The organism is Pseudomonas sp. HTZ2 (genome assembly GCF_033173945.1).
Lineage (GTDB): Bacteria > Pseudomonadota > Gammaproteobacteria > Pseudomonadales > Pseudomonadaceae > Aquipseudomonas > Aquipseudomonas guariconensis.
The window spans coordinates 3468990-3525449 of the sequence record NZ_CP137332.1; the positions used below are offsets into that span (position 1 = coordinate 3468990).

General features: G+C 62.8%; 51 protein-coding genes and 1 pseudogene (2 of these 52 running past the window's edge). 28 read left to right on the forward strand and 24 right to left on the reverse strand.

The annotated features are described in order from the left end of the window. Positions 1–402: the 5' portion of a LysR substrate-binding domain-containing protein gene (locus R6G97_RS16070; protein ID WP_317847224.1), read on the reverse strand. 483 nt of this gene lie to the left of the window's left edge; only the first 402 of its 885 coding nucleotides appear in the window; its start codon is at positions 400–402; its stop codon lies off the left edge, out of view. A 77-nt stretch (positions 403–479) separates the two neighbouring features. On the opposite strand from R6G97_RS16070, the gene R6G97_RS16075 reads away from it, so the two are divergent. After that, complete coding sequence (locus R6G97_RS16075) at positions 480–1244, forward strand: sulfite exporter TauE/SafE family protein (RefSeq protein ID WP_043208394.1); 765 nt, start codon at positions 480–482, stop codon at positions 1242–1244. Here R6G97_RS16075 and R6G97_RS16080 read toward each other — a convergent pair. Continuing rightward, the gene (locus R6G97_RS16080) at positions 1234–1548 is read right to left on the reverse strand and encodes a putative quinol monooxygenase (protein WP_182941792.1); all 315 of its coding nucleotides are present in this window, start codon (positions 1546–1548) and stop codon (positions 1234–1236) included. The two genes, R6G97_RS16075 and R6G97_RS16080, sit on opposite strands and share 11 nt — an antisense overlap. Positions 1549–1738: 190 nt before the next feature. On the opposite strand from R6G97_RS16080, the gene R6G97_RS16085 reads away from it, so the two are divergent. From R6G97_RS16085 to ggt, 3 genes are all read left to right on the forward strand, one after another. Beyond that, positions 1739–2329: an NAD(P)H-dependent oxidoreductase gene (locus R6G97_RS16085; RefSeq protein WP_043208399.1), complete on the forward strand. Its 591-nt coding sequence runs from the start codon at positions 1739–1741 to the stop codon at positions 2327–2329. A gap of 146 nt (positions 2330–2475) precedes the next feature. After that, positions 2476–3372, forward strand: a complete 897-nt coding sequence (locus tag R6G97_RS16090; protein ID WP_043208400.1) for a LysR family transcriptional regulator — start codon at positions 2476–2478, stop codon at positions 3370–3372. A 118-nt stretch (positions 3373–3490) separates the two neighbouring features. Further along, positions 3491–5158 carry a gamma-glutamyltransferase gene (ggt, locus tag R6G97_RS16095; protein WP_317847225.1) on the forward strand — a complete coding sequence of 556 codons (1668 nt, stop codon included), beginning with the start codon at positions 3491–3493 and terminating at the stop codon, positions 5156–5158. A gap of 143 nt (positions 5159–5301) precedes the next feature. Here ggt and R6G97_RS24995 read toward each other — a convergent pair whose 3' ends face one another. From R6G97_RS24995 to ypfJ, 3 genes and pseudogenes are all read right to left on the reverse strand, one after another. After that, complete coding sequence (locus R6G97_RS24995; RefSeq protein WP_371906718.1) at positions 5302–6165, reverse strand: methyl-accepting chemotaxis protein; 864 nt, start codon at positions 6163–6165, stop codon at positions 5302–5304. Next, positions 6157–7311: pseudogene (locus R6G97_RS25000) on the reverse strand (methyl-accepting chemotaxis protein); the annotation flags it as partial. The gene R6G97_RS24995 and the pseudogene R6G97_RS25000, both read right to left, overlap by 9 nt. A gap of 206 nt (positions 7312–7517) precedes the next feature. Continuing rightward, positions 7518–8402 (reverse strand): KPN_02809 family neutral zinc metallopeptidase, encoded by an 885-nt coding sequence (ypfJ, locus tag R6G97_RS16105; RefSeq protein WP_090345142.1) that lies wholly within the window; start codon positions 8400–8402, stop codon positions 7518–7520. A 199-nt stretch (positions 8403–8601) separates the two neighbouring features. Between ypfJ and pcaH the strand changes: the two genes are divergently transcribed. Together pcaH and pcaG are read left to right on the forward strand one after the other, a co-directional pair. Then, positions 8602–9321: a protocatechuate 3,4-dioxygenase subunit beta gene (pcaH, locus tag R6G97_RS16110; RefSeq protein ID WP_070576805.1), complete on the forward strand. Its 720-nt coding sequence runs from the start codon at positions 8602–8604 to the stop codon at positions 9319–9321. A 10-nt stretch (positions 9322–9331) separates the two neighbouring features. Further along, a complete protein-coding gene (gene pcaG / locus R6G97_RS16115) occupies positions 9332–9937 on the forward strand; it encodes a protocatechuate 3,4-dioxygenase subunit alpha (RefSeq protein WP_090345144.1) in 606 nt (201 codons plus the stop codon). Between the two features lie 40 nt (positions 9938–9977). Here pcaG and trmA read toward each other — a convergent pair whose 3' ends face one another. The 3 genes from trmA to R6G97_RS16130 all read right to left on the reverse strand — a co-directional run bounded on the left by trmA (position 9978) and on the right by R6G97_RS16130 (position 13845). Beyond that, positions 9978–11063: a tRNA (uridine(54)-C5)-methyltransferase TrmA gene (trmA, locus tag R6G97_RS16120; protein WP_317847226.1), complete on the reverse strand. Its 1086-nt coding sequence runs from the start codon at positions 11061–11063 to the stop codon at positions 9978–9980. Further along, entirely contained in the window at positions 11060–12355 is a 1296-nt protein-coding gene (locus R6G97_RS16125; protein WP_043208412.1) for an NCS2 family permease, read from the reverse strand. The genes trmA and R6G97_RS16125 overlap by 4 nt, the downstream gene beginning before the upstream one ends. A 269-nt stretch (positions 12356–12624) precedes the next feature. Continuing rightward, positions 12625–13845 carry an MFS transporter gene (locus tag R6G97_RS16130; protein ID WP_090345148.1) on the reverse strand — a complete coding sequence of 407 codons (1221 nt, stop codon included), beginning with the start codon at positions 13843–13845 and terminating at the stop codon, positions 12625–12627. Positions 13846–14186: 341 nt separating this feature from the next. Here R6G97_RS16130 and R6G97_RS16135 point away from each other — a divergent pair, with 341 nt between their 5' ends. From R6G97_RS16135 to R6G97_RS16145, 3 genes are read left to right on the forward strand one after another with little or no spacing between them, the layout of a single operon-like run. Beyond that, complete coding sequence (locus tag R6G97_RS16135) at positions 14187–15623, forward strand: cytochrome ubiquinol oxidase subunit I (RefSeq protein ID WP_090345150.1); 1437 nt, start codon at positions 14187–14189, stop codon at positions 15621–15623. 3 nt (positions 15624–15626) lie between these two features. Next, the gene (gene cydB, locus R6G97_RS16140) at positions 15627–16634 is read left to right on the forward strand and encodes a cytochrome d ubiquinol oxidase subunit II (protein ID WP_043208417.1); all 1008 of its coding nucleotides are present in this window, start codon (positions 15627–15629) and stop codon (positions 16632–16634) included. Between the two features lie 11 nt (positions 16635–16645). Next, on the forward strand, positions 16646–16786 hold the full coding sequence (locus R6G97_RS16145; protein ID WP_043208419.1) for a DUF2474 domain-containing protein: 141 nt from the start codon (positions 16646–16648) through the stop codon (positions 16784–16786). Between the two features lie 31 nt (positions 16787–16817). On the opposite strand, the gene R6G97_RS16150 is transcribed toward R6G97_RS16145, so the two are convergent. Further along, positions 16818–17942 carry a methyltransferase gene (locus tag R6G97_RS16150; protein WP_317847227.1) on the reverse strand — a complete coding sequence of 375 codons (1125 nt, stop codon included), beginning with the start codon at positions 17940–17942 and terminating at the stop codon, positions 16818–16820. Between the two features lie 169 nt (positions 17943–18111). Here R6G97_RS16150 and R6G97_RS16155 point away from each other — a divergent pair, with 169 nt between their 5' ends. Then, a complete protein-coding gene (locus R6G97_RS16155; RefSeq protein ID WP_317847228.1) occupies positions 18112–18888 on the forward strand; it encodes a ferredoxin--NADP reductase in 777 nt (258 codons plus the stop codon). 109 nt (positions 18889–18997) lie between these two features. Here the strand turns inward: R6G97_RS16155 and mscL are convergent, their stop codons facing one another. Further along, on the reverse strand, positions 18998–19408 hold the full coding sequence (gene mscL / locus R6G97_RS16160; RefSeq protein ID WP_070576828.1) for a large-conductance mechanosensitive channel protein MscL: 411 nt from the start codon (positions 19406–19408) through the stop codon (positions 18998–19000). Between the two features lie 175 nt (positions 19409–19583). Between mscL and radA the strand changes: the two genes are divergently transcribed. Beyond that, positions 19584–20951, forward strand: coding sequence for a DNA repair protein RadA (gene radA / locus R6G97_RS16165; protein WP_043208425.1), 1368 nt, complete (start codon positions 19584–19586; stop codon positions 20949–20951). A 122-nt stretch (positions 20952–21073) separates the two neighbouring features. Here the strand turns inward: radA and R6G97_RS16170 are convergent, their stop codons facing one another. Continuing rightward, a complete protein-coding gene (locus R6G97_RS16170) occupies positions 21074–22591 on the reverse strand; it encodes a nucleobase:cation symporter-2 family protein (RefSeq protein ID WP_043208427.1) in 1518 nt (505 codons plus the stop codon). 261 nt (positions 22592–22852) lie between these two features. Continuing rightward, positions 22853–23218, reverse strand: coding sequence for a PilZ domain-containing protein (locus R6G97_RS16175; protein ID WP_317847230.1), 366 nt, complete (start codon positions 23216–23218; stop codon positions 22853–22855). Between the two features lie 169 nt (positions 23219–23387). Here R6G97_RS16175 and R6G97_RS16180 point away from each other — a divergent pair, with 169 nt between their 5' ends. From R6G97_RS16180 to yjiA, 3 genes are all read left to right on the forward strand, one after another. After that, the gene (locus R6G97_RS16180; protein ID WP_043208433.1) at positions 23388–25454 is read left to right on the forward strand and encodes a carbon starvation CstA family protein; all 2067 of its coding nucleotides are present in this window, start codon (positions 23388–23390) and stop codon (positions 25452–25454) included. 18 nt (positions 25455–25472) lie between these two features. Further along, the gene (locus tag R6G97_RS16185; protein WP_008094130.1) at positions 25473–25670 is read left to right on the forward strand and encodes a YbdD/YjiX family protein; all 198 of its coding nucleotides are present in this window, start codon (positions 25473–25475) and stop codon (positions 25668–25670) included. Positions 25671–25862: 192 nt separating this feature from the next. Then, positions 25863–26840, forward strand: a complete 978-nt coding sequence (yjiA, locus tag R6G97_RS16190) for a GTPase (RefSeq protein ID WP_090345159.1) — start codon at positions 25863–25865, stop codon at positions 26838–26840. Between the two features lie 109 nt (positions 26841–26949). On the opposite strand, the gene glyA is transcribed toward yjiA, so the two are convergent. Then, positions 26950–28203: a serine hydroxymethyltransferase gene (gene glyA, locus R6G97_RS16195; RefSeq protein WP_043208438.1), complete on the reverse strand. Its 1254-nt coding sequence runs from the start codon at positions 28201–28203 to the stop codon at positions 26950–26952. A 226-nt stretch (positions 28204–28429) separates the two neighbouring features. Continuing rightward, entirely contained in the window at positions 28430–32254 is a 3825-nt protein-coding gene (locus R6G97_RS16200) for a sensor domain-containing protein (RefSeq protein ID WP_090345317.1), read from the reverse strand. 241 nt (positions 32255–32495) lie between these two features. Between R6G97_RS16200 and R6G97_RS16205 the strand changes: the two genes are divergently transcribed. The 3 genes from R6G97_RS16205 to gdhA all read left to right on the forward strand — a co-directional run bounded on the left by R6G97_RS16205 (position 32496) and on the right by gdhA (position 36452). Beyond that, complete coding sequence (locus R6G97_RS16205; protein ID WP_043208440.1) at positions 32496–32900, forward strand: hypothetical protein; 405 nt, start codon at positions 32496–32498, stop codon at positions 32898–32900. Between the two features lie 251 nt (positions 32901–33151). Then, entirely contained in the window at positions 33152–34819 is a 1668-nt protein-coding gene (ettA, locus tag R6G97_RS16210; protein ID WP_043208442.1) for an energy-dependent translational throttle protein EttA, read from the forward strand. Positions 34820–35111: 292 nt separating this feature from the next. Next, positions 35112–36452 (forward strand): NADP-specific glutamate dehydrogenase, encoded by a 1341-nt coding sequence (gdhA, locus tag R6G97_RS16215; protein ID WP_317847231.1) that lies wholly within the window; start codon positions 35112–35114, stop codon positions 36450–36452. A gap of 91 nt (positions 36453–36543) precedes the next feature. Here gdhA and R6G97_RS16220 read toward each other — a convergent pair whose 3' ends face one another. The 4 genes from R6G97_RS16220 to R6G97_RS16235 form a co-directional block, all read right to left on the reverse strand. Next, a complete protein-coding gene (locus R6G97_RS16220) occupies positions 36544–37041 on the reverse strand; it encodes a GreA/GreB family elongation factor (RefSeq protein ID WP_043208445.1) in 498 nt (165 codons plus the stop codon). A 66-nt stretch (positions 37042–37107) separates the two neighbouring features. After that, positions 37108–37464, reverse strand: a complete 357-nt coding sequence (locus R6G97_RS16225) for a hypothetical protein (RefSeq protein ID WP_043208447.1) — start codon at positions 37462–37464, stop codon at positions 37108–37110. Between the two features lie 141 nt (positions 37465–37605). After that, positions 37606–39459 (reverse strand): Lnb N-terminal periplasmic domain-containing protein, encoded by a 1854-nt coding sequence (locus R6G97_RS16230; RefSeq protein ID WP_317847232.1) that lies wholly within the window; start codon positions 39457–39459, stop codon positions 37606–37608. 80 nt (positions 39460–39539) lie between these two features. After that, on the reverse strand, positions 39540–40028 hold the full coding sequence (locus R6G97_RS16235; RefSeq protein ID WP_043208451.1) for a DUF3015 domain-containing protein: 489 nt from the start codon (positions 40026–40028) through the stop codon (positions 39540–39542). A 263-nt stretch (positions 40029–40291) separates the two neighbouring features. Here R6G97_RS16235 and R6G97_RS16240 point away from each other — a divergent pair, with 263 nt between their 5' ends. The 5 genes from R6G97_RS16240 (at position 40292) to R6G97_RS16260 (ending at position 45038) form a co-directional block, all read left to right on the forward strand. Then, complete coding sequence (locus tag R6G97_RS16240; protein WP_043208454.1) at positions 40292–42730, forward strand: Lon protease family protein; 2439 nt, start codon at positions 40292–40294, stop codon at positions 42728–42730. A gap of 162 nt (positions 42731–42892) precedes the next feature. Continuing rightward, positions 42893–43231 (forward strand): PA4575 family protein, encoded by a 339-nt coding sequence (locus R6G97_RS16245; protein WP_043208458.1) that lies wholly within the window; start codon positions 42893–42895, stop codon positions 43229–43231. 163 nt (positions 43232–43394) lie between these two features. Next, the gene (locus tag R6G97_RS16250) at positions 43395–43883 is read left to right on the forward strand and encodes a TIGR00645 family protein (protein ID WP_043208460.1); all 489 of its coding nucleotides are present in this window, start codon (positions 43395–43397) and stop codon (positions 43881–43883) included. Between the two features lie 138 nt (positions 43884–44021). Continuing rightward, positions 44022–44327, forward strand: coding sequence for a DUF6482 family protein (locus R6G97_RS16255; protein WP_043208462.1), 306 nt, complete (start codon positions 44022–44024; stop codon positions 44325–44327). Between the two features lie 93 nt (positions 44328–44420). Further along, positions 44421–45038, forward strand: a complete 618-nt coding sequence (locus tag R6G97_RS16260) for an FKBP-type peptidyl-prolyl cis-trans isomerase (RefSeq protein ID WP_043208464.1) — start codon at positions 44421–44423, stop codon at positions 45036–45038. 96 nt (positions 45039–45134) lie between these two features. On the opposite strand, the gene R6G97_RS16265 is transcribed toward R6G97_RS16260, so the two are convergent. From R6G97_RS16265 to R6G97_RS16275, 3 genes are all read right to left on the reverse strand, one after another. After that, on the reverse strand, positions 45135–45380 hold the full coding sequence (locus tag R6G97_RS16265) for a PA4570 family protein (RefSeq protein ID WP_043208467.1): 246 nt from the start codon (positions 45378–45380) through the stop codon (positions 45135–45137). 142 nt (positions 45381–45522) lie between these two features. Next, complete coding sequence (locus tag R6G97_RS16270) at positions 45523–45864, reverse strand: zinc ribbon domain-containing protein YjdM (RefSeq protein ID WP_043208469.1); 342 nt, start codon at positions 45862–45864, stop codon at positions 45523–45525. Positions 45865–46024: 160 nt separating this feature from the next. Beyond that, on the reverse strand, positions 46025–46993 hold the full coding sequence (locus tag R6G97_RS16275) for a polyprenyl synthetase family protein (RefSeq protein WP_043208470.1): 969 nt from the start codon (positions 46991–46993) through the stop codon (positions 46025–46027). A gap of 246 nt (positions 46994–47239) precedes the next feature. On the opposite strand from R6G97_RS16275, the gene rplU reads away from it, so the two are divergent. The 5 genes from rplU (at position 47240) to R6G97_RS16300 (ending at position 50934) form a co-directional block, all read left to right on the forward strand. Next, entirely contained in the window at positions 47240–47554 is a 315-nt protein-coding gene (rplU, locus tag R6G97_RS16280; protein WP_003247466.1) for a 50S ribosomal protein L21, read from the forward strand. Between the two features lie 37 nt (positions 47555–47591). Then, complete coding sequence (rpmA, locus tag R6G97_RS16285; RefSeq protein WP_043208473.1) at positions 47592–47849, forward strand: 50S ribosomal protein L27; 258 nt, start codon at positions 47592–47594, stop codon at positions 47847–47849. Between the two features lie 188 nt (positions 47850–48037). Beyond that, positions 48038–49261, forward strand: a complete 1224-nt coding sequence (gene cgtA / locus R6G97_RS16290; protein WP_043208475.1) for an Obg family GTPase CgtA — start codon at positions 48038–48040, stop codon at positions 49259–49261. Positions 49262–49348: 87 nt separating this feature from the next. Continuing rightward, positions 49349–50467, forward strand: coding sequence for a glutamate 5-kinase (gene proB / locus R6G97_RS16295; protein ID WP_043208477.1), 1119 nt, complete (start codon positions 49349–49351; stop codon positions 50465–50467). An 11-nt stretch (positions 50468–50478) separates the two neighbouring features. Then, positions 50479–50934, forward strand: a complete 456-nt coding sequence (locus R6G97_RS16300) for a CreA family protein (RefSeq protein ID WP_043208479.1) — start codon at positions 50479–50481, stop codon at positions 50932–50934. A 129-nt stretch (positions 50935–51063) separates the two neighbouring features. Here the strand turns inward: R6G97_RS16300 and mksF are convergent, their stop codons facing one another. From mksF to mksB, 3 genes are read right to left on the reverse strand one after another with little or no spacing between them, the layout of a single operon-like run. Further along, complete coding sequence (gene mksF / locus R6G97_RS16305; protein ID WP_043208481.1) at positions 51064–53895, reverse strand: Mks condensin complex protein MksF; 2832 nt, start codon at positions 53893–53895, stop codon at positions 51064–51066. After that, the gene (gene mksE, locus R6G97_RS16310; protein ID WP_043208483.1) at positions 53892–54599 is read right to left on the reverse strand and encodes an Mks condensin complex protein MksE; all 708 of its coding nucleotides are present in this window, start codon (positions 54597–54599) and stop codon (positions 53892–53894) included. Before mksE ends, mksF begins: the two co-directional genes overlap by 4 nt. Beyond that, positions 54589–55866 carry an Mks condensin complex protein MksB gene (gene mksB / locus R6G97_RS16315; RefSeq protein WP_043208486.1) on the reverse strand — a complete coding sequence of 426 codons (1278 nt, stop codon included), beginning with the start codon at positions 55864–55866 and terminating at the stop codon, positions 54589–54591. Before mksB ends, mksE begins: the two co-directional genes overlap by 11 nt. Positions 55867–56167: 301 nt before the next feature. Between mksB and R6G97_RS16320 the strand changes: the two genes are divergently transcribed. Next, positions 56168–56460, forward strand: the 5' portion of a protein-coding gene (locus R6G97_RS16320) for an energy transducer TonB (protein ID WP_317848159.1). Its footprint extends 496 nt past the window's final position; the window shows 293 of its 789 coding nt (coding positions 1–293); it begins with the start codon at positions 56168–56170; the stop codon falls past the right edge of the window.

Below are 56460 nucleotides of genomic sequence, written 5' to 3' on the forward strand. Positions count from 1 at the left end.
GATGCGCAGACTTGGCATTTCCTGAACATCGACGCTGACACCGGGATGGCTACACAGATAGGCGGCCAGCAGCTCGGGTAGGTATTCGGTCAGCGCGGCGGTGTTGCACAACAGGCGCACCTGGCCATATTGGCCTTGGGCGTACTGGGCCAGATCGTATTGCAGGCGTTCGACCTGCTGGCTGATCAGCCGGGCATGCTGCAACAGGGCCTGGCCGGCGGGTGTGGGCAGTACGCCACGGCGATTGCGCTCCAGCAGTGCGATGCCGAGCGAGGCTTCCATGGCGCGGATGCGGGCGCTGGCGGCAGGCAGCGACAGGTGGCTGCGACGCGCGCCTGCGGTGATGTTGCCGCACTCGGCGGTGTGGCGAAACAGCTGGAGGTCGGTCAGGTCGAAATGCATCAGCCTCTGTCCTGGCAATAGTCTGGCTGAGTATATGGCAGATTTTCAGCCAGGCGCCGAGACGTCATTCTGGCGCCATGAAGACTTTCTTGGCGTTTTATCAGGATATGGGCCCGGCACTGTGGTTGCTGGTGGCGATGACCTTTTTGCTGGCCGGTGCGGTCAAGGGAGTGATTGGCCTGGGCCTTCCGACCATCGCCATGGGCCTGCTCGGTCTGGCTATGGCACCGTCGCAGGCTGCCGCACTGCTGATCCTTCCTTCCACCGTCACCAACCTCTGGCAGTTGGCCTCTGGGGGGCATTTGCGTGGATTGCTGCGTCGCCTGGGCCCGTTGTTGCTGATGATTCTGGCCGGCACCCTGATCGGCAGTGCCTGGCTGGGTATCGACAGTGGACCTTGGGCCGCTCATGCGCTGGGTGGGGCGTTGCTGCTGTATGCCGTATATGGGCTGTCGGGGCCAACGATGAAGGTGCGGCCCGCATGGGAAGTGTGGCTGGGACCGTTGTGCGGCCTGGTGACCGGCCTGGTGACGGCGGCGACGGGCGTGTTCGTGATGCCGGCGGTGCCTTACCTGCAAAGCCTGGGCTTGTCGCGTGACGAGATGGTCCAGGCCCTGGGCCTGTCGTTCACGGTGTCCACGCTGGCGCTGGCCTTGGGCCTGGCCGGTCAGGATGCCCTCGGCGGACAGACGCTTGGCGCATCACTGTTGATGTTGGTGCCCGCCCTGTTGGGGATGCTTGGCGGCCAGTGGTTGCGTCAGCGCATCAGCGCGCAGGTGTTCAAGCGCTGTTTCTTCATCGGCCTGGCGCTGCTGGGCGGGCACCTGCTGCTCAACGGCTAGTCGAGGAAGGGCTGAGCATCTCGATCAGCTGGATGTCGAAATCGCGCTCCAGGTACTCCATGCGCTGTTCGAAAAATTCGCGCATGTGCGGCAGGGCCGAATGCACATCCAGGTCGGCCTTGCTGGCCCAGACCTCATAGAACACGAACAGGCTGGGATCCTGCTTGTCGCGCAGCATGTGGTACTCGATGCAGCCCGGCTCCTGGCGGCTCGGTTCGACATAGGCGCGGAACAACCGCTCGAAAGCCTCGGCTTTTTCCGGGCGGGTCTTAGCTTTGAGAATGAACGCGTATTGCTCGGTCATGGACTGGCCTCGTGGGTTAAAAGATGGGAAGAATTTTAAAGCAATAATGTGTGTTCAATTCGTGATTCGAGCGCAAATGTATTTTGCCGATCGAGCGCTTTTTCTCAGCTTCCCGGATGCCTAATCTGCCGCCATCGAACTTGACGTGACCGGTGGCCGACAGCCTCGGGTCCCCTTATCGGAGGCTCCCATGAAAAAGATTCTTCTGCTCAACGGCGGCAAACGCTTCGCCCATTCCGACGGTCGTCTCAACACGACCCTGCACGAGGTTGCCCTGGCCCATCTGGACCGCGCAGGTTTCGACGTGAAGCAGACCTTCATCGATGGTGGCTACGACGTTCAGGAAGAAGTCGACAAGTTTCTCTGGGCTGATGTCGTGATCTGGCAGATGCCCGGCTGGTGGATGGGCGCGCCGTGGACCGTCAAGCAGTACATCGATGAAGTCTTCACCGCAGGCCACGGCAGCCTGTACGCCAACGATGGCCGCACCCGCTCCGACGCCTCGCAGAAGTACGGCAGCGGCGGTCTGATCCAGGGCAAGCAGTACATGCTTTCGCTCACCTGGAATGCCCCGCAGCAAGCCTTCGACGACCCGAGCGACTTCTTCGAGGGCAAAGGTGTGGATGCGGTGTATTTCCCGTTCCACAAGGCCAACCAGTTCCTGGGCATGACCGGCCTGCCGACTTTCCTGGCAGTGGACGTGATGAAGCGTCCGGATGTGCCGGCGGCGGTGGCAGCCTATGAAGCCCATCTGGACAAGGTGTTCGGCAAGGCCCAGTGAAGGGCTAAGGCTGTGGTGCAGCCCCTCGCAGGCTCGGTCAGCGCTCTCCACGTGCGTCGGAAGCAGCCCTGGACTGCGATGGGCGCCTTGCATGAATCTCTGTCACCCGCTATCAATCACGGCATTCTCCGATACAGGCCTGATACGTGAAAACCCGATCCGAAGAGCTCCAGGTATTCGTCGCTGTGATCGACTGCGGCTCGATTTCCGCCGCTGCCGAGCAGATCGGCCAGACGCCGTCGGCAGTCAGCCGCACGTTGTCACGGCTCGAGGGTAAGCTCGGCACCACGTTGGTCAACCGCACCACCCGGCGCATGGACCTGACCGAGGAAGGGCGCTTTTTTCTGGAGCGTTCGCGGCAGATCCTCGAGCAAATGGACGACATGGAAGAGCACCTGTCGATGCATAACCAGACGCCTTCCGGGCGTCTGCGCATCAATGCCGCGGCGCCGTTCATGCTGCATGCCATCCTGCCGTGGATTGGTGAGTTTCGTCGCCAGTACCCTGGCATCGAGCTGGAACTCAACACGGACGATCTGATCATCGACCTGCTCGAGCAAAGCACCGACGTTGCCATCCGCATCGGCGACCTTGCTGACTCCAGCCTGCATGCTCGCGCCCTGGGGTGCAGCCCGATCCAAGTGCTGGCGAGCCCCGAGTACCTGGCGCGCCATGGCACGCCAGAAAAGGTCGAGGACCTGAACGCGCATTCCCTGCTCGGTTTCAGCCAGCCGGAGTCGCTCAATCGCTGGCCGCTGCGCCATGCCCAAGGTGATTACTGGCAGATCCGTCCTAGTCTGATTGCCTCCAGCGGCGAAACCTTGCGTCAGCTGGCCTTGGCGGGAGAGGGCATTGTCAGCCTCTCGCACTTCATGACCCATGAGGACATCCGCACCGGCCGCTTGCAGGTGGTGCTGGGCGAGTTCAATAACGGTTATCGCCAGCCAATCCATGCGGTGTACTACCGCAATACCCAGTTGGCCCTGCGTATCCAATGCTTCCTGGATTTCATTCAGAAGAAGCTGGCGATGTACGCCTGCTGAGTTGCCTGAACACGACAGGACCTGTGCAGGGGCGGCGCAATCTTCCCCGGGTGTTTGCTTAGTCGAACGGCTTCGGCCTTAATGACTGATCAACAAAAACAACACCAAGGAAGTGCGCATGCGTATCGTCATGTTCCAGTCCATGGCCCTCGGGGCCGCGATCCTGAGCTGTTCGTCCGCCTTTGCGGTCACCCTGGAGGGTGGCGCGGTGGCCGCGCCCGATCAATATGGCGCACAGGTGGCCGCCGACATTCTGAAGAAGGGCGGTAATGCAGTGGATGCCGCCGTGGCCACGGCCTTCACCCTGGCGGTGACCTACCCTGAAGCCGGCAACATCGGTGGCGGCGGCTTCATGACCCTGTTCGTCGATGGCAAGCCGTATTTCCTCGATTACCGCGAAGTGGCGCCCAAGGCGGCCAGTCGCAACATGTACCTCGACGAAAAAGGCGAGGTCATCGAGAACCTCAGCCTGGTCGGAGCCCGAGCCGCTGGTGTGCCAGGTACGGTGATGGGGCTTTGGGAGGCCCACAAGAAGTTCGGCAAGCTGCCCTGGAGCGAACTGCTGACCCCCGCCATCGGCTATGCCAAGAACGGTTTCAAGGTCGCCCAGAAGCAGTACCAGTACCGCAACGATGCCCAAGGCATGTTCAAGACCGCCACCAACTTCAACGACTACTTCGGCAACATGAAGGTAGGTGAGCTGTTCAAGCAGCCTGAGCTCGCCCAGACCTTGGAGCGAATCGCCGACAAGGGCGTCAGCGAGTTCTACCAGGGCAAGACCGCCGACTTGCTGGTGGCGCAGATGCAGGCCGATAAAGGCCTGATCACCAAGGCCGACCTCAAGGACTACAAAGCCGTGTGGCGTCAGCCAATGGCGATCAGCTGGCGTGGCAATGTTGTCTACACCGCACCGCCACCAAGCTCTGGAGGCGTGGCCCTGGCCCAGTTGCTGGGCATCAAAGAAGACCGCGCGGCGGACTTCAAGGGTGTGGCGCACAACTCGGCCAAGTACATCCACCTGCTTTCGGAGATCGAGAAGCGTGTGTTCGCCGACCGTGCCGACTATCTGGGTGACCCGGCTTTCACCAAGGTGCCGGTCGACCAGTTGATCGCCAAGGACTACCTCGCCAAGCGCGCCGTCCAGGTCAACCCAAACGCCATCTCCGACACCGACAAGGTCAAGCCGGGCCTGGAGCCGCACCAGACCACGCACTTCTCCATCGTGGACAAGCAGGGCAATGCGGTGAGCAACACCTACACCCTGAACCTCGATTACGGCAGCGGCGTGGTGGTCAAGGGCGCGGGCTTCTTGCTCAACGACGAAATGGACGACTTCAGCGCCAAGCCGGGCGCAGCCAACGCCTTCGGCGTGGTAGGCGGCGATGCCAATGCCATCGAGCCGGGCAAACGCATGCTGTCGTCGATGAGTCCCAGCCTGGTGACCCGTGACGACAAGGTGGCGCTTGTGCTCGGCACACCCGGTGGTTCGCGGATCTTCACCTCGATCTTCCAGGTGATGAACAACCTGTACGACTACGACATGCCGCTTGAAAAAGCCGTGGCGGCGCAGCGCGTGCATCACCAACTGCTGCCCAAGGACACCATCTATTTCGACAGCTATGCGCCACTGACTGGCCAGGTGGCCGATGAGCTGAAGAAAATGGGTTATGTGCTGGAGGACCAAGGCTGGGAGATGGGCGACATCCAGGCGATCCGGGTGACCGGCGAGAAGCTCGAGACTGCCTCTGACCCGCGTGGGCGAGGGGTAGGGATGATCGTCAAGTAAGCCGATGGTGCGTCAGGTCATGCAAGATTGCCTGGCCTGACGCATTCGCGGGTAAACCCGCTCCCACAGGGTGCGCTGTTCTAACGACACCGCTGCTTCTGTGGAAGTGGGCTCACCCGCGAAGAGGCTCTATGAATCTCAGGTCAGACGCGGAACTGGCTGACCAGTGTCTGCAGATGTCCGCCCAGGCGCGCCAGCTCGACACTCGAGGCGGCGGTCTCGTCACTCGCGGTAGCGGTCTGCTCCGACACATCACGCACATTCAGGATGCTGCGGCTGATTTCTTCGGCCACGGCACTCTGCTGCTCGGCGGCGGCGGCGATCTGTTGGTTCATCGACTGAATGTTCGACACCGTACGGGTGATGTTCTCAAGCGAAGCGCCAGCCTTGCGCGCCAGCTCAACGCTGCTGTCGGTCAGGCTGCGGCTGTCGTTCATCACATCAGCCACCTGCTGGGTGCCATTTTGCAGGCTTGCCACCAGCCCTTCGATTTCCTCGGTGGACTGCTGGGTACGCTGGGCCAGGCCGCGGACTTCATCGGCTACCACCGCAAAACCGCGGCCGGCTTCCCCGGCGCGTGCGGCTTCAATGGCGGCGTTCAGCGCCAGCAGGTTGGTCTGCTCGGCCACCGATTTGATCACGTCCATGACGCTGCCGATCTTCTGGCTTTCCTGCTGCAGCAGGCTCATGGCTTCGGTGGAACGGTGCACTTCCGAGGCCAGGCGTTCGATCTGGTTGATCGCCTCGCCTACCACGCGATCACCTGCGCGGGCTTCTTGATCGGCGCCAGTCGCGGCATGGGAGGCTTGCTCGGCGTTGCGTGCCACTTCCTGTACGGTGGCCGCCATTTCGTGCATGGCGGTGGCCACCTGGTCGGTCTCGACTTTCTGGCTGTTGGCGCCGGCGCTGGTCTGCTCGGTCACCGCCGACAGTTCCTCGGCAGCGCTGGCGATTTGGGTGACGCCATCGCGGATGCCGGTGATCAACTCGCGCAGGGTCGTGCCCATGCGCGCGATACCTTGCTGCAGCGCGCCGAGTTCATCGCGGCGAGTGACACGCAGGTTCTGGGTCAGATCGCCATTGGCGATTTTTTCCACCACGTCCAAGGTCTCGCGCAGGGGGCGGGTGATCTGGCGGGTAATGAGGAATGCTGCCAGCACGCCGACCAGCAGGGCCAGCAAGGTAGCGATGGTCTGCAGGCTGCGGGCCTGGGCGCTTTCGCTGTCGCGACGGTCCAGTTGGATCTGGTACAGCTGGTCGCTGCGTTTGACGATATCGGCGCCTTCTACGGTCATTTCCGCACGGGCCACGCCGACTTCGGCGTTGGCATCGCGGAACTGACGCAGTGCATCGCGGTAGCCGCTCATGGCCGACTCGAACGCCTGGATTCGGGCGGTCTCCCCAGGCAGGTGGCGCTTGAGGTTGTCGATCTCCACTAAGGTTTTTTCAACCTGACGGGTGACGGTCTGTTCGGCATCGCTGGTGAGGTCCGCGATATAGCTGCGCACGTCCAGGCGCAGCTGGACGAGCTGTTCCTTGGCCTGGCTGATGGCCAGGAACTGCTGCAGGGTGGCTGTGTCGCCGGAAGTGCGCGCCAACGCGTCGCGGCTGACGGCCTCGATGGCGGCGAGCGCCTCGCTGGCCTGGCGGGCGTTCTGGTTCAGGGCTTCTCGCGCGGCGAGGCCGGTTTTGTAGGCCTTGCGCATCTTCTCCAGCGAGACCCGGTACTTGGCGATGGTCTCGCCCTGCTCGCGCAGCAGCTTGAGGTTTTCTGGGCTTTTGAAGGTATTGACCAGATGCTGTTGCTGGGCACCGAAAGCATCGAGCTTGTCCAGCACGTTGGCGGCCGAGGTGTCGTCGCCGTTGGTCAGCATGTACTGCAGGCGCGCCACGCGAAGGTTGGTCAGGTCACTGTTGAGCTTGGTGATGTCGCTCATCCAGTTGCTGCGGTCGATCAGGCTGCCCAGGCTGGTCCAGCCGGTCAGGGCCAGAAGGCCGGTCAGAAGCAGGACCAGGCCGAAGCCCAATCCGAGTTTGAGGTTGACGCTGATATTGGCAAACCAGCCGTTCATGGCACGCTCTCCAGAAAATTGATTTCGCTCGCTTGATCTCCAATCGCTGGGCATTGTTGTTATCGGCGCCCGCTGATTCATGCCAGGGGTTATCGGCAAGATCGAGCGAAGCTGAAACGCTTTTTCAGCAGATTTGTAACCTACTGAAAACGTTTGCGTTTTGGAGATGGCAGGCGGCGACGTCGCAGCCTATCGAAGGCTTTGGCAGCTTCTACAGCGGTGAAGATGGCTGGAAGTTCGTGGGAAAGGGCGAAGCCTGAGAGGGGGCCGCAGGGCGGCCCTGTCTGTCAGAGGCTGCGTGAGCCGAAGGTATCGCAGCGGTTCACGTCCCCGCTGGAGAAGCCGGTCTTGAACCAGCGCACCCGCTGCTGCGAGGTGCCATGGGTGAAGGAGTCTGGCACCACACGGCCCTGGCCCTGCTGCTGGAGGCGGTCGTCGCCGATGGCGTTGGCGGCATTCAGGGCTTCTTCCACATCGCCAGGTTCGAGCCAGTTCAGGCGCTTTTGCGCCTGGTAGGCCCAGACGCCTGCCAGGCAGTCGGCCTGCAATTCCTGGCGCACCAGCAGGCCGTTGTCGCCTTCCATGCGTTGGCCGTTGCGCCGCGCCGCGTCGACCTTGGCCGAGACGCCCAGCAAGGTCTGCACGTGATGGCCGATCTCGTGGGCGATCACATAAGCCTGGGCGAAGTCACCGGCGGCGGCAAAACGGGTTTCCATCTCGCGGAAGAAGGTCATGTCCAGATACACCCGCTGGTCTGCCGGACAGTAGAACGGCCCGACCGCCGAGGAGGCGAAACCACAGGCGGAATTCACCTGGCCACTGAACAGCACCAGTTTGGGATCGCGGTACTGCTTGCCGGCCTGGGCGAACAAGGCCTTCCAGGTGTCCTCGGTGTCGCCCAGGATCGAGGCGACGAACTCGGCCTGCTCGTCGTTGGCCGGTGGCGCCTTGCCACCCGCGCCCGACGGCGCCTGTTGCTGCTGCTCCATCTGGCCGGCGAGTTGGCCGAGGATCTGCAGCGGGTCTTGCCCTGTGATCCAGCCGATGCCGACGATCAGCAGGATGGCGCCCAGCCCCAGCCCTTTGCCACCGCCAAAACGCATGCCGCCGCCACCGCCTTCACCTCGGGCATCGACCACATTGTCGCTGCGTCGGCCTTTTCGCCATTCCATGTAATGTTCTCCGGAGCCTGAAACATGAGCACAAAGATTAGTTCAGGGCTGTTTCGGGTGTCAGCCAATCTGTAGATGCATAACCATTTGGTTATGTAAGGTCACGTTGTTTTCAATGTTCATGCCCGGTGACCTATCTGAAACTGCATGTCCACCTGCCACGCACAGGTGCCCGACAATTCCAAGAGAGGAACACGGCATGCCCGCCCAGGACACCAGCCGCTTCGTGATCCGTGATCGCAACTGGCACCCCAAAGCCCTCACGCCTGACTACAAAACCTCCGTGGCCCGCTCGCCACGCCAGGCGCTGGTCAGCATCCCGCAGTCGATCAGCGAAAGCACCGGGCCGGACTTTTCCCACCTGGGCTTCGGCCCTCACGACAACGATCTGTTGCTCAACTTCAACCACGGCGGTCTGCCGATCGGTGAGCGCATCATCGTCGCAGGCCGGGTGGTCGACCAGTACGGCCAGCCGGTGCCCAATACCTTGGTTGAGATGTGGCAAGCCAACGCCGGTGGCCGTTACCGGCACAAGAATGACCGCTACCTGGCGCCGCTGGACCCGAACTTCGGTGGTGTCGGCCGCAGCCTGACCGACCGTGACGGCTACTACAGTTTTCGCACCATCAAGCCAGGGCCTTATCCGTGGCGCAATGGCCCCAACGACTGGCGCCCGGCGCACATCCACGTGTCGGTCAGTGGCCCGTCGATCGCCACCCGCTTGATCACCCAGCTGTACTTCGAAGGCGACCCGCTGATCCCGCTGTGCCCGATCGTCAAGTCGATCGCCAACCCCGACGCGGTGCAGCGCCTGATCGCCAAGCTCGACATGAGCAACGCCAACCCCATGGACTGCCTGGCGTATCGCTTCGACATCGTGCTGCGCGGCCAGCGCAAGACCCACTTCGAAAACTGCTGAGGACCCCGTCATGCCTATCGAACTGCTGCCGGAAACCCCTTCTCAGACCGCCGGCCCCTATGTGCACATTGGCCTGGCCCTGGAAGCGGCCGGCAACCCTACCCGCGACCAGGAAATCTGGAATCGCCTGGCCAAGCCTGACGCGCCAGGTGAGCACATCCTGTTGTTCGGTCATGTGTACGACGGCAATGGGCACCTGGTGCGCGACTCGTTTCTGGAGTTCTGGCAGGCCGATGCCAACGGTGAATACCAGGACCAGTACCACCACGAGAACGCCTTCAACAGCTTTGGCCGTACCGCCACCACCTTCGATGCCGGTGAGTGGACCCTGCACACGGTCAAGCCAGGCGTGGTGAACAATGCCGCCGGGGTGCCCATGGCGCCGCACATCAACCTCAGCCTGTTCGCGCGGGGGATCAACATCCACCTGCACACCCGGTTGTATTTCGACGATGAGGCCCAGGCCAATGTCCAGTGCCCGGTGCTCAACCTGATCGAGCAGCCGCAACGGCGCGAGACGCTGATCGCTCGGCGTTGCGAGGTGGACGGGAAGACGGCGTATCGTTTCGATATCCGTATTCAGGGGGAAGGGGAGACGGTGTTCTTCGACTTCTGAGCGAACTCTGGGGCTGCAGTGCAGCCCCAGGCCCCGAAACTCAACGCCGAACCAGCAGTACGCCGCTTTCCATGTGGTGGGTGTAAGGGAACTGGTCGAACAGCGCGCAGCGCTCGATGCGGTGAGTGTCCTGCAACTGGGCGATGTTGGCTGCCAGCGTCTCGGGGTTGCACGAGATGTACAGGATCCGCTCGAAGCGGCGAGTCAGCTCGCAGGTGTCCGGGTCCATGCCGGCGCGCGGCGGGTCGACGAACACGGTGCCGAAGTCGTAGCTTTTCAGGTCGATGCCTTCAAGACGACGGAACGGGCGCACCTCGTTCAGTGCCTGGGTCAGCTCTTCGGCCGACAAGCGCACCAGGCGCACATTTTCCACGGCGTTCTCATCCAGGTTGCTCAGCGCGGCATTGACCGAGGTCTTGCTGATTTCGGTGGCCAGCACCTGGCGCACGCGGGTGGCCAGCGGCAGGGTGAAGTTGCCGTTGCCGCAATACAGCTCCAGCAGGTCATCGTCACGCTCGCCGATAGCCTCGTAAGCCCAGCTCAGCATCTTCTGGTTCACCGCGCCGTTGGGTTGGGTGAAAGCGCCTTCTGGCTGGCGATAGCTGAACACGCGGCCGGCCACGTTGAGTTTTTCCACGGCATAGTCGCGACCGATGACCAAGCGCTTGCCCTTGGAGCGGCCGATGATGCTGACGCCCAGATCCTCGGACAATTGCCGAGCAGCGACTTCCCAGGCGTCATCGAGCGGGCGGTGATAGCACATCGTGATCATGGCGTCGCCGGCCAACGTGGTGAGGAACTCCACTTGGAACAGTCGGTTGCCCAGTTCCTCGCTGGCCTGCCAGGCGGCCTTCAGGCGTGGCATCAATGCGTTGATCCGTTCGCTCGCGATGGGGAAGTCATCGATCAGGATCGCCTTGTGTTTTTCGCCTGGGGCGAACATCGCATAGTGGCGCTGGCCCTCTTCGCGCCACAGGCGAAACTCGGCGCGCAGGCGGTAGTGCTCGCGCGGCGAATCGAAGACGGCGGGCTCCGGCGCGCCGAACGGCGTCAATAGCTCACGCAGCCGGGCGACTTTGCCCTCGAGCTGCGTGGAATAGGCGGAAGGGTCGAAGACAGCACTCATGCGTTGAACCAGCCCAGCTTGATGACGAACAGGATGGAAAGGATCACCAATGCCGAGTTCAGGTCGCGGTAGCGACCGGAGATCAGCTTGATGGCGGTCCAGGCGATGAAGCCGAAGGCGATGCCGTTGGCGATGGAGTAGGTCAGCGGCATGGCCAGGGCGGTGACCACCACGGGCGCTGCTTCGGTGACGTCGTCCCAGTTTATTTCCGCCAGGCCCGAGGCCATCAGCACCGCGACGAACAGCAGCGCGGGGGCGGTGGCGAAGGCCGGTACGCTACCGGCCAGCGGCGCGAAGAACAACGCCAGCAGGAACAGGATGGCAACCACGATTGCGGTCAGGCCCGTGCGGCCACCGGCGCTCACGCCGGCCGCGGATTCGATGTAGCTGGTGGTGGTCGAGGTGCCCAGCAGCGAGCCGGCCATGGCGGCGGTGCTGTCGGCGATCAGGGCGCGACCCATTTTCGGCATGTGGCCGTCCTTGCCCATCAGGCCGGCGCGTTTGGCCACGCCGATCAATGTGCCGGAGTTGTCGAACAGGTCGACGAACAGGAAGGCGAAGATCACGCTGATCAGGCCGACGTCCAAGGCGCCCTTGATGTCCAGTTGCAGGAAGGTCGGGGCCAGCGATGGCGGCATGGACACCACGCCGCCGAAGGGCGTCACGCCCATCAGGATCGAGGCCAGGGTCACCGCCAGGATGCCGATCAGCACCGCGCCACGGACCTTCATGGCCTCAAGGGCCACGATCAGGAAGAAGCCCAGGGTCGCCAGGATCGGTGCAGGTTGCTTGAGGTCCCCCAGGCCCACCAGGGTGGCCGGGTTGTCCACGACGATGCCGGCGTTGTGCAGGGCGATCAGCGCCAGGAACAGGCCGATACCGGCAGCGATGGCCGAGCGCAGCGGCAGCGGGATGCTGTTCACGATCCATTCGCGGATGCGGAAGATCGACAACAGGAAGAACAGCACTGCCGAGAGGAAGACCGCGCCCAGCGCCACTTGCCAAGTGTGCCCCATGTGCAGGACCACGGTGTAGGTGAAGAACGCGTTCAGGCCCATGCCCGGTGCCAGGGCGATAGGGTAGTTGGCGATCAGGCCCATGGTCACCGAGCCGATGGCTGCGGCAAGGCAGGTGGCGACGAAGATCGCGCCCTTGTCCATGCCGGTCTCGCCGAGGATGCTCGGGTTGACGAACAGGATGTAGGCCATGGCCAGGAAGGTGGTGACGCCCGCGAGAATCTCGGTGCGCACGTTGGTGTTGTGTGCTTTTAGTTGAAACAGCCTGTCCAGCATGCCCGCTCCCCAAGGCGCCCCCGGCGCCGCGATTGAATCGTCCCCAATCAGCAAAGCACAGACCGTCGACGATGCCTGCATTTGTGTGGGGCACAAAAAAGCCGCGCATGATACCAGTATGGGGGGCGAGGGCCTATGGCCGGTGGGAAGGCCGCTGGCCGCGTTGGCCCGTTCGCGGGGGAGTCCGCTCCTACAGAGGGCCTGCAGGGCCTTGAGACAGAAGCCGACGCAACCCGTGTGGGAGCGGGTTTACCCACGAATGGACCGTATCACTCACCGTGCAGCCTGTCGCGCTTGGCCAAGGTCGGGAACAGCTTCATCCAGGTGCCGGTCACCACCAGCGTGCCCACGCCACCGAGCACCACCGCCGGCACGGTACCGAACCAGTGGGCCGTCACGCCGGACTCGAACTCGCCGAGCTGGTTCGAGGCGCCAATGAACAGGCCGTTCACCGCGCTGACCCGGCCGCGCATCTCGTCCGGCGTCTCCAACTGCACGAAGGCGCCACGGATGACCATGCTGATCATGTCCGCCGCACCCAGTACCACCAGCACCGCGAGGGAGAACCAGAACGAGGTCGACAGGCCGAAGGCGATGGTGGCCACGCCGAACACGCCCACGGCGGTGAACATCGTCAGACCCACCTTGCGCTCCACCGGGAAGCGCGCCAGCCACAGTGACATCAGCAGCGCCCCCACCGCCGGCGCCGAGCGCAGCAGGCCCAGGCCCCAGGCGCCGGTGAGCAGGATGTCCTTGGCGAACACCGGCAGCAGGGCCGTGGCACCACCAAGCAGCACGGCGAACAGGTCCAGGGAGATCGCTCCGAAGATGTCCGGGCGGCTACGGATGAAGCGGATCCCAGCCAACAGGGACTCCAGGCTGGCGCGCCCACGTTGGGCCACTTGCTGGCGGGCATCGAGGCTCAAGGTCAGCAGGCAGGCGATGACGTAGAGCGCCACGGTCGGTCCGTACACCCAGATGCTGCCGAAGGCATAGAGAAAACCACCCACGGCCGGAGCGACGATGGTCGCCGCCTGGGTTGCCGATGCCGATGCTGCCACGGCCCGCGGGAACAGCCCTGGCGGTACGACATTGGGCAGCAGGGCCTGGGTGGCCGGCATTTCGAAGGAGCGGGTGGCACCGAGCAGGAAGGCCAGCACGAAGATCAGCTCACGGCTGACGTTGTCGGTGGCGCTGCCCACGGCCAGGGCCAATGCGATCAGCGCCTGCAGGCTTTGGCACAGGGCGGCGACACGGCGCCGGTCATAGCGGTCGGCGACGTGGCCGGTATGCAGCATGAACAGCACCCGCGGGGCGAATTCCACCAGGCCGACCAAGCCCAAGTCCAGCACATTGCCGGTCAACTGGTAGAGGTGCCAGCCAATAGCCACGGTGAGCATCTGAAAGCCGCTGGCGGTGAACACACGGGCCAGCCAGAACGCCAAAAAGGGGCGATGCTGGCGGAGCAGAAGCGGGGTGGGGTCGGACATCGGTGAGCCTTGGCCTCGGTACGTGGAGGCGCTGCAGGGTATCACCTGTTTGTAACAAATGGTTGCTGTTTGCCGGGGCAGACAGCTTTTTCACACCCCTTCAAGACGGTGGGACAACCGGTCACGCGGCAATCAACCGCACGGCTCGCCTGTGTATTCGGGTCTATGCTTCCCAACAATCGTTGATTTGGGTCAATCGTTCCAAATGCAACGATCCGGCCATCGGCCGCAATCCCTGCGATCGAACAGAACAATTCCAAGACAGCGCACTCGATAACCGTGGGGGCAGTGGGCGTCAGGGCCACGAGCCCGGACGCCGGATTACCTGAAGAGGAAGCACTATGTTCGGTTTAGAGGCCTTGGAGCTCGCCCGAATCCAGTTTGCGTTTACCGTGTCCTTTCACATCCTGTTCCCGGCCATCACCATTGGCCTGGCGAGCTACCTGGCGGTTCTGGAGGGCCTTTGGCTCAGGACCGGCAACAACACCTACCGCGACCTTTACCACTTCTGGTCCAAGATCTTTGCCGTCAACTTCGGCATGGGCGTGGTCTCAGGCCTGGTCATGGCGTATCAGTTCGGCACCAACTGGAGCCGCTTCTCCGACTTCGCCGGCTCCATCACCGGCCCTCTGCTGACCTACGAAGTGCTCACTGCCTTCTTCCTCGAGGCGGGCTTCTTGGGTGTCATGCTGTTTGGCTGGAACCGTGTCGGCCGTGGCCTGCACTTTTTCTCCACGGTCATGGTGGCGCTCGGGACCCTGGTCTCGACCTTCTGGATCCTGGCGTCCAACAGCTGGATGCAGACGCCACAGGGCCACGAGATCATCGATGGCCGGGTGGTCCCGGTGGACTGGCTGGCGGTGATCTTCAACCCGTCCTTCCCCTTCCGCCTGATGCACATGGCCACTGCCGCGTTCGTCTCCACGGCCTTCTTCGTCGGTGCCTCGGCTGCCTGGCACCTGCTGCGCGGGCGTGACAATCCGGCTGTACGCAAGATGCTGTCGATGGCCATGTGGATGGCGCTGATCGTTGCGCCGATCCAGGCGGTGATCGGTGACTTCCATGGCTTGAATACCCTCAAGCATCAGCCGGTGAAGATCGCCGCCATCGAGGGTCACTGGGAGAACAAGCCTGGCGAGCCGACACCGTTGATCCTGTTCGGCATCCCGGACATGAAGGCCGAGACCACCCACTTCAAGATCGAGATCCCGGCACTGGGCAGCCTGATCCTCACCCATAGTCTGGACAAGCAAGTCCCGGCGATGAAGGAGTTCCCGCCCGAAGACCGCCCCAATTCGACCATCGTGTTCTGGTCGTTCCGGATCATGGTCGGCCTGGGCCTTCTGATGATCGCCGTCGGTTTCTGGAGCCTGTGGCTGCGCAAGCGCGGCACGCTGTACAGCTCGCGTCCCTTCCTGCACATGGTGTTGTGGATGGGGCCTTCGGGTCTGATCGCCTTGCTGGCGGGCTGGTTCACCACTGAAATCGGCCGCCAACCCTGGGTGGTCTACGGCCTGATGCGCACCGCCGATGGGGTTTCCAACCACAGCTACGGCCAGTTGGGCCTGACGCTGGTGATCTTCGTGGTTGTCTACTTCGCGTTGTTCGGCACCGGCCTGGGCTACATGATGCGTCTGGTGCGCAAAGGGCCGAAGACTGGCGAGGGTGACGAGCACAATCCTGGCGGGCCTGGCCAGAAACGTACGCCGGCGCGGCCGCTGTCCGCCGCCGATGAAGGCCATCCGGCCGATTCCGCCAGTCTGAGCAAGGGGAACTGAGCCATGGGTATCGACCTTCCGTTGATCTGGGCCGTGATCATCATCTTCGGCGTGATGATGTATGTAGTGATGGACGGCTTCGACCTGGGGATCGGCATGCTCTTCCCCTTCGTCAAGGCAGAGCGTGACCGGGATGTGATGATGAACACCGTTGCCCCCGTGTGGGACGGCAACGAGACCTGGCTGGTGCTGGGTGGGGCGGGGCTGTTCGGTGCCTTCCCGATGGCCTACTCGGTGGTGCTCGAAGCGCTGTACCTGCCGTTGATCCTGATGCTGGTTGGGTTGATCTTCCGGGGCGTGGCGTTCGAGTTCCGCTTCAAGGCCACGGCGCACAAGCGTCATCTTTGGGACAAGGCGTTCATCTGGGGCTCGCTGGTGGCGACCTTCTTCCAGGGCGTGGCCCTGGGCGCTTTCATCGAAGGCTTCAAGGTGGTCGATCGTCACTATGCGGGCGGGGCCTTCGACTGGTTGACCCCATTCAGTCTGTTCTCTGGGCTGGGGCTGATCGTCGCCTATAGCTTGCTCGGCTGCACCTGGCTGATCATGAAGACCGAAGGACCATTGCAAGAGCAGATGCACACGCTGGGCAAGCCCCTGGCGCTGGTGTTGCTCGCGGTGATCGGCATCGTCAGCCTGTGGACACCGCTGGCTTACCCGCAGATCGCCGACCGCTGGTTCAGCATGCCCAACCTGATTTGGTTCATGCCGGTGCCGATCCTGGTGTTGGTGACCTTCTACGGCCTGTTGCGGGCGGTGGCGCGCAATGCGCATTACACCCCGTTCCTGCTGACCTTGGTGCTGATCTTCCTGGGTTACAGCGGCCTTGGCATCAGCTTGTGGCCGAACATCATCCCGCCGTCGATTTCCATCTGGGATGCCGCGGCACCACCGCAAAGCCAGGGCTTCATGTTGGTGGGGACGCTGTTCATCCTGCCATTCATCCTGGGCTACACCTTCTGGAGCTACTACGTGTTCCGCGGCAAGGTGACCCATGACCAGGGCTATCACTAGGAGGTCGGGCAATGATGGCTGAACAGAAGAAGCCCTTGTGGCAACGCCTGGGCTGGCTGGTGCTGATCTGGGCGGGCAGCGTGGCCGCCCTCGGTGTGGTGGCCTGGCTGATGCGGATGTTCATGAGTGCGGCTGGATTGAGTACCCACTGAACCCTGGGGCCGCAAGGCGGCCCCAATCAGGTTACTTGCGTGCTTTGAGGATCACGAACTTGGGGGTCGCCGCCACTTGCTCCACCCCTCTGAACAACCGCCCCAGCTTGCTGTGATAGCCCAGGTGGCGGTTGCCGACGATGTACAGCGCCCCTCCTACCACCAACGCTTCACGGGCCTGCTGGAACATGCGCCAGGCTAGAAAGTCCCCGACCACCTGTTGCTGATGGAACGGCGGGTTGCACAGCACCACGTCCAGCGACTGTTTTTCCTGCCCCGCCAGACCGTCGGCGGCGCGGATTTCCGCGTCCCGCCCACCCAGCGCCGCCTGCCAACTCTCACGGGCAGACTGCACAGCCATGTACGACTCGTCCACCAGCGTGTAATGGGCCTCGGGATTGGCCAGGGCACTGGCGATCGCCAGCACGCCATTGCCGCAGCCAAGGTCCGCGACCCGCGCCTGCCCCAGGTTGCGCGGCAGGTGTGGAAGGAAGGCGCGCGTGCCGATGTCCAGCCCTTCGCGGCAGAACACATTGGCGTGGTTGATCAGCTCCAGGGCCGGCGCATCCAGGCGATAACGGGTGGGATATGGTGAGCGGGCGAGCGGGCGCTCGGCAACGGTGGCGGTCAGCAGCCGGGCTTTTTTCTGGGCCAGCGATGCCTGGACCGGGCCGATGTACTTTTCCATCAGGTCACCTGCCGCTCGCGGCAGGTGCTTGATCATGGCGCCCGCGATCACCTCCGCGCCGGGGGCCAGGTGGCCTTGCAGGCGGATCAGTTGCTCCTCGAGCAGGGCCAGGGTCTTGGGTACCCGCACCAGGACCCGGTCGAACATGCCTTGCCAGGCCTCGCTGGCAGGAATGAAGGGCACACTGTCGAAGGGCTTGCCGTTGCGCACCAGGTTCTTCTCCAGCGCCAGGCGGCCCAGGTGGGAATCGCCGCTGCTGACTACCGGCAAACGGCCTGCCAGGCTGGCGGCCAGCGCGCCGAAGCTGTCGTTGAGCACCAGTACCCGGCAATCGGCGGCAGGCGCCTGGCTGGCCAGGTGCTCCAGCAGGTACTGGTCGGCGGCGTCGAAGGCCTGCAAGGGGTCGTTGGCCTGCTCGGGCTGGCGGATGAGGTCGAGTTCGGCGAAAGGGCTGGTCAGCAGGGGCATGGCGTAGGGCTCGGGTACCAATCTGCTCGACGCAGGCCACGTCGAGCTTCAAAGGCGCGATTCTACAGGGCTTTGTCGTCCGCTTGTACGATGGAGGCCCTACAAACCATCGGTGTTCATCCCTGGCGCTTTGCGCGACACTGGGCGCACCTGCTCGATGGAGTCCGTCATGACCGCCAGCGCCGACAAGTTCACCCGCCAGACCCTGCTTGACGTTCAGCCGCTTACCCCCAGCCTGTTCACGCTGAGGGTCACTCGCGATCCTGGATTTCGCTTCCGCTCCGGGCAGTTCGCCCGACTGGGCGTGACCAAGGCCGACGGCAGCGTGGTGTGGCGGGCGTACTCGATGGTCAGCGCACCTCATGACGAGCATCTGGACTTTTTCTCCATCGTCGTGCCAGGAGGAGAGTTCACCAGCGAGTTGAGCCGTCTGGGGGAGGGCGACGCCTTGTTGATCGACCGCCAGGCCTTCGGTTACCTGACCCTCGACCGCTTCGTTGGCGGTCGCGACCTGTGGTTGCTGGCGACCGGCACTGGTATCGCGCCGTTCATGTCGATCCTGCAAGACTTCGAGGCCTGGGAGCGTTTCGAGCACATCAAGCTGGTGTACTCGGTGCGTGAAGCGAAGGAGCTGGCCTACCTGGATCTGATCGCAGGCCTCGAGCAACGGGAGTATCTTGCCGAGTTCGCGGGCAAGTTGCAGTTCATCCCTGTGGTCACTCGTGAGGCGTACCCCGGGGCGCTGAATGCGCGGATCACCACGCTGATCGAAAACGGTGAGCTGGAAAGGGCGGCGGGCTTGGCGCTGTCGCCGGAGCATTCGCGGATCATGCTGTGCGGCAACCCGCAGATGATCGATGACACGCGCAAGGCTCTGAAAGCACGGGACCTGCAGTTGAGCCTGAGCAAGCGGCCGGGGCAGGTGGCTGTGGAGAATTACTGGTAGTTGGAAGCGTCAAGCTGCAAGGTTCAAGCTGCAAGTGGGTGTGGAATCCACCCTGTTCGCTTGCAGCTTGCAGCTTGCAGCTTGCAGCTTGCAGCTTGCAGCTTGCAGCTTACTGCCGGTTCTGCGCCTTGAGCAGGTCGCGGATCTCGGTCAGCAGGGTTTCCTCGGCGCTCGGCACGGGCGGTGCGCTCGGCGCCGCGGCTTCTTCGCGCTTGAGGCGGTTGATCACCTTGACGCCCATGAAGATGGCGAAGGCAACGATCAGGAAGTCGATCACCGTCTGGATGAACTTGCCATACGCCAGCACTACCGCCGGCACGTCACCTTCGGCCGCCTTGAGGGTGACGGCCAGGTCGCTGAAGTCCACGCCGCCAATCAACAGACCCAGCGGTGGCATGACCACGTCGCCGACGAAGGACGATACGATCTTGCCAAAGGCCGCTCCGATGATGATACCGACTGCCATGTCGACGACATTTCCCTTGACCGCGAAGGCCTTGAATTCACTGAGCATGCCCATGGTTTATTCCTTGTAACAAATGGAGAGGTAATCGCAGTGTAAGCCAGCAATGCGCTTCATGCGTTGCATCGCGATTACAGACTTCGCTTAGAGCGAATAGTTTTGTCGCCTCCCGGCGCATTCGAGACACGTCCGGCTCGGCTATCATGGCGATTTTTTCCAGGAGACTGAGCCCATGGCCAAGGCCAAGCGCTTGTATGGCTGCACCGAGTGCGGCGCAACCTTTCCCAAATGGGCTGGCCAATGCGGCGAATGCGGGGCCTGGAACACACTGGTCGAGACCATGATCGAAAGCGGTGGCGCCGCGGCCCCGGCCGGGCGTACCGGCTGGGCCGGGCAGCAGGCGCAGATCAAGACCCTGGCCGAAGTCAGCGTCGAGGAGATCCCACGCTTCACCACCAGCAGCACCGAGCTTGACCGAGTGCTGGGCGGGGGCCTGGTGGATGGCTCGGTAGTGCTCATCGGCGGCGATCCGGGCATCGGCAAGTCGACCATCCTTCTGCAGACCCTGTGCAACATCGCCACCCGCATGCCGGCCCTGTACGTCACCGGGGAGGAATCCCAGCAGCAGGTAGCCATGCGTTCGCGTCGCCTGGGGTTGCCCCAGGAGCAGCTCAAGGTGATGACCGAGACTTGTATCGAGACGATCATCGCCACCGCACGGGTGGAAAAACCCCGGGTCATGGTCATCGACTCGATCCAGACCATCTTCACCGAACAGTTGCAGTCAGCCCCCGGCGGCGTTGCCCAGGTGCGCGAAAGCACGGCCTTGCTGGTGCGCTATGCCAAGCAAAGCGGTACGGCAATCTTCCTGGTGGGCCATGTCACCAAGGAAGGCTCGCTCGCCGGCCCGAGGGTGCTGGAGCACATGGTCGATACCGTGCTGTATTTCGAGGGCGAGTCCGATGGCCGACTGCGTCTGCTGCGGGCGGTGAAGAACCGCTTCGGCGCGGTCAACGAATTGGGCGTGTTCGGCATGACCGACCGTGGGCTCAAGGAGGTCTCCAACCCGTCGGCGATCTTCCTCAACCGCACCCAGGAGGAAGTCCCGGGCAGCGTGGTGATGGCGACCTGGGAGGGCACCCGGCCGATGCTGGTGGAAGTCCAGGCGCTGGTGGACGACAGCCACCTGGCCAACCCACGGCGGGTCACCCTGGGCCTGGACCAGAACCGCCTGGCCATGTTGCTGGCGGTCCTGCATCGACACGGCGGGATTCCCACCCATGACCAGGACGTGTTCCTCAACGTAGTGGGTGGGGTGAAGGTGCTGGAGACGGCTTCTGACCTGGCGTTGCTCGCGGCAGTGATGTCCAGCCTGCGCAACCGCCCGCTGGCCCATGGGCTGCTGGTGTTCGGCGAGATCGGTCTGTCTGGCGAAGTGCGTCCGGTACCCAGCGGCCAAGAGCGCCTCAAGGAAGCGGCCAAGCATGGCTTCAAGCGCGCCATCGTGCCCAAGGGCAATGCGCCGAAGGAGGCGCCGGCGGGCTTGCAGGTCATTGCCGTGACGCGCCTGGAGCAGGCGCTGGATGCATTGTTCGAGTGACATCGCGGCGGCCCTATCGCGGGTTTACCCGCGAAGAGCACACCGCGACATCGGGCCTGTTCGCAAAGAAAAAGGGGAGCCGACGATGCGCATCGGCTCCCCTCGACCACCTCGGCGGGCGATCAGTGCTCGGCTAACGCTTTGCGCCGGGGCGCCTCGTTGCCATGTTCATCGAGCTCCATCACAGGCACTTCGTTGCCGTCGGCGTCGAACAGCTTACCGTCTTTAAAGTAGTCGCCATCACGCAGGCAGGAGATGTCAGAGTACTGGATGGTGCGTTCGTAAGCGGCGGCGAATACCGACTGCTGGTCCGAGTTGCCGGTCTTGAGGTGGTTGAACAGCAGGTTCAGCAAGATCGCCATGATCGCCGCGGAGCTGATGCCGGAGTGGAAGATGGTTTCGAACCAGCTCGGGAAGTTGTGGTAGAAGGTCGGCGCAGCGATCGGGATCATGCCGAAGCCCAGGGAGGCAGCGACGATGATCAGGTTGACGTTGTTCTTGTAGCTGACTGTCGACAGGGTGCGGATGCCGCTGGCTGCCACGGTGCCGAACAATACGATGCCGGCGCCGCCCAGGACTGGGGTCGGTACCGCAGCGATGATGCGGCCCATGATTGGCAGCAGGCCCAATATCACCAGGATGACGCCACCGGTAGCCACCACATAGCGGCTCTTGACCCCGGTCACGGCTACCAGGCCGACGTTCTGGGCGAAGGCGCTCTGGGTGAAGGAGCCGAAGATCGGCGCCAGGATGCTCGAGGCCATGTCGGCGCGCAGGCCGTTGCCCAGACGCTTGGAGTCGACCTTGGTGTCGATGATCTCACCCACGGCGAGGATGTCTGCCGAGGTTTCCACCAAGGTCACCATGATCACGATGCACATCGACAGGATCGCGGCGATGTGGAAGGTCGGCATGCCGAAGTGGAACGGAGTGGGGAAGGCGAAGATCGGACCTTCGGTGACTTTGCTGAAGTCGGTCATGCCCAGCGACCAGGCGATCAGGGTGCCGATGACCATGGCCAGCAGGATCGACAGGCGCGAGATGGTCGCGCTGCCCAGCTTGCTCAGCACCAGGACGATGGCGAAGGTCAGTGCTGCCAAGCCGATGTTGGCCACGCTGCCGAACTCCGGCGAGGCACTGTTGCCGCCCATGACCCAGCGTGCGGCGACGGGCATCAGGGTCAGGCCGATGGTGGTGATGACGATGCCGGTCACCAGCGGAGGGAAGAACTTGGTGATGCGCGAGAACACCGGCGTGATCAGGAAGCCGATGAACGACGCCGCCATGACCGCACCGAGCACCCCTGGAAGACCGCCGCCGTCCTGGCTGCTGAGAATGGCGCCCATGGTTGCCACGCCGGCGAACGAAACCCCTTGCACCAGCGGTAGCTGACAGCCGAAGAACGGCAGGCCCAGGGTCTGCAGCAAGGTCGCCAGACCGCCTGCGAACAACGATGCGGCGATCAGGATACCGATTTCCGCAGGTGCCAGGCCTGCGGCCTGTCCGAGAATCAGGGGTACGGCAACGATGCCCCCATACATGGTCAATACGTGTTGCAGACCATAAGCCAAGTTGGCACCAAGCCCGAGATTTTCGTCTTCGGGACGTTTGGTGGGAGACGTGCTAGGGGACGTAGTCATGGAGCAGGCTCACTTGTTTATTGTTGTGCCGCTACTGTAGACAATTCTTACAACCAAATACCATATGAATTGTATACAAGATTTTGATCGGAGCACGGACGCAGGTAAACGCCACATGCGCTACAAGTGAATGCAGGTTGTGTTCCAAAGTGTCAGAGGCGGTGCTAGAGGGGTGTGTACATCCTGTCCACCAGCCGACAGAAAGCTGTCTGGGTAGACAGGAAACACATTGAGGCTAGAACGTTAGCAGGCTAAGAGATATCAATATTCGATGAGTTCGCGCAGCTCGCGCATCATTTCGGTGCCGTCGGCCACGTTCAGCTCCACAAGACGGTGCAAATGCGTCATCGAGTCGATATCGATATACAGGCAGACGAAGCCCAGGCGGGTGGGCTCTTCGTGGCGCAGTTCGACCTGCATGCTCACGTGATTTTTCGGGTCGAGGTGGATGATGGCGTCGAAATCCTGGGTCAGGTCCGCATCCCAGGGTTCTGGCCTTTCGATCAACAGGCCCTTCAGCGAGAGATCGAGCAGCTTTGCCGGCCAGCGTTTGAGGCCCTGGCGCAGTTCGGTGGGGGCGTCGAAATCTATGCGCAGGAAACGGCGGCGTTCATCGTGTTCGCTCATGGGGCAGGCCCTCCGGGGGTACTTCCTGACTATAGTTGATTGTGTATGTCCTACCGGTACCTGAATCGGGCCGCAAAGGCTCTAGACCAAAGCAAGTGTGGCAATGCGCGATGACACGCCCTAGACTCGATGGGCGGTCTTTTTCCAATCCACCAGCTGGAAGTAAACCATGAACAACAATAATAGCCTGCTACGCCACATTCCGTGGCTGGCGCTGGCAGTCATAGGAGCCTGCGCGCTGGGTGTGGTCGCCCTGCGTCGCGGCGAGGCGATCAACGCCTTGTGGATCGTGGTCGCGGCAGTGGCCATCTACCTGGTCGCCTATCGCTACTACAGCCTGTTCATCGCCACCAAGGTGATGCAACTCGATCCCCGTCGGGCCACACCGGCGGTGCTCAACAACGATGGCCTGGACTACGTCCCGACCAACAAACACATTCTCTTCGGTCACCACTTCGCGGCCATTGCCGGCGCAGGCCCCTTGGTCGGTCCGGTGCTTGCCGCGCAGATGGGCTACCTGCCCGGCACGCTCTGGCTGATTGCAGGCGTCGTGCTGGCAGGTGCGGTCCAGGACTTCATGATCCTGTTTTTGTCCACTCGCCGTAACGGCCGGTCCCTTGGGGACATGGTCCGTGAGGAAATGGGCCGCATCCCCGGCACCATCGCCCTGTTCGGCTGCTTCCTGATCATGATCATCATCCTTGCGGTGCTGGCGCTGATCGTGGTCAAGGCCCTGGCCGAGAGCCCATGGGGCATGTTCACGGTGATGGCGACCATCCCGATCGCGATGTTCATGGGCGTTTACATGCGCTACATCCGTCCGGGACGCATCGGCGAGATCTCGATCATCGGCGTGGTACTGCTCTTGCTGTCGATCTGGCTGGGGGGCCAGGTGGCGGCCGATCCGGTCTGGGGCCCGGCGTTCACCTTCACCGGCGTGCAGATCACCTGGATGCTGGTCGGTTATGGTTTCGTGGCTGCCGTGCTGCCGGTATGGCTGGTGCTGGCGCCGCGTGACTACCTGTCGACTTTCCTCAAGATCGGCACCATCGTGGGCCTGGCCATCGGTATCCTGATCATCGCGCCGGAACTGAAGATGCCGGCCCTGACCCAGTTCACCGACGGTACCGGCCCTGTCTGGAAGGGCACCCTGTTCCCGTTCCTGTTCATCACCATTGCCTGTGGCGCGGTGTCCGGCTTCCATGCGCTGATCTCTTCGGGGACTACGCCCAAGCTGCTGGACAACGAAGTCAACGCTCGCTACATCGGCTACGGCGGCATGCTGATGGAGTCGTTCGTCGCCATCATGGCCATGGTCGCCGCCTCGGTGATCGAGCCGGGTGTGTACTTCGCCATGAACAGTCCGGCTGCGGTAGTCGGTGCCGACGTTGCATCGGTCGCCCAGACCGTCAGCAGTTGGGGCTTCCTGATCACTCCCGAGCAGCTCGAGGCCACCGCCCGTGACATCGGCGAGCACACTGTCCTGGCCCGTGCCGGTGGTGCGCCGACCCTGGCGGTGGGGATCGCCCAGATCCTGCACCAGGTGTTGCCGGGCGATAACACCATGGCGTTCTGGTACCACTTCGCGATCCTGTTCGAGGCGCTGTTCATCCTCACCGCGGTGGACGCCGGTACCCGTGCCGGTCGCTTCATGCTGCAGGACCTGCTGGGCAGCTTCGTTCCAGCCCTCAAGCGTACCGACTCGTGGGGTGCCAACCTGGTGGGTACCGCAGGCTGCGTGGCCTTGTGGGGCTATCTGCTGTACCAAGGGGTGATCGATCCGCTCGGTGGTATCAACACCTTGTGGCCGCTGTTCGGCATTTCCAACCAGATGCTGGCCGGTATCGCCCTGATGCTCGGCACCGTGGTGCTGATCAAGATGAAGCGCCAGCAGTACGTCTGGGTCACCCTGCTGCCGGCGGCCTGGCTGCTGATCTGCACCACCGCCGCGGGCCTGATCAAGCTGTTCGATCCGAACCCGGCAGTGGGCTTCCTGGCCCTGGCCAACAAGTACAGCGTTGCGCTGGACGCAGGCCAGGTCCTGGCGCCGGCCAAGGACATTGGCCAGATGCAGCACGTGATCTACAACGCCTACACCAACGCGGGCCTGACCGTGTTGTTCCTGGTGGTGGTGTTCAGCGTGCTGATCTTCGCGATCAAGGTCGGCATCGCCGCCCTGGGCCGCAAGGAGCGCAGCGACAAGGAAACTCCGTTCCAGGCCTTGCCTGACGCGTAACCGAAGAGGAATGCAGTGATGTTCAACGACCTGGGGCGACTGGGTAAGTACCTAGGGCAGGCAGCCCGCCTGATGGTCGGCATGCCTGACTACGACAACTATGTCGAGCACATGCAGACCAAGCACCCGGACAAACCGGTGATGAGCTACGAGGCGTTCTTCCGTGAGCGTCAGGAGGCCCGTTACGGTGGCAAGTCCGGCCCCAAGTGCTGTTGACGCAACCCTTGGGAGGTCGGCTCCGGCCTCCCATTGAACATCACGCCCCTCATTGAGTAGCAGAACCTGTGGGAGCGGGTTTACCCGCGAAAACGTCGGTGAGTTCACTGGCGCATTCGCAGGCAAGCCCGCTCCCACAGGTTTATTGCTTGAGGCCTCGCGCAATTCTTATCAGCTTCAGGAGACGACCGCGTGCAAACGCCTATTCCCGTGACGGTGCTGACCGGTTTTCTCGGCGCCGGCAAGACCACCCTGCTCAAGCACATGCTCAAGGCCGAACATGGCATGAAGATCGCTGTGATCGAAAACGAGTTCAGTGAAGCAGGCATCGACAGCCAGCTGCTTGGTGACGAGCCGGTACAGGTCATGACCCTGGCCAACGGCTGCGTGTGCTGCACCATCCACACCGACCTGACCAAGGCTCTGTACTTGCTGCTTGAGCGCCTGGATGCCGGCGAGATCGCTTTCGACCGCCTGGTGATCGAATGCACGGGGCTGGCTGACCCGGCTCCGGTGGCGCAGACCTTCTTCATCGACGAAGACCTGCGCGAGCGCTACCTGCTGGACGGCATCATCACCCTGGTCGATGCCGCGCACGCCGAGGTGCACCTCACCCAGGCCATCGCGCAGGCCCAGGTCGGTTTCGCCGACCGCCTGCTACTGAGCAAGACCGACCTGGTCGAGCCTGAGAGCGTGAAAGCTTTGGAGCAGCGCCTGTCCCGCATCAACGGCCGTGCCGCGATCCGCGTGGTCGAGCATGGCCACATCGATTTGGCCGAGTTGCTGGATGTGCGCGGCTTCAACCTCAATACCGACCTGGGCGCCAACCTAAAGCCCGCATTGCGCCCGGTGCTCAAGCCCGCGACCCCGGATCGTATTTCGACCCTCGTGCTGCGTACCGACACCCCGCTGGACATCGACCGCCTCAGCGACTTCATGAACGAGCTGCTGGAAAGCCATGGCAAGCAATTGCTGCGTTACAAAGGCGTGCTGAACATCGCCGGTGAGGACCGCCGTCTGGTGTTCCAGGGCGTGCTCAAGCTGTATGGCTTCGACTGGGACGCCGAGTGGGCCGAGGGCGAGAAGCGGGAAAGCGTGATGGTGTTCATTGCCGATGAGCTGCCGGAAGAGAAGATCCGGGCGGGGTTCGAGGCGTTGAGCCAAGGCTAGCAACTGAGCCCGCAACTGATCGCTGGGCAAGCCGAAAGCATCGCCCGTCTTACGCACAATGAAAAAGCCCGGCACAAGGCCGGGCTTTTTTACATCAGGCGATTGCCGATCAGTTGCCGTACACCGGCAGCTTCTTGCAGATGGCCTTGACCTTCTCGCGAACCGCGTCGATCACCGCTTCGTTGTTCAGGTCGGCGAGGATGTCGCAGATCCAGCCGGCCAGCTCGCGGCACTCAGCTTCCTTGAAGCCACGGGTGGTGACGGCTGGGGTGCCGAAACGCAGGCCCGAGGTGACGAACGGGGAGCGTGGGTCGTTCGGGACCGAGTTCTTGTTGACGGTGATGAAGGCCTTGCCCAGGGCGGCGTCGGCGTCCTTACCGGAGATGTCCTGCTTGATCAGCGACAGCAGGAACAGGTGGTTCTGGGTGCCGCCGGAAACGACGTCGAAGCCACGTTCGATGAACACGCTGGCCATGGCCTGGGCGTTCTTCACGACCTGCTGTTGGTAAGCCTTGAACTCAGGCTGCAGTGCCTCCTTGAAGCAGATCGCCTTGGCAGCGATGACGTGCTCCAGCGGGCCGCCCTGGGCGCCTGGGAAGACAGCCGAGTTGAGCTTCTTCTCGATTTCTTCGTTCTTGCGAGCGAGGATCAGGCCGCCGCGTGGACCGCGCAGGGTCTTGTGGGTGGTGGTGGTGACCACGTCGGCGAACGGAACAGGGTTCGGGTAGACGCCAGCGGCGACCAGGCCGGCAACGTGGGCCATGTCGACGAACAGGTAGGCACCGACCTTGTCGGCGATGGCGCGGAAGCGGGCGAAGTCCAGGACCTGCGAGTAGGCCGAGAAGCCCGCGACGATCATCTTCGGCTTGTGCTCGACCGCCAGGCGCTCGACTTCGTCGTAGTCGATCAGGCCGTTGCTGTCGATGCCGTACTGGATGGCGTTGTACAGCTTGCCGGAGGAGCTCACGGCGGCGCCGTGGGTCAGGTGGCCACCGTGGGCCAGGCTCATGCCCAGGATGGTGTCACCGGCCGACAGCAGGGCCAGGTAGACGGCTGCGTTGGCCTGGGAGCCGGCGTGCGGCTGGACGTTGGCGTAGTCGGCGCCGAACAGCTGCTTGGCACGGTCGATGGCCAGTTGCTCGACGACGTCGACGTACTCGCAGCCACCGTAGTAGCGCTTGCCTGGATAGCCTTCGGCGTACTTGTTGGTCAGTACCGAGCCCTGGGCTTCCATGACGGCGGGGCTTGTGTAGTTTTCCGAAGCGATCAGCTCGATGTGCTCTTCCTGGCGCAGAGCTTCTTGCTGCATGGCTTCGAAGAGCTCGGCGTCGTACTTGGCAATGGTCAAATCACGGCTGAACATGGCGGTCCTCAAGGATCGGGCTGAATTGGGTGGGCATTCTAACCGATTGATTCGCCACTGGCATATGAAGTGGTGTCACGTAGCAGACCAATGGGGTTCATGTTGCAACCCGCGCCCTGACTGGGCTGCGCACCTGTGCAGGTTGACTCGAAAGTCCGGTTTTGCCTTCGGCTGGCCTGGGGCGGTCAAGCGACGCTTTTGTGGGTAAACCTGCGAACCGCCTCGCTCACTGGAACACGAACAACGTCTCGTGGCTGAACTGCGCCTCGAACTGGTGAGCTGGCATGGGGCGGCCGAACAGGTAGCCCTGCACTTCGTCGCAGTCGTGCTCACGCAGGAACTCCAACTGCTCGTGAGTCTCGACCCCCTCGGCGATGACCGCCAGGTTCAAGCTGTGGGCCATGGCGATGATCGCCCGGGCGATCTGGGCGTCCTGCTCGCCTTCCGGCAGGCCATCGACGAACGTGCGGTCGATCTTCAGCACGTCGATGGGGAACTGCTTCAGGTAGTTGAGCGACGAATAGCCGGTGCCGAAGTCGTCGACCGCGATGCTCAGGCCGAGGTTCTTCAGGCTGTCGAGAATCTGCATGGCCTCGCTGACCTCGCGCATCAGGATACTTTCGGTCAGTTCCAGCTCCAGGCATGCCGGGGGCAGTCCGGTCTCCTCGAGGATGGTGGCGATGCGCGTACCCAACTGGCCATCGGAGAACTGCCGCGCCGAGATGTTCACCGACACCTTCGGCACCCGCAGCTTGGCTTTGTGCCAAGCCTTGAGCTGGCGGCTGGCTTCTCGCAGCACCCAGTCGCCGACATCCACCACCAGGCCCAGCTCCTCGATGACCGGAATGAAGTCGCCCGGTGGAACCAGGCCTCGGCGCGGGTGACGCCAGCGCAGCAAGGCCTCGGCTCCGGTCAGGCGTTTGCCGTCTCCGCTGAACTGCGGCTGGTAGTAGAGGATGAACTCGTTCTGCTCCAGGGCATGGCGCAGATCGCTTTCCAGCTCCAGGCGCTCCAGGGCGCTGGCGTTCATGTCGGCCTGGTAGAACTGGAAGTTGTTCTTGCCGCGCTCCTTGGCGTGGTACATCGCGGTGTCGGCGTTCTTCATCAACTGGCTCAGTTCACCGCCATCCTGCGGGCTGAGGGCGATGCCGATACTGGCAGTGACGAAGAACTCGCGGTTTTCCAGGACGAACGGGCGCACCAGGCTGCCGAGGATGTTCTCGGCCACGTGAATAGCGCGGTTCAGGGCCATCTCGCGGCTGGCCTTGGGTTGCAGTAGCAGCGTGAACTCATCGCCGCCCATGCGCGCAACGGTATCGTCATCGTCGACGCAAGCCAGCAGGCGCTGGGCCATGTCCTTGAGCATGCGATCGCCCGCGGCGTGGCCGAGGGAGTCGTTGATCGGCTTGAAACGGTCCAGGTCCAGGAACATCAACACCACCCAGGACTTGTGGCGCTCGGCCTGTTGCAACGCGGTGAACAGGCGATCCTGGAACAGGGTCCGGTTGGGCAGGTGGGTCAGGGCATCGTAGTAGGCCAGGCGGTGGATGCGCTGTTCACTGGCCTTGCGCTCGCTGATGTCGGTGAAGAAGCACACATAGCTGGCCAGGTCGCCCTCGTCGTCGAGCACGGCGGTAATGCCGACCCAGGCCGGGTAGTGCTCGCCGTTGCGACGCTTGAGCCAGACTTCGCCTTCCCAGCTACCGCGCTGATGCAGTTGCTTGACCACATAGCGCAGGTGCGCCTCTTGCTGGGCGTCGACCGTGAGCATGCCGGGCAGTTGATCGAGCACCTCGCTGACCGCATAGCCGCTGACCCGGCTGAATGCTTCGTTGGCTTGCACGATGTAGCCGGCCGGGTCGGTGATGAGGATGGCCGAGGTGGAATGCTCGAATACCGTCGCGGCCATGCGCAGGTCTTTTTCGGCGCGGCGCTGCTGGCTGATGTCACGCCCGACACCGAGCACACCTTCGAAGTGTTCGTGCTCGTCCCAGACCAGCACCAAGCGCAGCTCGATGGGAATCTTGCGGCCATCGGCGCGCAGACAGTCGAACAGGAACAACTGAGTGGGCAGCTGGCTGCGCAGTTGGGCGAGCTGCTCGCTGTCGTGCAATGCCTTGCTGACCCGCTCGAGCAGGGTGTAGACGCCCGTGAGTTGGGCCGGGTTGGCGACGATCGATTGCCAGCCGTGCTCGAAGATCCAGTCGGCCTGATAGCCCAGCACCGCCTGCACCGACGGGCTGACATAGTTCAGTTGCAACTGGCTGTCGGTGGAGAAGATCACATCGCTGATGCTTTCTGCCAGCATGCGGTAGCGCTGCTCGCTGTCGCGCAGCGATTCACTGGCTTCGATCTGCACCGTGACGTCCTTGCCCACCCCGATGATGCGTGTCACTTGGCCATTGGCCTCGCGGGTCAGGACCTGCTCGCGGATTTCGTAGCAGCGCCAGCCGCCGTCACGGTGGCGGAAGCGCAGTTGGCAATGCAGGGTCTGGCCGTGACCGGTCTCACGCTGCTGCTGGCGTAGCGTTTCGTAGTGTTCGGCATCCTCCGGATGCAGCAGCAGTTCCCAGAAGCGGTCCCCCATCTGTGCAAGCTCGGCGCGGTCGTAGCCCAGGGTCTGTCCGAGGTGGCGATTGCTGAAGATGATCCGTTGGCTATGCACATCCTGCACGTACAACTGGTCGGGAACGGTGCGCACCACGTCCGACCAAAAGCTCTCACGTTCGAGCAGTGACAGCTCGACCTGTTTGCGGCGGGTGATGTCGCTGATGCTCAGGATCACTGCCTGGTAGTCCCGGCGCTGCTGGGGCAGGCGGGCCATCAGCCAAAGGTGCAACTCGCCACTGGTGGACGTGGGCAGGCGCACTTCCAGTTCCAGCAGGCTGCGTTGTTCGATCAGCGCATCGATCAGTTGCATGCCGACGCTTTCACGGCCATCGCCGCTACCGTCGATCAGGCGCTGCCAGGCCCCCTCGTGGCAATGCACGTTGAGCAGCTGGCGTGCGACTTCGTTGATTTCGGTGATCTTCAGCTCTTGCAGCAGCGAGCGGCGCAAATTGGCATCCAGGGCCAGGCTCTGCTTGAGGGCGGCATGGTTGCGCAGGTGGTAACGGTCGAGCTGACCAGGCAGGCTGGACAGATCGAGCACGCACAATGCCACGCCAGTGCCTTCGAAGATTTCCTGGTAGCGACGGCGGTCCTCTTGCAGCGCCCGATGGCGGCGACGCATGTTGATCAGGGCCAGCACCGGCAGCAGGGCGCAGAACAGCACCAGCAAGCACTTTCCGATCAGGGGAGGGAGCAGATCGGCACGTGCCTGCTCGGCGTCGAACAGACCGCGCAGTTGCCAGGCGCTGTTGTCGATGAAGGCCAGCATCACGCTTTGTAGCGGCTCGCTAGGCGGCGGTACTGCTCCGTGCCGCTCCAGAACCGTGCCGCTGCGGCTGTTTTCCAGCAGCCACAGGAGGTGGCTCGTGCCGTTTAGGTGTTCGGACAGTTGCTGGTAGTAGCGAGGGGCGAGCCGCAACAACCAGTAGCCGCGGTCGTCTGGCTGGCGCAGCAGCAGGTAGATCTGGTTATTGTCTGCAGTGTTGCTGAAGAAGTACGGGCGGCCTTGACTCAATTGCAGCAGCTCGTCAATCGATTGACGGTCCGGGCTGCCGACCAGACTGTCGGCCACCACCCTGCCGCTGTCGTCCAGCCAGGCCAGCTGTTGCAGGTTGGGAAGCCGGTCACGAACCGCGTGCAGCACCGAAGGCAGTGCCGAAGGTGTCGGGGCGTTGACGTAAGGTTGCAGAATGTTCCCGGCCTGTTCGGCCTTCAGGGCCATGCTCAGGCTCAAGTGATCGGCCAGCTGGGCGCTCGCTGCCAAGCTCTGGCGGTGCAGGTCGTTTTGGGTATGGCGGTATTGCGAGAACAGTTGCCACAGGAGCAACGCCAGCAGGACCAGGGCCAACAAGGCCAGGGCGCCTTTGAGCGAGCCACGCGGATTGCCAGCCGAGGCAGCTTCAGCAGGGCGCAGGGAGGGCGGTTGAGTGAGATTGGTCAAGCGTTGATCCTGCGATTGGGCTGGCGATGGCAGGGGCTGAACAGGCATGGGGCGTGCCTGGGCATATCGCCGGGCACACTATTACAGAGTGGCGCATCAAGCCGACTAGCATGCCTTGAATTATGGCAAAGTGCCACTCCTCTGTCCCCTGCCGATGGTCGACATCCTGTTCGGCAAGACCCTTCAAGCTGTGCGAGAATGCGCGCCGCTTCATAGTCAACGCTTCTGGAGATGTACGGTTTTGGTTACTCACTATTCCACCAATGGCCTCGATTCCGCCTGTGGGCGCAGCAGTCAGACCCTGGTCAGCACTGCCGTGACCGACGACGTATCCTGCAAGTCCTGCCAGCGTTCGCTGGCAAAGCCAGATGCTGCCAACGCGGCGGTGCGCAAGAGCCCTTCGCTGGCTGAGCTGCGCAAGTCGGCCAAGGCGACCGTCGAGCCGGTTGTCGAGTCGGTTGCCGTGGCTGTGCCTTCGGCAAGACCTGCCGCCAAACCGGGTGCCCAGCCAGCCGCCAAGCAAGGTGCGAGCAAGCCGGCACGCACCGGTGGTTTCAGCGTCAAGGCCGCCTGGGCTGCGCGCCTGGCCGAGCAGAACGACCGTTGCCGTCTGCCACGCGGCAAGGCCAAACAAGCTCACGTCTAAGCTTGCCTGGCCGCAGGCTGCGCCCCTCGGTCGCGGCTTCAAGGCCGCTCCCTCCGGCACAGCCCGTGTACGGATGGGAACGGCCTCGCCAGAGCACTGGCCCTTCAATGCACCCATTCGACGCCCCGCCATCTGTGAAACGCCACGACTTGGCGTAGAATGGCCCACTTTGTTCAACGACACCCCGTAAACACATCCCCCTGGCCCATGCCGGGGTCGTTGTCTTTACCTTTCTGATAGAGGGCTTGGTTTTGGCTCAATACGTCTACACCATGCATCGGCTGAGCAAGGTCGTGCCGCCGAAGCGGGAAATCCTGAAGAACATTTCCCTGTCGTTCTTCCCCGGCGCGAAGATCGGTGTGCTCGGCCTCAACGGCGCGGGCAAGTCGACCCTGCTGCGCATCATGGCCGGCGTCGACAAGGAGTTCGACGGCGAAGCCCGTCCGATGCCGGACATCAATGTCGGCTACCTGCCCCAGGAGCCGCAGCTGGACGCGAGCAAGACCGTCCGCGAGGTCGTCGAGGAAGCGGTGAGCGTGATCAAGGATGCCCAGGCACGCCTGGACGAGGTCTACGCCGCTTACGCCGAGCCGGATGCCGACTTCGACAAGCTGGCTGCCGAGCAGGCCAAGCTCGAAGCGATCCTGCAGGCCTCCGACGGCCACAACCTGGAGCGCCAGCTGGAAGTCGCCGCCGACGCCCTGCGTCTGCCGCCATGGGACGCCAAGATCGAGCACCTGTCCGGTGGTGAGAAGCGCCGTGTGGCCCTGTGCCGCCTGCTGCTGTCGGCCCCTGACATGCTGCTGCTGGACGAACCGACCAACCACCTGGATGCCGACTCGGTGGCTTGGCTGGAGCACTTCCTGCACGACTTCCCCGGGACCGTGGTGGCGATCACCCACGACCGTTACTTCCTGGACAACGTTGCAGGCTGGATTCTCGAACTGGACCGTGGCGCCGGTATTCCGTACGAAGGCAACTACTCGGGCTGGTTGGAAGCCAAGTCGGCGCGCCTGGAGCAGGAATCCAAGCAGCAGAGCGCCCACGAACGCGCCATGAAGGAAGAACTGGAGTGGGTGCGCAAAGGCGCCAAGGCCCGCCAGTCCAAGTCCAAGGCTCGTCTGGCACGCTTCGAAGAGATGCAGTCCCAAGAGTTCCAGAAGCGCAGCGAGACCAACGAGATTTACATCCCGGCCGGTCCGCGCCTGGGCGACAAAGTCATCGAGTTCAAGAACGTCACCAAGGGCTACGGCGACCGCGTGCTGATCGACAACCTGTCGTTCTCCATGCCCAAGGGCGCCATCGTCGGTGTGATCGGGGGTAACGGTGCCGGTAAGTCGACCCTGTTCCGCATGCTGATGGGCAAGGAGCAGCCGGACTCGGGCAGCATCGAGATCGGTGAGACCGTGCAACTGGCCTGCGTCGACCAGAGCCGCGAGGACCTGGACGGCAGCAAGACCGTGTTCCAGCAGATTTCCGACGGCTCGGACGTGATCCGTATCGGCAACTACGAAATCCCGTCGCGTACCTACGTTGGCCGTTTCAACTTCAAAGGCGGCGACCAGCAGAAATTCGTGAAGGACCTGTCCGGCGGTGAGCGTGGCCGTCTGCACCTGGCCCTGACCTTGAAGGAGGGTGGCAACGTCCTGCTGCTCGACGAACCGTCCAACGACCTCGACGTCGAAACCCTGCGTTCGTTGGAGGAAGCCTTGCTGGACTTCCCGGGCGCCGCGATCGTGATCTCCCACGACCGTTGGTTCCTGGACCGTGTGGCCACTCATATCCTGGCCTATGAGGACGACTCGAACGTGGTGTTCTTCGAGGGCAACTACACCGAGTACGAAGCCGACCGCAAGAAGCGCCTGGGCGATGCCGCTGCCCAACCGCACCGGGTACGGCACAAGAAGCTGGCCCAGTAAGCCGGCAAGCGCTGCACAAGAATGGGGCCCTCAGCGGCCCCATTTTTGTGCCTGGCGCGTAACGGCGCTGCGCATGAGCGCGGCAGTCGAAGAGGGCCTTTTATTGAGGTTGGGCGCGATGGCAAACCGCTCTTGAACTCACCGATTGGCAACGTGTTGTTTGTATACAGTTATAGAAATTGCACCAGAAAATTTCAAAAAAACGACATGCCGCCCTGTTCCGGTGCGATTGGTTCTTGGTAAAGTCTCGGAAAAAACCAATAAGTCCAATCCTCTTGGTGAGATGTCTACCATGATCGAATCCGTCGACGATTTCCTGGCCCGCTTGAAGCAGCGCGACCCGGCCCAGCCTGAATTCCACCAGGCCGTGGAAGAAGTTTTGCGCAGCCTGTGGCCTTTCCTCGAAGCCAACCCCCGCTACCTCAAGGCCGGTATTCTCGAACGGATGGTCGAGCCCGAGCGTGCAGTACTGTTCCGCGTTTCGTGGGTCGACGACCAAGGCAAGGTGCAAGTCAACCGCGGCTACCGCATCCAGATGAGTAGCGCTATCGGCCCTTACAAAGGCGGCCTGCGTTTCCACCCATCGGTCAACTTGGGGGTGCTCAAGTTCCTGGCCTTCGAGCAGGTGTTCAAGAATTCACTGACCTCGCTGCCCATGGGCGGCGGCAAGGGGGGCTCGGACTTCGATCCGAAAGGCAAGAGCGATGCCGAAGTCATGCGCTTCTGCCAGGCCTTCATGAGCGAGCTGTATCGTCACATCGGCGCCGACCTGGACGTGCCGGCCGGTGACATCGGGGTCGGCGCCCGTGAGATCGGCTACCTGTTCGGCCAGTACAAGCGCCTGGCCAACCAGTTCACCTCGGTACTGACCGGAAAGGGCATGACCTACGGTGGCAGCCTGATCCGCCCGGAAGCCACTGGCTACGGTTGTGTGTACTTCGCCGAAGAAATGCTCAAACGCCGCGATCTGCGTATCGATGGCCGTCGTGTGGCGATCTCCGGTTCGGGCAACGTGGCGCAGTACGCCGCGCGCAAGGTCATGGACCTGGGCGGCAAGGTCATTTCGCTGTCGGACTCCGAGGGCACCCTGTTCTGCGAAGTCGGCCTGACCGACGAGCAGTGGGATGCGCTGATGGAGCTCAAGAACGTCAAGCGCGGCCGCATCAGCGAGATGGCCAGCCTGTACGGTCTGGAGTTCCGCAAAGGCCAGACGCCTTGGAGTCTGCCATGCGACATCGCGCTGCCATGCGCCACCCAGAACGAACTCAACGCCGAAGATGCCCGCACCCTGCTGCAAAACGGCTGCATCTGCGTGGCCGAGGGCGCCAACATGCCGACCACCCTCGAGGCGGTGGATATCTTCCTGGAAGCGGGCATCCTCTATGCGCCGGGCAAAGCCTCCAACGCAGGTGGCGTGGCGGTTTCGGGCCTGGAAATGTCGCAGAACGCCATGCGCCTGCTATGGACTGCCGGTGAGGTGGACAGCAAGCTGCACAACATCATGCAGTCGATCCATCACGCTTGCGTGCACTACGGCGAAGAAGCCGATGGCACCATCAACTACGTCAAGGGCGCCAACATCGCCGGCTTCGTCAAGGTCGCCGATGCCATGCTGGCCCAGGGTGTGGTTTAAAAGCCATCACCGACCCTTTCGCGGGTAAACCTGCTCCGACAAGGATTCAGCTTGTAGGAGCGGGTCGCCCGAGAAAAGGGCGTACGCTGTTTCAGGGCTCGCCTTCGATGCTGACGACCTCGATCGACTGATCCCCCGCCGGTCGTCGCCACAGCACTTCATCCCCGGGCCCCGCACCCAGCAGCGCACGGCCCAACGGTGAGCCCCAGTTGACCAGGCCACGCGTAGCGTCGGCCTGGTCTTCCCCCACCAGTTGCACGGTGTGTTGCTGGTCATTTTCGTCGACGAAGGTCACCCGGCTGCCAATCTGCACTTTTTCGGTGGAATGGGCAGCAGGCACGACTTGGGCGCTTTGCACCCGCGCAGAGAAATACCGTAAATCCCGTTCGCTGTCGGCCAGGCGCTGCTTGTCGGCGCGCTCGCCCTGGGCCATGAGCTCGTTGCGCAGTGCGTTGAGCTCGGCCACACGCTGCTGCAGCTGGGCGAGCCCGCTGGCGGTGACGTAGTTGGGCTGGTCGCTGACCCGTCGCTCCACCGGTTGGCTGGCCTGGGCAGCGGCCTGATCCTCGTTGACAAATGCTCGACTCATGAAAGCCTCCTTGTGCAGGAGACCATGGTGGCAGCGTGCGGGTTTCAACGGTTGTCCGTTTGCGACTCATTGGCGGCGATAGGCGCGCGCGGCGTCGCGGTCTTTTTCCTGCTGCCATTGCCGGTCGCGCTCATCCCAATAGCGTTCGCGATACTGGCGTAGATCTTCGTTGGACTGCATTGCATTGCACTGGCGAAAACCGTCGTCCCAACCGGTTTCGTACTGGCGCTCGTGCAGATACCGCGCCACGTTCTTGCGAAAGCCCCCGACCATCAGCCCGGCTGCCTGGCGACCGCTGCTGCAGCCGTCCTCGAAACCATCGGCATAGGCGGGCGGATAGCCTTGGTCGATCATGTGCTGGTGGGCTGACTGGCAGCCGGTGAGCGACAACGTTATCCACAACCCGACCCCACACCAACGCATGACCACATACCCTCTGACCGATACGGGAAAGTCTAGGCGGCGATTTGTCGGTGGGGCGTCAAAACCGTGTCAATGACTCGCACAGCGTTCCTGTTTACTGAGGTGTCAGCGGGTAAACCCGCTAACACGGACAGGGGCGACTCAGTAGTGGTACCACTTCAACTCCAGCATCACCTCGTTCTGCGCCGTCGCCAGCTGGCTGAACTGGCGGCTGGCACTTAACCGCAACCCGAGGTTCTGGCTGATTTCCCACTGCTGGTTGAGGCTCAGCGTACGGCGTACCTCGCCATTGGTGAAGTAGTCGCCCTTGGCTTCCAGGGTCAGATTGCCCAGGCCGTTGCGCCACAACAGCCCGCCGTTGAAACCTGCCGCCGGGGCGATGAACTGGGAAAAGTCGTTGTGGTGCTCGATCCGCGCGGTGCCCAGGGCGAAGCCCAAGAGGCCGTCGGCCAGCTGCCAGGTGGCACCGGCGCCACCGTTGACATGACTGACCAGGACCTCGTCATCATGCTTGCCCGGCACCCGCTCGAGCCCTCCCGCTACCTGCCAGGACCAGGGCTGGAGCAGTTCGTTGCGTGGTGTCAGGGAACGGATGGTCGCAAGGTCCAGGCGTTGCACCTGCCAGTCGTTGTTTTCGTACTGGCGCAGCTTGAGCTGCAGGATCTCGATCTGCGCGCCCAGCGGGAAACCGTAGGCATTGTCGTTGAGGTCATGGTAGGCCATGCGCAGGCCGTATTCGGCGTAGGCGCGGTCGTCGCGGGTGCCGACGCCCAGTTGCCAGGTGCGTGACTGATGGCCGTCCTCGGGCAAGCCCGGCCGCTCGATTGCCAGTGGCGGTGGCGGGTTGCGGTTGATCGCCTGCAACAGTTCGAAGCTGCGCCGGGCCTGGGCCGGGTCGCGGACCTGGCCATTGGCGCGGTAACGCTCCAATCGGTAGGCGGCGTCCTGCACGAGGGCCTGGCGTTCGCGGGGCAGGGCGGTGAAGGCGGGAGCCTTTAGTTCTGCGGTATCGGCACTGACGGCCAGCACCTGCTGCTTTTCGTCGTGATCCAGTGATTCGGCGCGGGCCAGCAGTTCACGCTCGCGGGAGGGGCGGTAATGGACGCTGGCGACCAACCCGGACTGCTTGACCGCCTTGACCGTGTCGGTGGGGATGGCGGTCAGCGGGAACTGCGAGGTGAGGTCCAGGCTGGGGCGGGCCACCTGCAACAACTCCAGCAGGCGGTAGGAGCAGTTCTCATCGAAGAAGAAGTAATCGAACTGGATCTGCTTGAGTTCCCATACATGTTCGACCATGCGTCCGGTCTCTTCGGGTGTCAGGTCCAGCTGGTATTCCCACAGGTCGCGATTTTCCAGGCTGCGGTACTCGGAGAGTTTTTCCTGGTAGGGCATCAGGGCGAACAGGCCGGGATAACCGCCCATCAGCCCCTTCCAGGCATAGAGAATGCTGTTGTCGCTGCCTTCGATATAAGCACCGAAGTTGATCGCGTAGCTCAGCAGCGTGGTGTCGTCGCTGCGGGTATTGGACTGGTCGATGCGCAGCAAGGTATGGCCGAACATCGACGAAGGGCTGTTCAGGTAGGCCGCCGGAAACACCAGCACGGCGCTGTGCGGGTCGATGGATTTGTACCAGGTGGCGAATTCCTGGCAGTTCGGTTGAGGCAAGTCCGTGAGCTGCAGTTGCTCACGCAGCCAGCGGGTGCGCGCAGGGAAGACGCATTGGGCATGTTTGTCACCCAGGCTGGCCGGGGCATACAGCGCTTGGACCGTGGCCTCGAGCTCCTGATCGGGATGATGGGCGCCATCGGGGGCCAAGAAGAACGCGTCATCGTCCACATAGCTGCGCCAGCCACCGAGCTTGGCCGTCTCGTAGTGGCCCAGGGCAATCCAGTAAGGGGTCGAGGCCAGTTGTTGGACTCGCGCCTGATCCAGCTGTGGCGCGGCATGAAGTGGAGCACTGGCGACCAGCGCCAGGGAAGCGAGGCGTTTGAGCATATCGGGCAACTACGTCTGGATGATGCCGAAGGTAAAAGTGACCGAACCCGCCCCGAAACCGGGGCGGGAAAGGGCAGGCCTCAAGCCTCGGTGGCGTATTTGGCCAAGCGTGGATCGCTCTTGAGAACAGCGAGCGTGTTGCTGTGCACGGTCTCGGCAGTGACGTCGGCGCTGCTGAAGATTTCACTGAAGTGCTGGTGGGTGACAGCGGCGAAGTGCGCGCGGTCTTCAGGTGCCACACCAAGAACCACGGCATAGGTGGTCAGGGCTTCGCCCTGGCCCTGGGCCATGTCCTCGGAGAGCTCGTTCATCATGCCGTTCATGGCGAACCAGGACTTGCCGCCATAAGTGAGCGCTGCCTTGGTCGAGCAGCCGTTGGTACCAGAGGTCATGCCGAAGGTCGCGTTGCCGGAAGTGCCGTTGGTGGTGGAAGCCAGGAAGTGGGCCGGTGTACCGCGCTGGCCCTCGAACAGCAAGTTGCCCCAGCCGCAGTTCGGGCCGCCCGGCGCTTCCGCCATGGCATTGATCGAAACAGCGGCGAACAGAGTACCCAGAAGAATCCGTTTCATAGCTTTGTTCTCTTTTTCGGTTTCAGTAGACGTACCAATGGTCAGGGTTCTGGCAACGCGGTTGCCAGGTCGGGAAAGCAAATACGCCCACCCGCGCAGGTTGGAGTTTAGGCACGATCCAAAGGTTGCGTTATTTATTGCGAAAAATTGCTTGCGCATTCGCATTGGCTGGGCTGCGACATAAAGTCCCGCCAAGCCTTGCAAGCAGCGCGCGGGCAGCGCCAGAATGCCTTTCATCCGCCCCGCCGAAGTAAGGAAACCCCATGCCCGATTCTGTCGCCTCGCGCCTGCGTCTCGCGCCCGAAGCCCTGACCCGGCGTTTCTCCGCTGAGCAGTTTGCCTTTTCCACCACCGACGATCTGGAGCCGTTTCGAGGGGTCCTGGGCCAGGAGCGTGCCGTAGAGGCCCTGCAGTTCGGCGTGGCCATGCCGCGCCCAGGTTACAACGTGTATGTCATGGGCGAGCCGGGCACCGGCCGCTTCTCGTTCGTCAAGCGTTACCTCAAGGCTGAGGGCAAACGCCAGCAGACGCCGTCTGACTGGGTCTACGTCAACAACTTCGACGACACCCGCGAGCCACGGGCACTGGAGCTGCCGGCTGGCAGCGCCAACGAATTCATCACCGACATGAACGGCCTGATCGACAACCTGCTGGCCACGTTCCCGGCAGTGTTCGAGCATCCGTCCTACCAACAGAAGAAAGGCGCGATCGACCGGGCCTTCAACCAGCGCTACGACCGTGCCCTGGATGTGATCGAGCGGGCGTCTTTGGAAAAGGACGTGGCCCTGTATCGCGACGCCAGCAACGTCGCCTTCACGCCCATGGCCGATGGCAAGGCCCTGGACGAGGCCGAGTTCGCTCAACTGCCCGAGGAGGTGCGCGAGCAGTTCCACGAGGACATCGCCGCACTCGAGGAGCGTCTCAACGAGGAGCTGGCTAGCCTGCCTCAGTGGAAGCGCGAATCGAACAACCAGTTGCGTCAACTCAATGAAGAAACCATCACCCTGGCCCTTCAGCCACTGCTGGCGCCGCTGTCTGAAAAATACGCAGAGAATGCGGCCGTCTGCGCCTACCTGCAGTCCATGCAACTGAACCTGCTGCGTACCGTGGTGGAGCAACTGGTCGACGACAGCAAGACCGATGCCGTGGCGCGCAAGATGCTCGAGGAGCAATACGCCCCGAGCCTGGTGGTCGGTCATCACGTCAGCGGCGGAGCGCCGATGGTGTTCGAGCCGCACCCGACCTACGACAACCTGTTCGGCCGAATCGAGTACAGCACCGACCAGGGCGCGCTCTACACCTCCTATCGCCAGCTGCGCCCGGGTGCGCTGCACCGGGCCAATGGTGGCTTCCTGATCCTCGAAGCGGAGAAGATGCTCGGCGAGCCGTTCGTCTGGGACGCCCTCAAGCGCGCCCTGCAATCGCGCAAGCTGAAGATGGAATCGCCGCTGGGCGAACTGGGGCGGGTCGCCAGCGTGACCCTCACGCCGCAGATGATCCCGCTCACCATCAAATTGGTCATCATCGGTTCTCGCCAGCTGTACTACGCGCTGCAGGACCACGACTCGGACTTCCAGGAGATGTTCCGGGTGCTGGTGGACTTTGACGAAGACATGCCGATGGTCGACGAGAACCTCGAGCAGTTCGCCCAGTTGCTGCGCACCCGCACCAACGAGGAAGGCATGGCCCCGCTGACCAGCGATGCCGTGGCCCGGCTGGCCACCTACAGCGCCCGTCTTGCAGAGAACCAGTCGCGCCTGTCGGCGCGTATCGGTGACCTGTTCCAGTTGGTCAGTGAAGCGGACTTCATCCGTCAGTTGGCCAGCGAGGACATGACCGATGCCGGGCACATCGAACGCGCCCTCAAGGCCAAGGCCACACGCACCGGGCGAGTGTCGCAGCGAGTGCTCGACGACATGCTCGCCGGCATCATCCTGATCGACACCGAGGGTGCCGCCATCGGCAAGTGCAACGGCCTGACCGTGCTCGAGGTCGGGGATTCGGCATTCGGCATGCCGGCGCGGATCTCCGCGACTGTCTACCCGGGCGGCAGCGGCATCGTCGATATCGAACGTGAGGTCAACCTAGGTCAGCCGATTCACTCCAAAGGCGTGATGATCCTCACCGGTTATCTGGGGAGCCGCTATGCCCAGGAGTTCCCGCTGGCGATCTCGGCGAGCATCGCGCTGGAGCAGTCCTATGGATATGTGGACGGGGACAGCGCATCGCTCGGCGAAGTCTGTACCTTGATCTCGGCCTTGTCCCGCACCCCGCTCAAGCAGTGCTTCGCCATCACCGGTTCGATCAACCAGTTCGGTGAAGTGCAGGCGGTGGGAGGGGTCAACGAGAAGATCGAAGGCTTCTTCCGTCTCTGTGAGGCACGCGGGCTGACCGGTGAGCAAGGCGTGATCATTCCGCGCGCCAACGTCGCTACGCTGATGCTCGATGAGCGGGTGGTTCAGGCGGTCGAGGCCGGACGGTTCCACGTCTATGCCGTCAGCCAGGCCGACGAGGCCCTGAGCCTGCTGGTGGGCGAGGAGGCGGGGGCACCTGACGAGAAGGGCCAATTCCCTGAAGGCAGCGTCAATGCGCGGGTGGTCGAGCGCTTGCGTGTGATTGCCGAGATGATCAGCGAGGAAGACATCAAGGAAGCCGAGAAAGAGCGCATGGAGGAGGTCGTGGCCCAAGCGAATCCCGCTTGAGTCAATAAACCGGCGCTGGAGGCAAATGGCTACCGTTCAGCGCCGGTTTTCCATCTTTTTTTGTGGGTCTTCTATGCTGGAACTTAGGACGGCATCAGCGTTCAGGATGGAAACAGCCTGAAGTTTTCGGGCTGAACAAGGCTTCACAGAGGGGACGCCGCCATGCGCAACCTCAGCCTCACCCGCCAGTGCCTGGGCCTGGTGACGCGTATCGAATGCAGTATCCGTCCGCTGGCCGGCGACACCGGGATGTGGACCTTGCTCTTCGCTGCCGGGATGGAGGGAGAGCAACCTTCGGCCATCAAGGCTCAAGGACCATTCCATGGTCCACTGGTCGCCGAGTCGGTGCTCAATGCCATTGTCGACAGCCTGACCTTGCATGGTTATCAGGTCGCTGACGACCCGCAGATCTGGTGCCTGCACCTGCAAGCGCAGTTGCGGCGGATCAATGGCGAGCGCTGTCGCAACCTGGGGGATTATCAGTTCCATCCCGAGACCTGATTGCTCGGCAGTCGTTGCGTTCGGCTGCCTGGAGCATGGGGCGCCGCCTCCACCGGTGGAGGCGGTTAACCCGCGACGCTCTGGGCTCCAGGCTTTTGCTGTCCCGGAGGGGTAGCTATACTCGCGCTCGCTTTTTCGCCATCTGACGAGTCTCTATCTCCCCATGGAACGTATCCTTGAAAATGCGATGTATGCCTCGCGCTGGCTGCTCGCTCCGATCTATTTCGGCCTGTCCCTGGGCCTGCTGGCCCTGGCGCTGAAGTTCTTCCAGGAAGTCATCCACGTCCTGCCGAATGTCTTCGCGCTGAGCGAAGCCGACCTGATTCTGGTGATCCTGTCGCTGATCGACATGTCGCTGGTCGGAGGCCTGCTGGTGATGGTGATGATCTCTGGCTACGAAAACTTCGTCTCGCAGTTGGACATCGACGACAACAAGGAGAAGCTCAACTGGCTGGGCAAGATGGATTCTTCTTCGCTGAAGATGAAAGTCGCGGCCTCCATCGTGGCGATCTCCTCGATCCATCTGCTGCGGGTATTCATGGATGCCCAGAACATCTCCACCGACTATCTGATGTGGTATGTGATCATCCACATGACCTTCGTGGTCTCGGCGTTCGTCATGGGTTACCTGGACAAGCTCACCAAGCACTGATCGACGCTGTTGCCGAGCATCTAGCCGCCGCCCGTCCGTTGCCAAACGGACGGGCGGTTGCGCTCATGGCTTGTGATTTTTCAACGGGTGTACAAAAAATGAGCAGTCATGCGTGGTTCCCACTTGTGAGGTGCTCTCATGAACCTGCATCAGCTCAATGTCGAAGCCAGGGCTGGCCATGTCGAGGAACTCAATCTGATCGCCATCGAAGGCGGTGATTATCTGCTCGAGGCCCGGATCCAGGGCCATGCCCACCCACTGGCAGATGGTCGTGGCGAACGGTTGCGGGTGCATTCGGTGGAGGATGCGCGGCAACTGCTCAACGCTCTGCCGATGTTGTCGATGAACCTGGTGCACTGGTCGGTCCAGGACGAAATGTGCGGAATGGGTTCGCACCCGGAGGAGGACTTGAAAGTGCCGATCTCCCAGCGTTCGGCCTGGTAGCCCTGATAGCTGAATCACTGCGCCGCTGTGTGCTAGGCTTCTCGCCCTTTTTCATGCAGGGCGGATTTCCTTCGCCCTCAAGCGGAGAGTGAAATGTCCGAACTGAACCTGAGCACCGACGAAACGCGCGTCAGCTATGGCATTGGCCGTCAGCTGGGCGGCCAACTGCGTGACAACCCGCCGCCAGGCGTGAGCCTGGAAGCCATCCTGGCTGGCCTGACCGATGCGTTCAACGGTGCCGAGAGCCGAGTCAGCGAAGCCGACCTGTCGGCCAGCTTCAAGGTCATCCGTGAAGTGATGCAAGCCGAAGCGGCTGCCAAGGCCGAAGCTGCTGCTGCCGCTGGCAAGCAGTTCCTGGTCGAGAATGCCAAGCGTGACGGCATCGTCACCCTGGCGTCGGGCCTGCAGTACGAAGTCCTGACCGCAGGCGAAGGCGCCAAGCCGACTCGCGAAGACAACGTGCGTACCCACTATCACGGCACCCTGATCGACGGCACTGTGTTCGACAGCTCCTACGATCGTGGCCAGCCGGCCGAATTCCCGGTCGGTGGTGTCATCGCGGGCTGGACCGAGGCGCTGCAACTGATGAATGCCGGCAGCAAATGGCGTCTGTACGTGCCGAGCGAGCTGGCCTATGGCGCCCAGGGCGTCGGCAGCATCCCGCCGCACAGCGTACTGGTGTTCGACGTCGAGCTGCTCGACGTTCTGTAATGCCGTCGGGGCCGCATTGCGGCCCAGTCGCGGGCAAGCCCGCTCCCGCAGGTGCCGTGCATTCAGCGCGTGCGGGAGTTGGCCAAGCCTGTGGCATCAGTTCCACTCTGTTCCCCCGGGGCGCAATGCCCGTGCATAGCAATACAGAAACAGATTTCGCACCAACTCCTTGAGCACTCCCGGCTCGCTTGAATTCAGGCCATTGAGGTCCAGGTCGCCCTGGTCGCGCAGCTCATCGAGCGCGTCTTGCTCGAGCACGGCACAGACTTCGCCTGTTTCGCGATGCAGAATGCGCAGGTAGGGGTGAGGCCGGTCGAGCCAGGCATCGATCAGATAGGTCATGGCTGTTCTCCTTGGAATGGGTTCCAATGAGAATAATTCTTATTATCAGAATAGCAAGACCCTATTGGAAGTTTTCTTCCGGGCGGGGTAGGGACTTGTCGCAGACCTGAGGGGCCGCCCGGGTGGCGGCCCCGGTGCGGGGTCAGACCTTGCGTACGAACTCGGACTTCAGCTTCATGGCGCCGATGCCGTCGATCTTGCAGTCGATATCGTGGTCGCCATCGCACAGGCGGATATTCTTGACCTTGGTGCCGACCTTCACCACCAGGGAAGATCCTTTGACCTTGAGGTCCTTGATGACCGTGACGGTGTCGCCGTCCTGCAGGACATTGCCGACCGAATCCTTTTTCACCACGTCGTCGCTGGCGGCTTCGGCTTCGCCATTGGCCGACCATTCGTGGGCGCATTCGGGGCAGATCAGCTGAGTGCCATCCTCATAGGTGTATTCGGAGTTGCATTTGGGGCAAGGTGGCAAAGTGCTCACAGGGGTTCCTCAAGACAAGCGGGATTAAGGCCCACATTGTATAAGGTTTTGATCGGATAGTGTGTTTTGCCTGTGCAAACGCATTCGCGGGTAACCCCGCTCCCTCAGACGCGGCGCAATCTGTGGGGCGGAGTTACCCGCGAATGAGGGCGATGCGATCTTAGTGGGTTCGGGCTACCGCAAACTCGCTCAGTTCGATCAGTGCGTCACGGTATTCGCTGGCTGGCAGCACTTCCAGGCATTCGATGGCGCGCTTGACGTAGTCCCGGGCGAGCTGGGCGGTATAGTCCAAGGCGCCGGAGGCTTCCACGGCGATGCGGATCTGCTCCAAGTCCTCGATACCGCCCTTCTGGATCGCCTGGCGTACCAGGGCGGCCTGTTCGGCGGTGCCTTCGCGCATGGTGTAGATCAGCGGCAAGGTTGGCTTGCCCTCGGCCAGGTCGTCGCCGACGTTCTTGCCCAGGGTCTGCGAGTCGCCTTTGTAATCCAGCAGGTCGTCGACCAGCTGGAAGGCCACGCCCAGATGGTCACCGAAGGTGCGCAGGGCTTCGCGCTGCTCGTCGCTGGCGCCGGCCAGTGCAGCGGCGCTGTGGGTGGAGGCCTCGAACAGCATCGCGGTCTTGCCGCGGATGACATCCATGTAGACCTCTTCGGTGGTGCTGGCATCGCGAACTCGCGACAGTTGCAGCACCTCGCCCTCGGCGATCACCCGGGTGGCCTTGGAGAGGATCTGCATGACCGGCATCGAGCCCAGCTCGACCATCATCTCGAACGAGCGCGAATAAAGGAAGTCGCCGACCAGCACGCTCGGGGCGTTGCCCCACAGGGCGTTGGCGGTGGAGCGGCCACGGCGCATACCGGACATGTCGACCACGTCATCGTGCAGCAAGGTGGCGGTGTGCAGGAACTCGATGGTCGCCGCGAGCAAGCGCAGGTCGTCGCCTTCACGACCCAGGGCCTTGCCGCACAGCAGCACCAGCAATGGGCGCAGGCGCTTGCCGCCAGCGGACGTGATATAGTCGCCGATCTTCGATACCAGCGGCACGCGCGAGGTCAGCTGCTTCTTGATGATCTCGTCGACGGCGCTGAAATCGTCAGCTACCGCGCGGTAGAAGGTTTGGGGTTGCATCGGCTGCTCCATTGAGGTTGCGCGGCATGCTAGGTCGCGGGTCCCGGTGTGTCAAGGCGCGGTGCCCGTGGCCCCTGGCCGCCACTTGCAAGCATTTATTGGGTTGCGTACAATCGCGCACCCTAACTTCCTGGGCAGCACCTGCCTTACGCAATTGCACCGGGCCGTTCCAGCCCAGTGCAGCCATGCCAGCCAATACTCATCATATAAAGCGCTGGGTGAGCAGGATTATCGGAGAAATACCCAATGTCTTACGCAGTAATCGTTACCGGCGGCAAGCAGTACAAAGTCGCTGAAGGTGAATTCCTCAAGATCGAGAAGCTGGAAGTCGCTACTGGCGAATCCGTGACCTTCGATCGCGTTCTGCTGGTCGCCAACGGCGAAGAAGTCACCATCGGCGCTCCAGTCGTCGCAGGTGCCAAGGTTGTGGCCGAAGTCGTTTCGCAAGGCCGTCACGACAAGGTTCGCATCATCAAGTTCCGTCGTCGTAAGCACCACATGAAGCGCATGGGCCACCGCCAGTGGTTCACCGAAATCAAAATCACCGGTATCCAGGCTTAATCGCCCCGATCCCCTGAATTTATTGGAGAATTGAACCATGGCACACAAAAAGGCTGGTGGTAGTACTCGTAACGGTCGCGACTCAGAATCGAAACGCCTTGGCGTGAAGATGTATGGTGGCCAGGTTATCAAGCCAGGCAACATCATCGTCCGCCAGCGCGGCACCGAATTCCACGCCGGCTACGGCGTTGGTATGGGCAAGGATCACACCCTGTTCGCCAAGATCGAAGGCGTGATCAAGTTCGAGAAGAAAGGCGAGTTCGGTCGTCGTTACGTAAGCGTCGTCGCGGCCTAATCGCGCTGTCGCTGGAGAAGCCCCGTCATGCGACGGGGCTTTTTCGTTTGTGGTGAGCCTCTTGCAAAGCTGTTTGTATGGGCTGCCGGCGTGGGTTTCTACGGTCGTACGGGGCCGCCGCGCTCATTTTTGCAAGAGCCTCATGTAATTGAGTCATTCAGCTCGTCGGAAGACGAGAGGCGGTTTTTATGAAGTTTGTTGACGAAGTATCGATCCGGGTCAAGGCCGGTGACGGCGGCAATGGTTGCATGAGCTTCCGCCGCGAGAAGTTCATCGAGAACGGTGGCCCCAACGGTGGTGATGGTGGCGACGGCGGCTCGGTGTACATGGTTGCCGATGAGAACCTCAACACCTTGGTTGACTACCGCTACACCCGTCATCACGAAGCCCAGCGTGGTCAGAACGGTGGCAGCACCGACTGCACCGGCAAGAAAGGTGAAGACCTGTTCCTGCGCGTGCCGGTCGGCACCACCGTGATCGACGCCTCGACCCAGGAGGTGATCGGTGATCTGGTCACGCCGGGGCAGAAGCTGATGGTCGCCCAGGGCGGCTGGCACGGCCTTGGCAACACCCGTTTCAAGTCCAGCACTAACCGCGCGCCGCGTCAGACCACGCCAGGCAAACCGGGTGAGCAGCGCGACCTGAAGATGGAGCTCAAGGTCCTGGCCGACGTCGGTCTGCTGGGCTTGCCGAATGCGGGCAAGAGCACCTTCATCCGTGCGGTTTCCGCAGCCAAGCCGAAGGTTGCCGACTACCCGTTCACCACCCTGGTGCCGAACCTGGGTGTGGTCAGCGTCGACCGCTGGAAGAGTTTCGTCATCGCCGACATCCCGGGCCTGATCGAAGGTGCTTCCGATGGCGCCGGCCTGGGTATCCGCTTCCTCAAGCACCTGGCGCGCACCCGTGTGCTGTTGCACCTGGTCGACCTGGCGCCGCTGGACGGCAGCAGCCCGGCCGATGCCGCTGAAATCATCCTCAACGAGCTGGCGCAGTTCAGCCCGGCTTTGGTCGATCGTGAGCGTTGGCTGGTGCTGAACAAGGCCGACATGATCATGGACGATGAGCGCGAAGAGCGCGTCAAGGAAGTCGTCGAGCGCTTGAACTGGGATGGTCCGGTCTATGTGATTTCGGCCATTGCCAAGCAGGGCACCGAACAGCTCAGCCATGACCTGATGCGTTACCTGGAAGACCGCGCCGACCGCCTGGCCAACGACCCGGCCTACGCCGAAGAGCTGGCCGAGCTCGATCAGCGTATCGAAGATGAAGCCCGTGCCCAGCTGCAGGCGCTGGATGACGCGCGTACTCTGCGCCGCACCGGCGTCAAGAGCGTGCACGACATCGGCGACGACGATGACTGGGATGATTTCGAGGACGACGAAGACGGTCCGGAAATCATTTACGTGCGCGACTGATCGGTTGCAGTACACTAAACGCCGCTCAAACGAGCGGCGTTTTTGTATCTACGGTATCTACAGATTCGACATAGGTTGGAAGAGAAGATGCGAAGCAAGGTGACAGGCGCCAAGCGCTGGGTCGTGAAGATCGGCAGCGCCCTGCTGACGGCGGATGGCAAAGGCCTCGACCGCGGCGCCATGGCTGTCTGGGTCGAGCAGATGGTCGCACTGCGGGAAGCAGGTGTGGAATTGGTGCTGGTCTCCTCCGGGGCCGTGGCAGCGGGCATGAGCCAGCTGGGCTGGACCTCGCGACCGAGCGCGATGAACGAGCTGCAAGCCGCCGCTTCCATTGGCCAGATGCGCCTGGTGCAGGCATGGGAGTCGAGCTTCGGCGAGCACGGCAAACACACCGCGCAGATTCTTCTGACCCATGATGACCTTTCCGACCGCAAGCGTTACCTCAATGCGCGCAGCACCCTGCGTACTCTCGTCGATCTGGGTGTGGTCCCGGTGATCAACGAGAACGACACCGTGGTCACCGACGAGATCCGTTTCGGTGACAACGACACCCTGGCCGCCTTGGTGGCCAACCTGGTGGAAGCCGATCTGCTGGTGATCCTCACCGACCGCGACGGCATGTTCGACGCCGACCCACGCAACAACCCGCAGGCGCAGCTGATCTATGAGGCTCGCGCCGATGATCCGTCGCTCGATGCCGTTGCTGGCGGTACCGGGGGGGCGCTCGGTCGCGGCGGCATGCAGACCAAACTGCGCGCCGCGCGCCTGGCTGCCCGTTCCGGCGCCCATACCATCATCATCGGTGGCCGCATCGAGCGTGTCCTGGATCGCTTGAAGGCTGGCGAGCGCTTGGGAACTCTGCTGTCGCCCGAGCGCGGCATGCTCGCCGCACGCAAGCAGTGGCTGGCCGGCCATCTGCAAACCCGCGGGACCCTGGTGCTGGACGACGGCGCCGTGAAGGCCTTGCGCGAATCGAACAAGAGCCTGCTGCCGGTTGGCGTGAAGACCGTGCAGGGCAGCTTCCGTCGTGGCGAAATGGTGGTCTGCGTAGGGCCTGATGGCCGTGAAGTGGCCCGTGGCCTGGCCAATTACAGCGCCCTGGAGGCGCAGAAGATCATCGGCCAGCCTTCCGATGCCATCGAGAGCCTGCTGGGCTACAGCGCCGAACCGGAGCTGGTGCACCGCGACAACCTGGTGCTGGTCTAAGGAGGCGGGGCATGCTGAAAAAGATGATTGCCCTGGCGGCCTTGGCGCTGCCGGTGCTGGCCCCAGCCGATGAAATCGGCCAGGTATCCACTGTGTTCAAGTTCCTCGGGCCGAACGACCGCATTGTGGTCGAGGCGTTCGACGATCCGAAGGTCGAGGGTGTGACTTGCTACCTGTCGCGGGCCAAGACGGGCGGTGTGAAAGGTGGGCTGGGTCTGGCCGAAGACCGCGCAGAGGCGTCGATCGCCTGCCGTCAGGTCGGTCCGATCAACTTCAAGGGTGAGCTCAAGGACGGCGAGGAAGTATTCAAGGAGCGCACCTCGCTGGTGTTCAAGACCATGCAGGTGGTGCGCTTTCTGGACAAGAAGCGCAACACGCTGGTGTACCTGGTGTACAGCGACCGGATGATCGAAGGCAGCCCGCAAAATGCGGTAACGGCAATTCCCATCCTGCCGTGGGCGCAGTGATACCTGGTTGACGGTCGGGAGGGGGCTTTGGCCCCATCCTACGCTGCAAGGGAGTCACGCCAGACTTAAAGCATGCAGGCGCTGGCGCTAGCCTGCGAAGGGCCGCAAAAGCGGCCCCAGTTCACCGACTCAGGCCAGTTCCTCGGCCACATCCTCACGCACGATCGCCTTCACTTCATCGATACGGCTGATGAACTTCCAGTCCGCTTCGTCGATGTAGATGCCGTTCGGTCCGCTACCCCCTTCCAAGTCAATCGCGACCCGCGCCGACACCTGCGGCTTCACGCTCGCCAGAATCGGCACGAAGCCTAGCTGCTGGCTGGTTTCCAGCAGCGCTGCCTGGTTGCGTTCGTCGATGTCCGCCGCCTCGTCGAGGTAGTAGGGCAGGCGGATGCGCCCGGCCAGATCGCGATCCATCAAGTGCAGCAGCAGGTACATATTGGTCAGCGCCTTGATGGTCATGGTGGTGCCGTTGGACGCGGCGCCATCGATGTCGGCGTGGATCACCGGCTGGCTGTTGATCTTGGTGATCTCGAAGGCCAGCTCGAACAGGTCCTTCAGGCCCAGCTGGTTGTGGTTGGCCGCCACCAGCCGCGCCAGGTACTCCTTGGCCTCTTCGTTCTTGTGATCCTGCTCGGCGCTCTGGGTCAGGTCGAACACCGACAGGGTCTCGCCTTCTTCGTACTGGCCGGCGCTGTGGATGATCTGGTCGATGTGCTTGAGCGCTTCCTTGTTCGGTGCCAGGACCACGCGGAAGCTCTCCAGGTTGGACACCTGGCGCCGGTTGATCTCGCGGTTGAACAGCGCCAGTTGGTGCTCGAGGCTGTCGTAGTCACTGCGAATGTTGCGCAGAGTCCGGGCGATGTCGGTGACCGCCGCGCGACGGGCCTTGGCCAGGGTCAGGGCCTCTTCGGTGCGGTGCGAGTAGGCATTGATCAGCAGCTGCAGGCGGCGTTCCATGTCGTCTTCGCTGTCGAACTTGGCCACGCCCTTGAGGCGCACCTGGGCGTACAGCGCCTCGATCTGGTTGTCCACCCGCTGCAGCGCCTGCCAGCTGTCCTGGTAGTCGTTGAGCAGTGGCAGCAGGTTGTCCATGGAGTCGTCGACCGCTTCCATGAACGGCGTGCCGAACGGCAGGTCGGCCGGCAGCAGCTGGCGGCGGCGCAGGGCGTCGTCAAGGGTGCGTTGCTTGGCTTCGAGGTCGGCGATCTGCCGGCCGACCAGTTGCAGCTTGGCCGACAATTGCTGGACGCGTTCGGTGAAGGCGTCGCTGGAGCGCTTGAGCTCGTCCTGGGCGGCTTCCAGTTGCGCCAGTTGCTCCATCTTCTCGGGCTCTTCGGCGCTCAGGGTTTCGCTGCGGCGGAAGTCTTCCAGGGCCTTCTGGGCGTCGAGCACCTGTTGGTACAGGGCCTCGGTCTGGGCCTTGCTCGCGTTGCGGTCGGCGGCGACTGCCTGCTGGGTCTTGAGCTGCTTGAGTTCTTTTTCCAGGCGCTCCTTCTGGTCGCGCAAGGCGGCGCGGTCGGCCAGGGCCTGCAGGGCCGGCGGGTCGATGTGCGAAAGGTCGATGGACAGGCCAGGCGCCTCGAAGCGCTCGCCCTTGAAGCTGTCGAGCACTGCTTCGAGGGTCTTGACCCAGACATCGCTGTCGTCCAGCTCGATGCCCCGATCGCCCAGCGGCAGGCTGAACAGCGCACCGTTGAACAGGCGCATCAGGCGGTCGACATCCTGCTGGGAAAACTCCTCGCGCAGGCGGGCGTAGCTGTTGTTGTCGGCGTGATCGAGCTGCTGCTTGACCTGCTTTAGGCGTTTTTCCAGATCGCGCACGCGCTCGTCGAGGTCCTCGGCGGAGAACTGACGCGACTGGGCCAGGGCGCCGGCCAATTCGTCGTGGGCATCCTTGGCGGCCAGCAGTTGCTGCTCCAGGACCTTGGCATCTTCGACCAAGGCGAAGCGATGCTTGAGTACCGACAGCTCGCCAAGCCAGCGCTGGATGCCGGTGATCTCGCGCTCCAGTCGCATCAGCTCCTGGGTACCACCGCGTTGGTCGTTCTGCAGGCGGTCCTGTTCGCTGCGGTAGTGCTCGGCCTGGATGACCAGTTCTTCCTTGCGCGCCATGGCGTATTCCTGCCAGGTGCCCAGCAGGTTGTCGAGCAGGGGCGAGAGGCGGTGCAGCTTTCCGCGCAGGATGTCGCGCTGGGCCACGCCGCCGGCCAGGGCCTCGACCAGCGGGCCTGCGGCGACCAGGGCATTGTAGTCCTGCTCCATGCGGCGCACGTCGCGGAAGGCTTCCTCGCAGGCGGCGATGTAATCGACGCTGCCCGAGCGCAGGCTGTGCTCGAAGGCATCGAGGAACAGCTGCTTGAGCTTGGCTGCGGTGATCTCGCGCATGTGCAGCAGGTTGATGAACAGCGAGCGGAAGGTCTTCAGGCTCTGTTCGCTGGTCGAGCGCAGCGGGATCAGGGTCAGGTCCAGCGGCACCGACGTATGACCGCCGACCAGCAGTCGGCGCAGTTCGTCGGGCTTGAGTTCGTAGGCCTTCAGGCCGTGCTGCTCGAGGTTGGTGAACAGCTCCTTCTGGCGCAGGCAGGTGTCGTTCTTCTGGTAGTGCGCCAGGTCCAGCTGTCCCTGGTAGGCAAAGAACTGGTGGCCGAAACCACCCCCTGGGCCGCGGCCGACCACACCGATCACGTGGGGGCCGTGGGGCAGGTTCAGCTCGCAGAGGATATAGCTGGTGTCGCTGGCGAAGTAGAACCGGCGCGACTGCTCCAGGCTGTACTTGCCGAAGCTCATGTCGGACATGCGCGCCAGGATCGGGAACTGCAGGGCGTTGATCGAGGCGGATTTACCGAGGTTGTTGGCACCATAGACCGACAGCGGCTGCTCCAGAGGGAACAGTCCCAGGCTGTAGCCGGCGGTGTTGAGCAGTGCGAAGCGGCGAATACCGTAGCGTTCCTGGCTCATGCGTCAATCTCCTGTTGCTCTTCGCGGATGGCTCGGGCGAGGGCTTCTTCCTCGCTCTCCTCGCTGTCGAACGGCGACAGGTCGAGCGGATCGTCGGTGCGGTTGAGTTCTTCCGGGCTTTCTTCTTCGACCAGTACCGGCGTTGGCAACGGCAGGTCGCTGTGCAGACTGGCAGCCAGATCCCGGTCCTGCTGGACCGACAGGCACACATCCAGGAAGCGGTGCATCGGCGGCAGGAAGCGGTAGATGCCGCCTTCCTCGTGGGCAAAACCCAGCTGGGTCATGCGGCGCAGGATCTTTTCTTCCAGCTCGTCGACGGTCTGCACTTCGGCCTGGATGAACAGGTCGCGGTACTTTTCCAGCAGCGAAGGCAGCTCATCGCGGCCAATGCTGCCGCCGTCAAGCACGGCCATTGGATCGCGGCCCTGGTCGGCCAGGTGCTCGACCAGGATGAAGGTGAACAGCGACAATCGCTGGGCGGTCTTGTTGACCTGCGCGGCGGCCTGCTCGGGCACGAAGTAGTAGAACCCGCGGGTATCGCACACCAGTTCGAAGCCCAGGGCCTTGAACAGGGTGCGGTACTGGTCCTGGAAGTTCGACAACTGGGCATACAGCTCAGGGTCGCGGCGGCTGATGTGAAAACCTTTGAACAGCTCGCGGAAGATGGGGGCGAGCTGGGACAGTTCGGAAAGATCAAGATGCATTGGCTGGGCTCGCGTTGGATTCAGGCGTGGTTTCGCGGCTGGAGGTCAGGGCGAAGGAGCGCAGGCTGACCAGGTGCTCGCGGGTGGTGTACTCGCGGCGGTCCAGGCGTTCGCGGCTAAAGCGCTTCTCCCGCGACAGGCGCGAGAACCAGTACAGCAATTCGTCGGTGGCGCCTTCGGGCTCCTGCTCGAGCAGCCAGACCATCAGATCCGGCAGGGGCAAGGCGTCCTCGCAGCGCTCGAGCATTTCCTTGACCGTGCGCGGAGCGCGGGGCAGCGGGCCCTTCTGGCTCTTGTGCGCCTTGGGGAAGCGCGCCGGCTTGGGCTCGAAGCGGGCCAAGGCATACACATAGGCCTCGACCTGGCTGGCGCTGCCGAGGAACGTGCTCTGCGGGCGGGTGAACATCGGCATGGCCGCATGCGGCACCGCATCGATGCCTTTGCGTCGGATCACCGAGAGGGCCAGGGCCGCGCCACGGGTGACCGCGTTGTGCCGGCGCGCTTCTTCGCGCAGCGGCAGCAGCAGCTCACGGGCATGGCGCAGGGTGAGCTGGGCGCTGGTCTGCATCTCGAGGATGCGCGCATGGGTGCGCAGCAACATGTCGTCGTCGACCAGATGGCCCAGGCGCGCCTGCTCGCCCAGCAGGCGCAGCAGCACGGTTTCGACCTTGCGCACGCCTTGTTCGAAAGCGCCGTCGGCATTGACCAGTTGGATCATCGGCTCGACGTATTCGTCCCAAGTCGCCAGGACTTCGGCGTAACGTTGGCGCAGAGGGATCTGGCGGTTGCTGGTCTTGGCCCGTTCGGCCACGGCGACCAGCGCCTGCTCGTCGTTGTCGAGTTTCTTGAGGACATCGCGCACGCGCATGTCGAGCAGGCGTAGTTGGCGCGCCAGGTCGTCGCTGTCGCGGTTGTCGAAGGCGTCCTGGATGTGCCCGGCCAGGCGCTCCAGGTGGCGCAGGTAGGCCTCGATCTCAAGGCACAGGCCCAGGCGGTGCTCGCGGCGCAGGTAGGCGAGGAAGTCGTGGATCTGGGCGTTGAGCTCGAAGCGGTTCGGGCTCTTGGCCACCGGCACCAGGATATCCAGGCGTATCCATACGTCCAGCAGCTGGGTGATGTCCTGCGGCGTACTTTCCACCTGCTGCCGGGCAAGCTGCTGGCGCAGTTCGACCAGGCTCAGGGTGCCCTGGTCGAAACGCTCGCACAGCGGCTCGATCAGGGCCCAGTGTTCGGCTAGGGCGCGCAGGACGCGCTTGGGTTCGATCATTGGCGGGTCGACTCGTTGCCAAATAAAAGGGGCGATTGTACTGCATCCGGGGGGGAGGATTTCACCCCTTGGTCTGTAATCGGGATGGCCCCAAGCCTTGCAGGGAATTGCCTGGCCTCTTCGCGGGCAAGCCCGCTCTCGCCTGGTCCAGTGGTGCGCTCAGCAACACCGCTGTATCCGTGGACGCGGGTTTGCCTGCGGATGGGGAAGCAAACAACAAATTTCCGCCGACCAGTTGCGGCACTTGCTGGGCAACGGCGTTAGAATGGCCGACTGTTTTCGTTCCCCGGATGCCTGTGCCTTGCTGACCGAGCCCCGCCGCCGCGCTTACCTATCCGCCATGCAAGTGGTGCATTGGCTGCCGCGCGCCGAACTGCCGTTCGCCGCACCGTCGCGTCCGGAGCTGTTGGCGCCTTTGGCGCCGGTCGAGGACTTCGAAATCGACGTGCGGGCCTCGGTGCCATCGTCCGAGCAGGCGCCAGCCGCGCCGCTGGCCCGCTCGGCGGAACGACCGAAGATCGAGATCCCCCGACCTGGCAGCGCTCCCAAGCCCGCCAGCAAACCGGTCGAAGTCGAGGAGCAGGCGCCGGCACC

Bases quoted from the DNA above. Each gene is read 5' to 3' on its own strand.
- R6G97_RS16085 (WP_043208399.1), top strand. From the start codon at position 1,739: ATGAAAAAGATTCTTCTGCTCAACGGCGGCAAACGCTTCGCCCATTCC.
- R6G97_RS16180 (WP_043208433.1), top strand. From the start codon at position 23,388: ATGAACAACAATAATAGCCTGCTACGCCACATTCCGTGGCTGGCGCTG.
- R6G97_RS16235 (WP_043208451.1), bottom strand. From the start codon at position 40,028: ATGAAACGGATTCTTCTGGGTACTCTGTTCGCCGCTGTTTCGATCAAT.
- cydB (WP_043208417.1), top strand. From the start codon at position 15,627: ATGGGTATCGACCTTCCGTTGATCTGGGCCGTGATCATCATCTTCGGC.
- R6G97_RS16155 (WP_317847228.1), top strand. From the start codon at position 18,112: ATGACCGCCAGCGCCGACAAGTTCACCCGCCAGACCCTGCTTGACGTT.
- R6G97_RS16125 (WP_043208412.1), bottom strand. From the start codon at position 12,355: ATGCTGGACAGGCTGTTTCAACTAAAAGCACACAACACCAACGTGCGC.
- rplU (WP_003247466.1), top strand. From the start codon at position 47,240: ATGTCTTACGCAGTAATCGTTACCGGCGGCAAGCAGTACAAAGTCGCT.
- R6G97_RS16240 (WP_043208454.1), top strand. From the start codon at position 40,292: ATGCCCGATTCTGTCGCCTCGCGCCTGCGTCTCGCGCCCGAAGCCCTG.
- ypfJ (WP_090345142.1), bottom strand. From the start codon at position 8,402: ATGGAATGGCGAAAAGGCCGACGCAGCGACAATGTGGTCGATGCCCGA.
- R6G97_RS16255 (WP_043208462.1), top strand. From the start codon at position 44,022: ATGAACCTGCATCAGCTCAATGTCGAAGCCAGGGCTGGCCATGTCGAG.
- R6G97_RS16145 (WP_043208419.1), top strand. From the start codon at position 16,646: ATGATGGCTGAACAGAAGAAGCCCTTGTGGCAACGCCTGGGCTGGCTG.
- R6G97_RS16275 (WP_043208470.1), bottom strand. From the start codon at position 46,993: ATGCAACCCCAAACCTTCTACCGCGCGGTAGCTGACGATTTCAGCGCC.
- cgtA (WP_043208475.1), top strand. From the start codon at position 48,038: ATGAAGTTTGTTGACGAAGTATCGATCCGGGTCAAGGCCGGTGACGGC.
- R6G97_RS16220 (WP_043208445.1), bottom strand. From the start codon at position 37,041: ATGAGTCGAGCATTTGTCAACGAGGATCAGGCCGCTGCCCAGGCCAGC.
- ggt (WP_317847225.1), top strand. From the start codon at position 3,491: ATGCGTATCGTCATGTTCCAGTCCATGGCCCTCGGGGCCGCGATCCTG.
- R6G97_RS16225 (WP_043208447.1), bottom strand. From the start codon at position 37,464: ATGCGTTGGTGTGGGGTCGGGTTGTGGATAACGTTGTCGCTCACCGGC.
- R6G97_RS16300 (WP_043208479.1), top strand. From the start codon at position 50,479: ATGCTGAAAAAGATGATTGCCCTGGCGGCCTTGGCGCTGCCGGTGCTG.
- trmA (WP_317847226.1), bottom strand. From the start codon at position 11,063: ATGAGTGCTGTCTTCGACCCTTCCGCCTATTCCACGCAGCTCGAGGGC.
- R6G97_RS16080 (WP_182941792.1), bottom strand. From the start codon at position 1,548: ATGACCGAGCAATACGCGTTCATTCTCAAAGCTAAGACCCGCCCGGAA.
- R6G97_RS16175 (WP_317847230.1), bottom strand. From the start codon at position 23,218: ATGAGCGAACACGATGAACGCCGCCGTTTCCTGCGCATAGATTTCGAC.
- R6G97_RS16075 (WP_043208394.1), top strand. From the start codon at position 480: ATGAAGACTTTCTTGGCGTTTTATCAGGATATGGGCCCGGCACTGTGG.
- pcaH (WP_070576805.1), top strand. From the start codon at position 8,602: ATGCCCGCCCAGGACACCAGCCGCTTCGTGATCCGTGATCGCAACTGG.
- rpmA (WP_043208473.1), top strand. From the start codon at position 47,592: ATGGCACACAAAAAGGCTGGTGGTAGTACTCGTAACGGTCGCGACTCA.
- mksF (WP_043208481.1), bottom strand. From the start codon at position 53,895: ATGAGCCAGGAACGCTACGGTATTCGCCGCTTCGCACTGCTCAACACC.
- R6G97_RS16130 (WP_090345148.1), bottom strand. From the start codon at position 13,845: ATGTCCGACCCCACCCCGCTTCTGCTCCGCCAGCATCGCCCCTTTTTG.
- mksE (WP_043208483.1), bottom strand. From the start codon at position 54,599: ATGCATCTTGATCTTTCCGAACTGTCCCAGCTCGCCCCCATCTTCCGC.
- mscL (WP_070576828.1), bottom strand. From the start codon at position 19,408: ATGGGCATGCTCAGTGAATTCAAGGCCTTCGCGGTCAAGGGAAATGTC.
- R6G97_RS24995 (WP_371906718.1), bottom strand. From the start codon at position 6,165: ATGGGCACGACCCTGCGCGAGTTGATCACCGGCATCCGCGATGGCGTC.
- R6G97_RS16230 (WP_317847232.1), bottom strand. From the start codon at position 39,459: ATGCTCAAACGCCTCGCTTCCCTGGCGCTGGTCGCCAGTGCTCCACTT.
- gdhA (WP_317847231.1), top strand. From the start codon at position 35,112: ATGATCGAATCCGTCGACGATTTCCTGGCCCGCTTGAAGCAGCGCGAC.
- R6G97_RS16265 (WP_043208467.1), bottom strand. From the start codon at position 45,380: ATGACCTATCTGATCGATGCCTGGCTCGACCGGCCTCACCCCTACCTG.
- R6G97_RS16135 (WP_090345150.1), top strand. From the start codon at position 14,187: ATGTTCGGTTTAGAGGCCTTGGAGCTCGCCCGAATCCAGTTTGCGTTT.
- R6G97_RS16170 (WP_043208427.1), bottom strand. From the start codon at position 22,591: ATGACTACGTCCCCTAGCACGTCTCCCACCAAACGTCCCGAAGACGAA.
- R6G97_RS16260 (WP_043208464.1), top strand. From the start codon at position 44,421: ATGTCCGAACTGAACCTGAGCACCGACGAAACGCGCGTCAGCTATGGC.
- R6G97_RS16150 (WP_317847227.1), bottom strand. From the start codon at position 17,942: ATGCCCCTGCTGACCAGCCCTTTCGCCGAACTCGACCTCATCCGCCAG.
- mksB (WP_043208486.1), bottom strand. From the start codon at position 55,866: ATGATCGAACCCAAGCGCGTCCTGCGCGCCCTAGCCGAACACTGGGCC.
- radA (WP_043208425.1), top strand. From the start codon at position 19,584: ATGGCCAAGGCCAAGCGCTTGTATGGCTGCACCGAGTGCGGCGCAACC.
- R6G97_RS16185 (WP_008094130.1), top strand. From the start codon at position 25,473: ATGTTCAACGACCTGGGGCGACTGGGTAAGTACCTAGGGCAGGCAGCC.
- pcaG (WP_090345144.1), top strand. From the start codon at position 9,332: ATGCCTATCGAACTGCTGCCGGAAACCCCTTCTCAGACCGCCGGCCCC.
- proB (WP_043208477.1), top strand. From the start codon at position 49,349: ATGCGAAGCAAGGTGACAGGCGCCAAGCGCTGGGTCGTGAAGATCGGC.
- R6G97_RS16250 (WP_043208460.1), top strand. From the start codon at position 43,395: ATGGAACGTATCCTTGAAAATGCGATGTATGCCTCGCGCTGGCTGCTC.
- R6G97_RS16245 (WP_043208458.1), top strand. From the start codon at position 42,893: ATGCGCAACCTCAGCCTCACCCGCCAGTGCCTGGGCCTGGTGACGCGT.
- glyA (WP_043208438.1), bottom strand. From the start codon at position 28,203: ATGTTCAGCCGTGATTTGACCATTGCCAAGTACGACGCCGAGCTCTTC.